General features: G+C 61.0%; 52 protein-coding genes and 1 tRNA gene (2 of these 53 only partly in view). 28 read left to right on the top strand and 25 right to left on the bottom strand.

Annotation, left to right across the window (positions count from 1 at the left end; all coding sequences use genetic code 11):
* Together ABWV42_RS14830 and guaB are read right to left on the bottom strand one after the other, a co-directional pair.
* Window positions 1–113, bottom strand: the 5' end (the start) of a protein-coding gene (locus ABWV42_RS14830) for an RsmB/NOP family class I SAM-dependent RNA methyltransferase (protein ID WP_353340853.1). Its footprint begins 1039 nt before the window's first position; the window shows 113 of its 1152 coding nt (coding positions 1–113); its start codon is at window positions 111–113; the stop codon falls past the left edge of the window.
* Window positions 113–1561 carry an IMP dehydrogenase gene (gene guaB, locus ABWV42_RS14825; RefSeq protein WP_353340852.1) on the bottom strand — a complete coding sequence of 483 codons (1449 nt, stop codon included), beginning with the start codon at window positions 1559–1561 and terminating at the stop codon, window positions 113–115. Before guaB ends, ABWV42_RS14830 begins: the two co-directional genes overlap by 1 nt.
* A gap of 278 nt (window positions 1562–1839) precedes the next feature.
* On the opposite strand from guaB, the gene ABWV42_RS14820 reads away from it, so the two are divergent.
* Together ABWV42_RS14820 and ABWV42_RS14815 are read left to right on the top strand one after the other, a co-directional pair.
* The gene (locus ABWV42_RS14820; RefSeq protein ID WP_353340851.1) at window positions 1840–3891 is read left to right on the top strand and encodes an ASKHA domain-containing protein; all 2052 of its coding nucleotides are present in this window, start codon (window positions 1840–1842) and stop codon (window positions 3889–3891) included.
* 81 nt (window positions 3892–3972) lie between these two features.
* Window positions 3973–4046 (top strand) — tRNA-Gly (locus ABWV42_RS14815).
* 8 nt (window positions 4047–4054) lie between these two features.
* Here ABWV42_RS14815 and ABWV42_RS14810 read toward each other — a convergent pair.
* The 4 genes from ABWV42_RS14810 to zwf form a co-directional block, all read right to left on the bottom strand.
* On the bottom strand, window positions 4055–5386 hold the full coding sequence (locus tag ABWV42_RS14810) for a calcium-binding protein (RefSeq protein ID WP_353340850.1): 1332 nt from the start codon (window positions 5384–5386) through the stop codon (window positions 4055–4057).
* A gap of 106 nt (window positions 5387–5492) precedes the next feature.
* Window positions 5493–7109 (bottom strand): glucose-6-phosphate isomerase, encoded by a 1617-nt coding sequence (pgi, locus tag ABWV42_RS14805; protein WP_353340849.1) that lies wholly within the window; start codon window positions 7107–7109, stop codon window positions 5493–5495.
* 1 nt (window position 7110) lies between these two features.
* Window positions 7111–7785 carry a 6-phosphogluconolactonase gene (gene pgl, locus ABWV42_RS14800; protein WP_353340848.1) on the bottom strand — a complete coding sequence of 225 codons (675 nt, stop codon included), beginning with the start codon at window positions 7783–7785 and terminating at the stop codon, window positions 7111–7113.
* Window positions 7782–9227: a glucose-6-phosphate dehydrogenase gene (gene zwf, locus ABWV42_RS14795; RefSeq protein WP_353340847.1), complete on the bottom strand. Its 1446-nt coding sequence runs from the start codon at window positions 9225–9227 to the stop codon at window positions 7782–7784. The genes pgl and zwf overlap by 4 nt, the downstream gene beginning before the upstream one ends.
* Window positions 9228–9400: 173 nt before the next feature.
* Here zwf and ABWV42_RS14790 point away from each other — a divergent pair, with 173 nt between their 5' ends.
* Complete coding sequence (locus ABWV42_RS14790) at window positions 9401–10342, top strand: radical SAM protein (RefSeq protein ID WP_255106619.1); 942 nt, start codon at window positions 9401–9403, stop codon at window positions 10340–10342.
* 73 nt (window positions 10343–10415) lie between these two features.
* Here the strand turns inward: ABWV42_RS14790 and ABWV42_RS14785 are convergent, their stop codons facing one another.
* The gene (locus tag ABWV42_RS14785) at window positions 10416–11732 is read right to left on the bottom strand and encodes an enoyl ACP reductase FabMG family protein (protein WP_353340846.1); all 1317 of its coding nucleotides are present in this window, start codon (window positions 11730–11732) and stop codon (window positions 10416–10418) included.
* Between the two features lie 464 nt (window positions 11733–12196).
* On the opposite strand from ABWV42_RS14785, the gene gyrA reads away from it, so the two are divergent.
* From gyrA to ABWV42_RS14770, 3 genes are all read left to right on the top strand, one after another.
* Window positions 12197–14881, top strand: a complete 2685-nt coding sequence (gene gyrA / locus ABWV42_RS14780; protein WP_502930970.1) for a DNA gyrase subunit A — start codon at window positions 12197–12199, stop codon at window positions 14879–14881.
* A gap of 48 nt (window positions 14882–14929) precedes the next feature.
* A complete protein-coding gene (locus ABWV42_RS14775; RefSeq protein WP_353340844.1) occupies window positions 14930–15358 on the top strand; it encodes a hypothetical protein in 429 nt (142 codons plus the stop codon).
* Between the two features lie 139 nt (window positions 15359–15497).
* Entirely contained in the window at window positions 15498–16061 is a 564-nt protein-coding gene (locus ABWV42_RS14770) for a hypothetical protein (protein ID WP_353340843.1), read from the top strand.
* 9 nt (window positions 16062–16070) lie between these two features.
* On the opposite strand, the gene ABWV42_RS14765 is transcribed toward ABWV42_RS14770, so the two are convergent.
* The 3 genes from ABWV42_RS14765 to ABWV42_RS14755 form a co-directional block, all read right to left on the bottom strand.
* Window positions 16071–17546, bottom strand: a complete 1476-nt coding sequence (locus ABWV42_RS14765) for a carboxypeptidase M32 (protein ID WP_353340842.1) — start codon at window positions 17544–17546, stop codon at window positions 16071–16073.
* 3 nt (window positions 17547–17549) lie between these two features.
* A complete protein-coding gene (gene ctaA, locus ABWV42_RS14760) occupies window positions 17550–18698 on the bottom strand; it encodes a heme A synthase (RefSeq protein WP_353340841.1) in 1149 nt (382 codons plus the stop codon).
* 76 nt (window positions 18699–18774) lie between these two features.
* Window positions 18775–19521, bottom strand: coding sequence for an RNA methyltransferase (locus ABWV42_RS14755; RefSeq protein WP_255106608.1), 747 nt, complete (start codon window positions 19519–19521; stop codon window positions 18775–18777).
* Window positions 19522–19646: 125 nt separating this feature from the next.
* Between ABWV42_RS14755 and ABWV42_RS14750 the strand changes: the two genes are divergently transcribed.
* Complete coding sequence (locus ABWV42_RS14750) at window positions 19647–19976, top strand: TfoX/Sxy family protein (RefSeq protein ID WP_353340839.1); 330 nt, start codon at window positions 19647–19649, stop codon at window positions 19974–19976.
* A 57-nt stretch (window positions 19977–20033) separates the two neighbouring features.
* Window positions 20034–20654 carry a thiamine phosphate synthase gene (locus ABWV42_RS14745; RefSeq protein WP_353340838.1) on the top strand — a complete coding sequence of 207 codons (621 nt, stop codon included), beginning with the start codon at window positions 20034–20036 and terminating at the stop codon, window positions 20652–20654.
* A 38-nt stretch (window positions 20655–20692) separates the two neighbouring features.
* Here ABWV42_RS14745 and ABWV42_RS14740 read toward each other — a convergent pair whose 3' ends face one another.
* Window positions 20693–21814, bottom strand: coding sequence for a HupE/UreJ family protein (locus ABWV42_RS14740; protein ID WP_353340837.1), 1122 nt, complete (start codon window positions 21812–21814; stop codon window positions 20693–20695).
* On the opposite strand from ABWV42_RS14740, the gene ABWV42_RS14735 reads away from it, so the two are divergent.
* The 4 genes from ABWV42_RS14735 to ABWV42_RS14720 all read left to right on the top strand — a co-directional run bounded on the left by ABWV42_RS14735 (window position 21813) and on the right by ABWV42_RS14720 (window position 25262).
* Entirely contained in the window at window positions 21813–22625 is an 813-nt protein-coding gene (locus ABWV42_RS14735) for a DUF4198 domain-containing protein (RefSeq protein ID WP_353340836.1), read from the top strand. The two genes, ABWV42_RS14740 and ABWV42_RS14735, sit on opposite strands and share 2 nt — an antisense overlap.
* Window positions 22626–22669: 44 nt before the next feature.
* Complete coding sequence (locus ABWV42_RS14730; protein WP_353340835.1) at window positions 22670–23563, top strand: PfkB family carbohydrate kinase; 894 nt, start codon at window positions 22670–22672, stop codon at window positions 23561–23563.
* A complete protein-coding gene (locus ABWV42_RS14725) occupies window positions 23560–24480 on the top strand; it encodes a pseudouridine-5'-phosphate glycosidase (protein ID WP_353340833.1) in 921 nt (306 codons plus the stop codon). The genes ABWV42_RS14730 and ABWV42_RS14725 overlap by 4 nt, the downstream gene beginning before the upstream one ends.
* A gap of 83 nt (window positions 24481–24563) precedes the next feature.
* Window positions 24564–25262, top strand: a complete 699-nt coding sequence (locus ABWV42_RS14720; protein WP_255106597.1) for a DUF502 domain-containing protein — start codon at window positions 24564–24566, stop codon at window positions 25260–25262.
* Here the strand turns inward: ABWV42_RS14720 and ABWV42_RS14715 are convergent.
* A complete protein-coding gene (locus ABWV42_RS14715; RefSeq protein WP_353340832.1) occupies window positions 25259–26296 on the bottom strand; it encodes a patatin-like phospholipase family protein in 1038 nt (345 codons plus the stop codon). The two genes, ABWV42_RS14720 and ABWV42_RS14715, sit on opposite strands and share 4 nt — an antisense overlap.
* Window positions 26297–26355: 59 nt before the next feature.
* Window positions 26356–27129 (bottom strand): 3-hydroxybutyrate dehydrogenase, encoded by a 774-nt coding sequence (locus tag ABWV42_RS14710; protein ID WP_353340831.1) that lies wholly within the window; start codon window positions 27127–27129, stop codon window positions 26356–26358.
* Window positions 27130–27428: 299 nt separating this feature from the next.
* Between ABWV42_RS14710 and ABWV42_RS14705 the strand changes: the two genes are divergently transcribed.
* Together ABWV42_RS14705 and ABWV42_RS14700 are read left to right on the top strand one after the other, a co-directional pair.
* Window positions 27429–29243, top strand: coding sequence for an extracellular solute-binding protein (locus ABWV42_RS14705; protein WP_502930968.1), 1815 nt, complete (start codon window positions 27429–27431; stop codon window positions 29241–29243).
* Window positions 29244–29249: 6 nt separating this feature from the next.
* Window positions 29250–29366 (top strand): entericidin, encoded by a 117-nt coding sequence (locus ABWV42_RS14700; RefSeq protein ID WP_353340829.1) that lies wholly within the window; start codon window positions 29250–29252, stop codon window positions 29364–29366.
* Window position 29367: 1 nt separating this feature from the next.
* Here the strand turns inward: ABWV42_RS14700 and ABWV42_RS14695 are convergent, their stop codons facing one another.
* From ABWV42_RS14695 to ABWV42_RS14685, 3 genes are all read right to left on the bottom strand, one after another.
* Window positions 29368–30741: a cytochrome P450 gene (locus ABWV42_RS14695; protein WP_353340828.1), complete on the bottom strand. Its 1374-nt coding sequence runs from the start codon at window positions 30739–30741 to the stop codon at window positions 29368–29370.
* Window positions 30738–31952 carry a hypothetical protein gene (locus ABWV42_RS14690; protein ID WP_353340827.1) on the bottom strand — a complete coding sequence of 405 codons (1215 nt, stop codon included), beginning with the start codon at window positions 31950–31952 and terminating at the stop codon, window positions 30738–30740. Before ABWV42_RS14690 ends, ABWV42_RS14695 begins: the two co-directional genes overlap by 4 nt.
* Window positions 31953–32039: 87 nt before the next feature.
* On the bottom strand, window positions 32040–32792 hold the full coding sequence (locus ABWV42_RS14685; RefSeq protein WP_353340826.1) for a cytochrome c biogenesis CcdA family protein: 753 nt from the start codon (window positions 32790–32792) through the stop codon (window positions 32040–32042).
* Window positions 32793–32929: 137 nt separating this feature from the next.
* Between ABWV42_RS14685 and ABWV42_RS14680 the strand changes: the two genes are divergently transcribed.
* Window positions 32930–33154: a sulfurtransferase TusA family protein gene (locus ABWV42_RS14680; RefSeq protein ID WP_353340825.1), complete on the top strand. Its 225-nt coding sequence runs from the start codon at window positions 32930–32932 to the stop codon at window positions 33152–33154.
* Between the two features lie 102 nt (window positions 33155–33256).
* Here ABWV42_RS14680 and ABWV42_RS14675 read toward each other — a convergent pair whose 3' ends face one another.
* The 6 genes from ABWV42_RS14675 to purC all read right to left on the bottom strand — a co-directional run bounded on the left by ABWV42_RS14675 (window position 33257) and on the right by purC (window position 41900).
* Window positions 33257–36487: an Rne/Rng family ribonuclease gene (locus tag ABWV42_RS14675; RefSeq protein ID WP_502930967.1), complete on the bottom strand. Its 3231-nt coding sequence runs from the start codon at window positions 36485–36487 to the stop codon at window positions 33257–33259.
* Between the two features lie 521 nt (window positions 36488–37008).
* Window positions 37009–38343, bottom strand: coding sequence for a sigma-54-dependent transcriptional regulator (locus ABWV42_RS14670; protein ID WP_255106578.1), 1335 nt, complete (start codon window positions 38341–38343; stop codon window positions 37009–37011).
* 3 nt (window positions 38344–38346) lie between these two features.
* Window positions 38347–40113, bottom strand: a complete 1767-nt coding sequence (locus ABWV42_RS14665) for a sensor histidine kinase (RefSeq protein WP_255106576.1) — start codon at window positions 40111–40113, stop codon at window positions 38347–38349.
* A gap of 36 nt (window positions 40114–40149) precedes the next feature.
* A complete protein-coding gene (gene purQ, locus ABWV42_RS14660) occupies window positions 40150–40818 on the bottom strand; it encodes a phosphoribosylformylglycinamidine synthase subunit PurQ (RefSeq protein WP_255106574.1) in 669 nt (222 codons plus the stop codon).
* Complete coding sequence (gene purS, locus ABWV42_RS14655; protein WP_255106572.1) at window positions 40818–41048, bottom strand: phosphoribosylformylglycinamidine synthase subunit PurS; 231 nt, start codon at window positions 41046–41048, stop codon at window positions 40818–40820. Before purS ends, purQ begins: the two co-directional genes overlap by 1 nt.
* A gap of 93 nt (window positions 41049–41141) precedes the next feature.
* Window positions 41142–41900, bottom strand: a complete 759-nt coding sequence (gene purC / locus ABWV42_RS14650; protein WP_255106571.1) for a phosphoribosylaminoimidazolesuccinocarboxamide synthase — start codon at window positions 41898–41900, stop codon at window positions 41142–41144.
* A gap of 158 nt (window positions 41901–42058) precedes the next feature.
* Between purC and ABWV42_RS14645 the strand changes: the two genes are divergently transcribed.
* The 5 genes from ABWV42_RS14645 to ABWV42_RS14625 all read left to right on the top strand — a co-directional run bounded on the left by ABWV42_RS14645 (window position 42059) and on the right by ABWV42_RS14625 (window position 47002).
* Window positions 42059–42373, top strand: coding sequence for a DUF1476 domain-containing protein (locus ABWV42_RS14645; RefSeq protein WP_255106569.1), 315 nt, complete (start codon window positions 42059–42061; stop codon window positions 42371–42373).
* A 177-nt stretch (window positions 42374–42550) separates the two neighbouring features.
* Window positions 42551–44389 carry a phosphatidylglycerol lysyltransferase domain-containing protein gene (locus ABWV42_RS14640; protein ID WP_353340821.1) on the top strand — a complete coding sequence of 613 codons (1839 nt, stop codon included), beginning with the start codon at window positions 42551–42553 and terminating at the stop codon, window positions 44387–44389.
* A 99-nt stretch (window positions 44390–44488) separates the two neighbouring features.
* The gene (bmt, locus tag ABWV42_RS14635; RefSeq protein ID WP_353340819.1) at window positions 44489–45502 is read left to right on the top strand and encodes a betaine--homocysteine S-methyltransferase; all 1014 of its coding nucleotides are present in this window, start codon (window positions 44489–44491) and stop codon (window positions 45500–45502) included.
* Window positions 45503–45635: 133 nt separating this feature from the next.
* Window positions 45636–46484, top strand: coding sequence for an SH3 domain-containing protein (locus ABWV42_RS14630; protein ID WP_353340818.1), 849 nt, complete (start codon window positions 45636–45638; stop codon window positions 46482–46484).
* A 251-nt stretch (window positions 46485–46735) separates the two neighbouring features.
* A complete protein-coding gene (locus ABWV42_RS14625; RefSeq protein ID WP_255106558.1) occupies window positions 46736–47002 on the top strand; it encodes a hypothetical protein in 267 nt (88 codons plus the stop codon).
* Window positions 47003–47011: 9 nt separating this feature from the next.
* Here ABWV42_RS14625 and ABWV42_RS14620 read toward each other — a convergent pair whose 3' ends face one another.
* Window positions 47012–48097 carry a PA0069 family radical SAM protein gene (locus ABWV42_RS14620; RefSeq protein WP_353340817.1) on the bottom strand — a complete coding sequence of 362 codons (1086 nt, stop codon included), beginning with the start codon at window positions 48095–48097 and terminating at the stop codon, window positions 47012–47014.
* A 208-nt stretch (window positions 48098–48305) separates the two neighbouring features.
* Between ABWV42_RS14620 and ABWV42_RS14615 the strand changes: the two genes are divergently transcribed.
* From ABWV42_RS14615 to ABWV42_RS14600, 4 genes are all read left to right on the top strand, one after another.
* Entirely contained in the window at window positions 48306–49004 is a 699-nt protein-coding gene (locus tag ABWV42_RS14615) for a cobalamin B12-binding domain-containing protein (RefSeq protein WP_255106555.1), read from the top strand.
* A gap of 84 nt (window positions 49005–49088) precedes the next feature.
* On the top strand, window positions 49089–49727 hold the full coding sequence (locus ABWV42_RS14610) for a DUF1638 domain-containing protein (RefSeq protein WP_353340816.1): 639 nt from the start codon (window positions 49089–49091) through the stop codon (window positions 49725–49727).
* A 419-nt stretch (window positions 49728–50146) separates the two neighbouring features.
* On the top strand, window positions 50147–51103 hold the full coding sequence (locus ABWV42_RS14605; RefSeq protein WP_353340814.1) for a hypothetical protein: 957 nt from the start codon (window positions 50147–50149) through the stop codon (window positions 51101–51103).
* 151 nt (window positions 51104–51254) lie between these two features.
* Complete coding sequence (locus ABWV42_RS14600) at window positions 51255–51752, top strand: hypothetical protein (RefSeq protein ID WP_353340813.1); 498 nt, start codon at window positions 51255–51257, stop codon at window positions 51750–51752.
* Here the strand turns inward: ABWV42_RS14600 and ABWV42_RS14595 are convergent, their stop codons facing one another.
* Window positions 51753–52379, bottom strand: a complete 627-nt coding sequence (locus tag ABWV42_RS14595; protein ID WP_255106545.1) for a helix-turn-helix domain-containing protein — start codon at window positions 52377–52379, stop codon at window positions 51753–51755.
* 66 nt (window positions 52380–52445) lie between these two features.
* On the opposite strand from ABWV42_RS14595, the gene ABWV42_RS14590 reads away from it, so the two are divergent.
* The 4 genes from ABWV42_RS14590 (at window position 52446) to ABWV42_RS14575 (ending at window position 56284) form a co-directional block, all read left to right on the top strand.
* On the top strand, window positions 52446–53966 hold the full coding sequence (locus ABWV42_RS14590) for a class I adenylate-forming enzyme family protein (protein ID WP_353340812.1): 1521 nt from the start codon (window positions 52446–52448) through the stop codon (window positions 53964–53966).
* Window positions 53963–54604 carry a DsbA family oxidoreductase gene (locus ABWV42_RS14585; protein ID WP_353340811.1) on the top strand — a complete coding sequence of 214 codons (642 nt, stop codon included), beginning with the start codon at window positions 53963–53965 and terminating at the stop codon, window positions 54602–54604. The genes ABWV42_RS14590 and ABWV42_RS14585 overlap by 4 nt, the downstream gene beginning before the upstream one ends.
* Window positions 54601–54978 (top strand): potassium channel family protein, encoded by a 378-nt coding sequence (locus ABWV42_RS14580; protein ID WP_353340810.1) that lies wholly within the window; start codon window positions 54601–54603, stop codon window positions 54976–54978. The genes ABWV42_RS14585 and ABWV42_RS14580 overlap by 4 nt, the downstream gene beginning before the upstream one ends.
* 97 nt (window positions 54979–55075) lie before the next feature.
* Complete coding sequence (locus ABWV42_RS14575; RefSeq protein WP_353340809.1) at window positions 55076–56284, top strand: multidrug effflux MFS transporter; 1209 nt, start codon at window positions 55076–55078, stop codon at window positions 56282–56284.
* A gap of 107 nt (window positions 56285–56391) precedes the next feature.
* Here the strand turns inward: ABWV42_RS14575 and mfd are convergent, their stop codons facing one another.
* On the bottom strand, window positions 56392–57017 hold the 3' portion of the coding sequence (mfd, locus tag ABWV42_RS14570; protein WP_353340808.1) for a transcription-repair coupling factor. 2842 nt of this gene lie beyond the right edge of the window; the window shows 626 of its 3468 coding nt (coding positions 2843–3468); the start codon falls outside the window, past its right edge; it ends in the stop codon at window positions 56392–56394.

Raw genomic sequence — 57017 nt, 5'->3', positions numbered from 1 at the left:
CCCGCGAACCGCGCCCGCCGCGCCCATCCGGTGAGCGCCTTTTCGGCGGGCGTGCCCGCGATGATCTCGTCCAGAAGCTCGATCGCCGTCTGGACCCGCGCCGCAGGTGTCATCAGCCGATCCGGTAGTTCGGGCTCTCGCGGGTGATCTGCACGTCGTGGACGTGGCTTTCCTTGAGGCCTGCACCGGTGATCTTAACGAACTGGCAGTTCTTGCGCATCTCTTCAACGGTGGCGTTACCGGTATAGCCCATGGCCGCCCGCAGGCCGCCCACCAGCTGGTGAATGACCGCGCCCGCGCCGCCCTTGTAGGGCACCTGGCCTTCGATCCCTTCCGGCACCAGCTTGTCGCTGGCCGCGTCCTTCTGGAAGTAGCGATCCGCCGAGCCGCGTGCCATGGCGCCAAGCGAGCCCATGCCACGGTAGGATTTGAACGAACGGCCCTGATAGAGGATCACTTCGCCCGGGGACTCGTCGGTGCCCGCGATCATCGAGCCGACCATGGCACAGGAGGCCCCTGCGGCAATCGCCTTGGCGAAGTCACCCGAGAACTTGATGCCACCGTCGGCAATCACCGGGGTGTCACCGGCTGCTTCGGCACAATCCATGATCGCGCTCAGCTGTGGCACACCAACACCGGCCACCATACGGGTGGTACAGATCGAACCGGGGCCGATCCCCACCTTGACGGCGTCTGCACCGGCATCAATCAGCGCCTTGGTCGCATCCGCAGTGGCCACGTTGCCCGCGATCACCTGAACGGCATTGGACTGCGCCTTGATGCGCTTGACTGCCTCGATCACCCCTTCCGAGTGGCCGTGCGCGGTATCGACAACCACGATGTCGACGCCTGCATCAATCAGCAGCTCCGAGCGGGCAAAACCGCTGTCGCCCACCGACGAGGCCGCAGCCACGCGCAGGCGGCCCAGATCGTCCTTGCAGGCGGTCGGGTTCAGAACGGCCTGTTCGGTGTCTTTCAGAGTCAAAAGACCGGTCAGCTTGTTCTCGCCGTCAACCACCAGCAGTTTCTCGATACGACGGGCGCGCATCATGCTTTTGGCTTCGTCCAGATCGGCGGGTTCCTGAAGCATGGCGAGGTCGTTGGTTGTCATCACCACATGAACCGGCGTGTCATCCGAGGTGGCAAAACGCATGTCACGGTTGGTGACGATACCTTCGACGCGGCCCTGCGCATCCACCACCGGGAAGCCGGTAAAGTTGTAGCGTTCCACCAGCGCGCGGGCATCGGCGATGGTCTGGTCGCGGGTCAGGGTCACCGGATTGTAGACGATGCCGGATTCGAAGCGTTTTACCCGGCGCACCTCGCGGGCCTGCTGTTCGGCGTCGAGGTTCTTGTGGATCACCCCCATACCGCCGGCCTGTGCCATCGCGATCGCCATGCGCGACTCGGTGACCGTGTCCATGGCCGATGACAGGAGCGGGATGTTCAGGTCGATGCTTTTGGTGACACGCGTCCGCGTATCAGCGGTTGTCGGAAGCACATTGGATGCCGCCGGAACCAGAAGAACATCATCGAAGGTAAGCGCCTCACGAATCTTCATCACACATCTCCTAGGGTGACCTCGTTTGGCGCTTCCCTATCGCATGGCTTCAAGGGGTGCGAAACCCCTATTTTGCGGAACTTCCACCTCTGTGACGCGAAATATACCTCAAAATCCGAAATTCGGCACCAGAGCGACAGATCAGCCAGCAAAATCGCCACAAAAAGCGCAGGATATGCCGCGCTTTTACCTTTCGATGCCGCTCCTTGTCTTTCCAAGCGCGACCAGTCACTTATTCTATACTTCGCGCGAACAAACTTAGACAGGTATCTGGACACATGAGCAGCGATCCTCTCGTGATCTTCACCCCATCCGGCAAACGTGGCAATTTCCCCGTTGGTACGCCGATCCTTACCGCCGCCCGTCAACTGGGCGTTGACCTGGATTCGGTCTGCGGCGGGCGTGGCATCTGTTCGAAATGCCAGATCACGCCCTCTTACGGCGAATTTCCCAAGCACGGCGTGACCGTCGAAGATGGCGCCCTGTCGGAATGGAACAAGGTCGAGCAGCGCTACAAGGACAAGCGCGGCCTGATCGACGGCCGCCGCCTTGGCTGTCAGGCCACCGTTCAGGGCGACATCGTGATCGACGTGCCGCCCGAAAGCCAGGTCCACCGTCAGGTCGTGCGCAAACGCGCCGAGGCCCGTGACATCACCATGAACCCGTCGACCCGCCTGTTCTATGTCGAGGTGGAAGAGCCGGACATGCACAAGCCCTCCGGCGATATGGAGCGCCTGATCGAGGCGCTGGAAACCCAGTGGGATCTGAAGGACGTGAAAACCGACCTGCACATCCTGCAACAGATGCAGCCGATCCTGCGCAAGGGCGACTGGAAGGTCACCGTGGCCGTGCACCTTGGTGATGACAGCCATCCGCCCAAAATCATGCACATCTGGCCCGGCTACTACGAGGGATCGGTCTATGGTCTTGCGGTTGATCTTGGCTCGACCACCATTGCCGCCCACCTGTGCGATCTGAAGACCGGCGAGGTCGTGGCCTCTTCAGGCATCATGAACCCGCAGATCCGCTTTGGCGAAGACCTGATGAGCCGCGTCTCCTATGCGATGATGAACAAGGGGGGCGACCTTGAGATGACCCGCGCCGTGCGCGAGGGCATGAACGCGCTGTTCACCCAGATCGCCGCCGAAGCCGAGATCGACAAGGCGCTGATCGTGGACGCGGTCTTTGTCTGCAACCCGGTCATGCACCACCTGTTCCTTGGCATCGACCCGTTCGAACTGGGACAGGCACCCTTTGCGCTCGCCACCTCCAACGCGCTGGCCCTGCGCGCCGTGGAACTCGACCTCAACATCCACCCCGCGGCCCGTGTCTATCTCCTGCCCTGTATCGCCGGCCACGTCGGTGCCGATGCCGCCGCGGTGGCCCTGTCGGAAGCGCCGGACAAGTCCGAAGACCTTGTTCTGGTGGTCGACGTGGGCACCAACGCGGAAATCCTGCTGGGCAACAAGGAAAAGGTTCTGGCCTGCTCCTCGCCCACCGGTCCCGCCTTTGAAGGTGCGCAGATTTCCAGCGGCCAGCGTGCCGCCCCCGGCGCGATCGAGCGTGTGGAAATCGACCCCATCACCAAGGAACCGCGTTTCCGTGTGATCGGCTCGGAGATCTGGTCGGACGAAGAAGGTTTCGACGTCGCGATTGCCACCACCGGCATCACCGGCATCTGCGGATCGGGCATCATCGAGGCCATCGCCGAAATGCGGCTGGCCGGTATCCTTGATGCCTCGGGTTTGATCGGTTCTGCCGAACAGGTCGGCACATCGCGCTGTGTTCAGGACGGGCGCACCAATGCCTACCTGTTGTGGGACGGCTCTGCCGAAGGTGGCCCGACCATCACCGTGACCAACCCCGACATCCGCGCCATCCAGATGGCCAAGGCCGCGCTCTATTCCGGTGCACGTCTGCTGATGGACAAGCTGGAGGTCGACACCGTGGATCGCGTGGTGCTTGCCGGCGCTTTCGGCGCGCATATCTCGGCCAAACACGCGATGGTTCTGGGCATGATCCCCGACTGCGCGCTCGACAAGGTGACATCGGCCGGCAACGCCGCCGGTACCGGTGCCCGCATCGCGCTTTTGAACACCGAAGCCCGCGGCGAGATCGAGGAAACCGTGCGCCAGATCGAGAAGATCGAAACAGCCGTCGAGCCGCGCTTCCAGGAGCACTTCGTGAACGCCTCGGCCATTCCGAACTCGTCCGATCCTTTCCCGATCCTTGGCACTGTCGTCGATCTGCCGCAGGTGAACTTCAACACCGGTGGCGGAGACGGTGCCGGAGAAGATGGCGGTCGCCGCCGTCGCCGTCGTCGCGCCTGATCGCAAGACAAAATCAGAAACAAAAACACCCCTGCCAAGGCTTGACCTTGCGGGGGTGTTTCACTACCCAGAACCCCACGAGCGGGTATGGTGAAAAGGTATCACACGAGCTTCCCAAGCTCTTGTTACGGGTTCGATTCCCGTTACCCGCTCCAGAGTTTCCCTAGAAATCGAAGGTGATGTCGCTCTCGGTCAGCAAGACCCCCTTGAGCGTGACCTGCCCGCCATCATAGGTGACAATCGTATCGGTGCCATTGTCGGTTACAGTCACTTCATTGGCATTGCTGCCCTTGATGCGGATCTGGTCCTCGGCGGCGTTGAAATCAAAGATCTTGTCAAAGCCGTTGGGGCCTCCGTCGGTGAAAACAAAGGTGTCACTCCCCGGACCTCCGAACAGGTCATCGCCGCCCAAACCGCCTTCGATCACATCGTCTCCGGCACCGCCCTTGAGCGTGTCGCGCGCCAGTCCGCCTTTCAGCACATCGTTGCCCTTGCCCCCTTCCAGAACGTCCGAGCCATTGCCGCCCTTCAGGGTATCCTTGCCAGAGCCGCCCTTGAGCGTATCGTGATGATCGCCGCCATTCAGAACGTCGCTGTGCGCCCCGCCGATGAGAACATCGTTCCCTGCCCCGCCAAACAGCGTGTCCTGTCCGGACTCACCTTCAAGCCGGTCATTGCCAAGCCCACCACTCAGCGAGTCACCTCCGGTGCCACCAAACAACGTATCGTTGCCTCGCTCACCGTTCAGGGAATCCCTACCATCTCCACCGCCAAGGTAATCCGCCCCGCGACCACCCAGAATGAAATCATCCCCTGCCCGGCCAAGGATAGTATTGTCCGCGGCATTGCCGATCAGGGTGTCATTCCCGCTGGTACCGTTGATATTCTCGACCTTCTGGATCGTCCCGACCACCGCGGGTGCACCGCCCGTCGAAATCGTGTTGGCACCAAGGTTCACGTTCAGCGTGTCGTTCAGGAACTTGCCATCCAGCGTGTCGAACCCCTTGCCGCCGTCGATCTGGTCTGCACCGCCACGGTAAAAGATCGTGTCGCGCCCGCCGCCGGTGTTGATGAAGTCGTTGCTTTCGAAATCATCGACGATGTCACGCCCGACATGGCCCAAGACGTCGAGAAAGAAGATCGCAGGCAGCAGGAGTTGAAAGAACAGCGCATCCTTGACCGGGTTGGACTTGCCGCTTTGCGACAGGGCCAGCGTGATCGCTGTCTGCATAAGCACAACCGCCGGCAGCAGCAGCGTCGTGGCAATAAAGCCCGCGCGTTCAAAGGACATGCTGCCGAAGGTGCCGCTAAAGATGCCCCCGTTCACATCCAGGCCGGTGCCGTTCAAGACAACATCCGGGCCCGATCCGTTGCTGATGGTCAGTTTCGTCCCGTCACTGTTCGGTGTGAAGGTGGAATTGGTGTTGCGCAGGATCTCTGCAAAGTACCGCCAGGTCGACGTGCCCAACGGAAACTGCCGTGTCTCAATCGCCATGACGTCCCCCATTGATTTGCTGTCAATTGGGGAAGTATAGCACAAAACGGACCTAATTTGCGGCAAGCCGCCGCGGGTCCCTGACAGCGAAGATCAAACCCGTCGCTCAGCCGCGTACGTTGTGGATGTAGCGCAGCAGTTTGAGGGTCGATCCTTCGGTCTCTTCCGCACGTTCACGGCGGCTCACTGCGGGCATCAATCCATTGGCCAGTTCCTTGCCCAACTCGACGCCCCATTGATCGAAAGGATAAAGCCCAAGGATCGCGCCTTCGACAAACACCCGGTGCTCGTAAAGCGCGATGATCTGGCCCAGAACGTAGGGTGTGAGGCGCGGATAGAGCAAGGTCGTCGAGGGGCGGTTGCCGGTAAAGACACGATGCGGCGCGATCTCGTCGATCTTTTCCGCTGACATGCCCTTTTCCTCAAGCTGCCTGCGCGCCTCCTCCAGCGAGCGGCCTTTCATCAGGGCTTCGGACTGAGCAAGGCAATTGGCAATCAGCGCCCGGTGATGGTGACCAAGCGAGGGCTCGTGGTTTTCGGCGCCAAGCAGGAACTCGACCGGGATGATGTCCTGACCTTGGTGGATCAGTTGGAAGAACGCGTGCTGGCCGTTGGTGCCCGGCTCGCCCCAGACAACCGGACCGCCGCCCATGGGCAAGGGTTGGCCATCGGTGCCCACGCCCTTGCCGTTCGATTCCATCTCGAGCTGTTGCAGATAGGCCGGAAGGCGGCGCAGGCGCTGTTCGTAGGGAATGACGGCGCGAGTCGGATAGCCGCAGACCTTCTGGTGCCACAACCCGATCAGGGCCAAAAGCACCGGCAGGTTCTGGTCAAACGGCGCGTCACGAAAGTGCTGGTCCATGGCAAGGCCGCCGCGCAGGAACTCTTCGAACCGCTCTGGCCCGATGGACAGCATCAGCGACAGGCCGATAGGCCCCCAGACCGAGTAGCGGCCACCGATCCAACTGCCGAAGCCAAAGACGTTCTCGGGCTTGATGCCGAAATCCCGGGTCAGGTCCATCGCCGTTGAAATCGCCACGAACCGGGCCGTCGGATCACCGCCTGCCTCTTCCATCCAACGCAGGGCGGAGCGGGCGTTCATCAGGGTTTCCTGGGTCGTAAAGCTCTTGGAGGCCACCACCACCAGCGTGGTTTCGGGGCGCAGATGCTTGACCACGTCCACGAGATCACCGCCATCGACATTCGACACGAAATGACAGCGCGGCCCGTCGCCATAGGGGGCCAGCGCCTTGGTGGCCATCGCGGGGCCAAGGTCAGAGCCGCCAATGCCGATATTGACCACGTCGGTGATCTGCACGCCCCCTGCCGGATAGTCCCCGGCCCGCACCGCGCGCGCGAAGCGCGCCATGCGGCGATGGGTTTGGCGAATCTCGGCAATCACGTCATGGCCATCAACCATGATCTCGCCATCTTGGGCATCGCCCACAATGGCCCGTGCGGCGGTATGCAGGACCGCGCGATCCTCGGTGACGTTGATCTTGTCGCCGCGAAACATCGCCTCGCGTTTGTTCGCGACGCATGCCTCTTCGGCCAGCGCAACAAGCGCGTTCAGGATGTCAGCGTCGAGATTGGTTTTGGAAAAGTCGAATAAAAGCCCGTCGTGATGCCGTGAAAATGTTTCGGCGCGGGCGCTGTCTTCAAATAGGTCAACAATAGAACGCGCCGCGGTTGCGGCGTGCAAGTCTTTCAATTCATTCCACATACTAACTCTTTGCCCAATGTACGGTCGCGCCGCTCAGCACTCTCCTAACGGGGGCCTGCGCTGCCGTCAAATGACGTGACTGTTTCAATGCGTCGCGCTTGTCCTCTCCGGTGATGACAAGGTGCTTTGAGACGGCACCGCCCAAAATGCGGGCAGAAAGGGTAATCCGGGTATCGGGCAGGTCATCGCGGCGGATCGGCACGAGGATCGGCGCGTGGCTGTCCAGCGCGACTTCAAGACCGTCTGCGCCGGGGAACATCGAGGCGGTGTGCATATCCGCACCCATCCCGATCAGTGCGACGGCAATCGGCAACTCCGGTGTCAGCATCGACTCAAGTTCCGGCAACACCTCTTCCGGTGAATGTGCAGGTGTGTAAAGCGGGATGAAACGGGCAGCGGCCGCGCGGTTGACCAAAAGACGTTCCTTGATCATGCGCGCGTTGGAGCGTTCGTGATCTTCCGGCACCCAGCGTTCATCGGTGGGCACAACATCGACCCGGCTCCAGTCGATGTCAGCGGCACAGAGATCGTCGAAAATCGGCCCCGGCGTCGATCCTCCGGGCACCGCAAACAGCACGCGGTCTTCGTGGTGCAGCGCCTCGGACAGTTCATCAGCCAGAATGTTGGCGAGGTCGATCGCCATCATGTCCGCGTCTACGTATTCCTGCAAATTCAACGTCGTATTCCTCGCCAGTCCCGGCCGTCCCGGCGCACCATTTGCAGTGCGCCATCCGGTCCGGTGGTAAATGCGTCATAGGGTTTGGGAACGTCACCGCGCGCCTCCCAGCCCTGAATGATCGGGTCCGTCCACGCCCAGGCCGCCTCCACCTCGTCATTGCGCATGAACAGGGTCTGGTTGCCACGGATCACGTCGATAATCAAACGCTCATATGCGTCAGGACTGTCGGCTTCCGGCCCCAGCGCCTCGGCGAAGCTCATGTCGAGCGGCACGTCGATCAGGCGCATTCCGCCCGGTCCCGGCTCCTTGATGGTCACGTCAAGGGTGATCCCTTCATCCGGCTGCAACTGGATGGTCAACTCATTGTTGTGACGCCCCGCTTCCGGCCCGAAAATCGAGTGCGGCGCATCCTTGAACACCACCGTGATCTCGGAACTGCGGGTGGCAAGGCGCTTGCCGGTGCGCAGATAGAATGGCGTTCCCGCCCATCGCCAGTTGCTGATGTGACACTTGAGGGCGATGAAGCTTTCCGTCTTCGACCGCGCGTTCTCGACATCTTCCCGGAAGCTAAGAACTCCGTCCGATGCAGTGTACTGACCGCGCTGGATATGGTGCGGCTCAACCGGGTCCAACGCGCGGATCACCTTGAGCTTTTCATCCCGTACCGAATCCGGCTCGAATTTGGCGGGCGGCTCCATCGCGATCAGGCACAGAAGCTGCATCATGTGGTTCTGCATCATGTCGCGCATCGCACCCGCGCGCTCATAATAGGCTCCACGCCCACCAACCCCGACGGTTTCCGCCACGGTGATCTGGATGTGGTCGATATATTGCGAGTTCCAGAGCGGTTCGAACAGCATGTTCCCGAACCTGACAGCCATCAGGTTCTGAACGGTTTCCTTCCCGAGGTAATGGTCGATCCGGTAAATCTGACGTTCGTCGAAATGGCAGGCCAACTCGCGGTTCAGCGCACGCGCGGTCTCAAGGTCATGGCCAAAGGGCTTCTCGACCACGATACGGCTTTGATCGTCCGACAGGTTCCACTTCTGCAACCCCTGTGCAAGATCGCCGAAAAGGCTTGGTCCCACCGAGAAATAGAACGCCCGCACCCGGCCCGGCACCATCTTCTTCGCAAGGTCGGCCCAGCCCGTGTCACCACGCGCGTCCAGCGTCACGTAGTCCAGACGGTCAAGAAACCCGTCCAACTGCGTGCTGCCATCGACATTGGCGAATTCTTCGAGGGCCTCGCGCACGAAGGCCTGATAGGCGGCGCGACCCATATCGGAACGGGCTGCCCCGATCAGGCGGGACTGTCCGGGCATCTGACCGGCGCAAAAACGCTTGTACAGCGCCGGCAGAATCTTGCGGCGGGACAGGTCCCCGGTGCCGCCAAAGACAACCAGGTCAAACTCATCTACAGGCACGCTGCGCGGCGTCATGGTTTTCTCGCATTCCTCGGGATCGTCATCACGCCATCAAATCAGGCACGCCCCGTCTTGGACAACTCTATCAAACCTGTTCTGCATCACAACTGTGTCACTGATGTGGAAAGAGGTTTTCCCGAACCTCAGGTTTTTGCTAGCACGGTCTCACCAAAGACGAAGGCAGAGTGATGAAAGATCAGGTAAACGCAGGAAAGTTCTCGGACCCCTATCTGACGGCCAAGGGCGAAACCCGTGCGCATGTATCGTTGGAAAACCCCGAAACCCTGTGGTTCAACACCGGGACCCTCTGCAATATCGAATGTGAAAACTGCTATATCCTGTCGTCGCCCACCAATGACGCGCTGGTCTATATGACCGCGGATGAAGTCAGCGACTACCTTGACCAGCTGGAAGAGCGGCGCTGGAACGTACGCGAAATCGGCTTTACCGGCGGCGAACCCTTCATGAACCCGCAGATGATCGAGATGACCCGCCGCGCGCTGGAACGGGGTTACGAGGTTCTGATCCTCACCAATGCCATGTTGCCGATGATGCGCAAATCCGTGCGCGAGGGGCTTCTTGAGCTGCACAAGGCCTACGCCGACAAGCTGACCCTGCGAATTTCCGTCGACCACTGGGGCGCGGAACTCCACGACAAGGAACGCGGCAAGGGATCGTTTGAAAAGACGCTGACCGGAATGCGCTGGCTGCGTGACAACGGTTTCCGCATGGCGGTTGCCGGCCGTACCGTCTGGGGTGAAAGCGACGCCGAGTCCCGTGCCGGCTACAGCGCATTGTATGAACGCGAGGGCTTTGCCATCGACGCGATGAACCCCGGCCAGACCGTTCTGTTCCCGGAAATGGACGAAATGGCCGAAGTACCGGAAATCACCACCGCCTGCTGGGGCATCCTGAACAAGGCCCCGACCGAGGTCATGTGCTCGAACTCGCGCATGGTGGTGAAACACAAGGGCGCCGACAGCCCGTCGGTCATTGCCTGCACTCTCCTGCCCTACGAGGCCGAGTTCGATATGGGCACCACCCTGGCCGAGGCCGAGGCAGACGTGCGTCTGAACCACCCGCACTGCGCCAAGTTCTGTGTTCTGGGCGGGGCAAGCTGCTCGGCCTGAACCACGACGCCTGAGCCATGACAAAACGCCCCCGCATCGCTGCAAGGGCGTTTCATTTTGGCTATGGCCGTCTTCAGCCGTTGGTCTTGATCAGCTGTTGCGCCACGAGATCGTGGTCAAGCCACAGGACCGGGCCGTTCGGCGCGCTGGCTTCGTTGAAGATCAGCGAACCGGTGGCATCCAGAACCAGCTGGCTCAGGAGATCACTCACCAGTTCCTTGCGGTTCTTGTGCAGCGCCACGATGTCCTGCGAGGTGCCGACGGTCTTTTCAACCTGCTCGGCGCTGTTGGGCATCGGCCAGGCCTCGAAGTCCGAAAACGCCTGCATCACCTCATCCTGCTGATAGTCACCCACCATCTTCAGAACCGACTCGAGCGACACATCGTCTTTCAGAAGCTCCTGACAGGCCTGCCACTGGGCATCGACCCATGCGCCGCCACCTTCTTTCTTGAGCGCCGACAGCAGCGGCACCAGCGAAAGCTCGATCCCGGCGAAAACGTCGGACGAGTTGGTGCGGATTTCGGGGCAGTTGAAGACGGTGGCCTTGATGCCCTTGTCCCATGCCGCCTGCGCGTGCTCTTCGAGGCGCATCTTGGCATAGCCCTGGGTATAGTTGGTGTAGGTCTGCCAGGCGTAATCGTCGCCGATCAGAACGCGGGTGCCGTGATAGCCATAGGCGGTATAGCGCACTTGACCTCCCGAGGCTTCGATCCGTTCACGGATCGCACCCGAGGCGTCCAGAAGGTGGCCAAAGGTATGGGCGGTCACCTCGTCAAAGTTCTGCAGGATCAGCTTGCCAAGATCGCTGTCAACCAGCGCCTGCGACGGCATGTAACGCGCACCACGACCTTTGTAGATGCGGTTGGCGATTGCCATGAACACCTTAGCACGCGGAATGCCGCCCGCCATCGTGTGCGCAAAATAGACGTTCTTGCCATCGGGCAGCAGCGCGTCCAGTTGCGCCATGACATCCGCCAGCGCGGTCTTGAAACGGTCAACACCAAGCGCACGGCAGCGATCAATCAGATCCCAGTCGAGCTTGTGCTCCTGCCAGCCGTCAATCGTCATTTCGCCGACGAGATCGGTCGGGGTCTTCTCGCCTTCCGGCGCGTCCATGTCGAAACCGGCCATCAGCGGCACGTTGATGATCTTGCCGCCAAGGTTGGCTTCGGCGGCGGTCAGTTCTTCATCGGTCAGCGCCCGCAGCGCGCCCGCGTCATCGCGGCGGCCGACGGTAATGCCGACCACGTTCATGCCGGCCGCCTTGGCCGACTCGATCAGGCCGGTGGCATAGCCACGGCCGAACAGTTCCCCAAACAGGACAAAAGTATCACCCGCCCCAAAAAGGGTGTTCTCGGGAATGGAAGTCAAAGGAATGGAAGTCTTCATCTCGGCTATCTTCGTTGCCTTAAGTTTTGATACGTCTTCCTACGCCTTACCCCATGCGAACGGGAATATCACCCGTGTGGGTGATGTTTTCGGGATTTTTTTACACTCTGCCCGTGGTGGTGATGCAGGGACATGCTCCGGCTTGGGCTTGGGACATGGCAACGACTGTCGCCGTTCCCTGTTTCAAAGTCTGGTGGCGTACGTCCTGTTCATCCACCAGGCCGACACACACCCCACCGACGTAATACCGACAGAATACCGACGTCACACCGACACGGGTTTTCTCAGCGCAATCCGCATTAACCCACCCCGCAAAGCAATTCCTCGCCCACGGCCATTGCCCCCATATGATGGGGCTGTTATAAAAATGACAACAAGATAGCGACCGCCAGAAAGAAGCGAGCCACTACGTGAGCGACACTCCGGAAACCCCTGAAAACGAAGAAGAATCCGTACACGAGTACATGCCGCACGACGGACCCTCGGTGACCATCGAGGAAGAAATGCGCAACTCGTACCTCGATTACGCCATGAGCGTGATCGTGAGCCGTGCGATTCCCGACCTCCGTGACGGCCTGAAACCCGTCCACCGCCGCATTCTTTATGCCATGCACGAGACCGGCAACACCCACGAAAAGGCCTATCGAAAGTCGGCCCGTCCGGTGGGCGACGTGATGGGTAAATACCACCCGCATGGTGACAGCGCGATTTACGATGCGCTCGTTCGTATGGCGCAGGATTTCTCGATGTCGCTGCCGCTTCTGGACGGTCAGGGCAACTTTGGCTCGATGGATGGCGATAATCCGGCGGCCATGCGTTACACCGAAGTGCGGATGGACAAGCCCGCCGCCTCGATCCTGGCCGACATCGAAAAAGACACCGTCGACTTCCAGGACAACTATGACGGCAAGGACAAGGAACCGACGGTGCTTCCGGCGCGGTTCCCCAACATGCTGGTCAACGGTGCCGGCGGTATTGCCGTGGGTATGGCCACCAACATCCCGCCTCACAACCTTGGCGAAGTCTGCGACGCGACGCTGGCGCTGATTGAGGATCCGGACCTGTCGAGCGAACAGCTGATCCAGTACATCCCCGGCCCGGATTTCCCGACCGGGGGCATCATGCTGGGCCGTTCCGGTGCGCGCAAAGCCTATCTCGAAGGCCGTGGCAGCGTCATCATCCGCGCCAAGACCCGCGTCGAGGAGATCCGCAAGGACCGCTATGCCATCGTCATCGACGAGATCCCCTATCAGGTGAACAAGGCCTCGATGATCGAGAAGATCGCCGAGCAGGTGCGCGAGAAAAAGGTCGAGGGTGTTGCCCACGTTCAGGATGAATCCGACCGTAACGGCGTGCGCGTCGTGGTCGAACTCAAGCGCGACGCCACCCCCGATGTGGTGCTGAACCAGCTGTTCCGCTTTACCCCGATGCAGACGTCTTTTGGCTGCAACATGCTGGCCCTGAACGGTGGACGCCCCGAACAGCTGACCCTGCGCAAGTTCCTGACCTCCTTCATCGACTTCCGCGAAGAAGTCGTGGCGCGGCGCACCGCCTTTGATCTGCGCAAAGCGCGTGAACGCAGCCACATCCTGTGTGGTCTGGCCGTGGCCGTGTCGAACGTGGACGAAGTGGTTGCCACCATCCGGTCATCGGCGGATGCGGCAGAGGCCCGTCACAAGCTGATGACCCGCCGTTGGCCGGCGGCCGACATCGCGGCCTATATCCAGCTGATCGACGATCCGACCCACACCATGAACGAGGACGGCACCTATAACCTGTCCGAAACCCAGGCCCGTGCGATCCTTGAATTGCGCCTCCAGCGCCTGACCCAGATTGGTGTCAAAGAAGTCACGGACGAGCTTGAAGAACTGGCCTCCAAGATCAAGGAATACCTTGAAATTCTCGGCTCGCGCGAACGTATCATGGGCCTGATCGCGGATGAGCTTCGCGAAGTTCAGACCAACTTTGCTGTGCCGCGCCGCACCGAGATCGTCGACTGGTCGGGTGACATGGACGACGAGGACCTGATCGAACGCGAGGATATGGTCGTGACCATCACCTCCGGCGGCTATATCAAGCGCACCCCGCTGGCCGATTTCCGTGCCCAGAAGCGCGGCGGCAAGGGTGTTTCGGGTATGCAGACCAAGGAAGAGGACGTGATCACCACGCTCTTCGTGGCCAACACCCACACCCAGCTTCTGTTCTTCACCACCGATGGCATGGTCTACAAACTCAAGACCTGGCGCCTGCCGCTTGGCGGACGGACCTCGAAGGGCAAGGCCATCGTCAATATCCTGCCGATCCCGAGCGGCGTGTCGATTGCGGCCATCATGCCCGTCGACCGCGACGAGGACGAATGGAGCGACCTGCAGATATTCTTTGCCACCTCGGCCGGTGACGTGCGCCGCAATGCGCTGAGCGATTTCACCAATGTGAAACGCAACGGCAAGATCGCCATGAAACTGCCCGAGGGCGTGGAACTGGTGAATGCGCGTATCTGTACCGAAGACGACGACGTGATGCTGGTCACCAATTCGGGTCGGGCGATCCGCTTCCCCACCACCGAGGTGCGTGTCTTCAAAGGCCGCGACTCGACCGGTGTGCGCGGTATCCGCCTGAATGACAGCGACAAGGTAGTCTCGATGTCGGTGATCCGCCACTTCGAGGCCAGCCCGGAAGAGCGTGCCGCCTATCTCAAGATGCGCCGCGCCGTGGCTGGTGTGACCGACGAGGGCGAGGCCGATGACGAAGGCGCGGTGGCAGGTGAACTCTCGCAGGAACGCTATGCCGAAATGTCGGCCTTCGAGAACCTGATCCTCACCATCACCACCGGTGGTGCGGGCAAGCTTTCGTCGAGCCATGACTATCCGGTGCGTGGCCGTGGTGGTCAGGGTGTCGCCGCAATGGACAAGGCAATGCGCGGCGGTGACCTCGTGGCCTCTTTCCCCGTCGAGATGGACGACCAGATCATGCTTGCCACTTCTGGCGGCCAGTCGATCCGCGTGCCGGTTGATGGCATCTCCTTCCGCTCCCGCTCGGCCGGTGGCGTCAGGGTCTTCAACACCGGCAAGGGCGAAGAGGTTGTCTCGGTCGCCCGGATTGCCGAACAGAACGACGAGGATGACCCCTCGGAAGGTTCGGAAGAATAACCAGATCAGGGCGGCCCGCGGGTCGCCCTTTTTGATCGCGCGCGACGCATGACCAAGGTCAAGGTTCGACTGGTGAAAAGCGCCTATGTAAAACACGCCCCTTTCGCCACCCAGAGGTCGTCCATGTTCGCAATTCGCCCCCTCGCCGTCTCCCTTGCCATCCTCGCCGCGCCCCTTGCCGCCGAAGAAATCTCGGGACCGGCCCTTTTGGACAGCCTCAGCAACCGCACCTTTGATTGCCTTCAAGGGCCGATCCCGCTGCAATGGTCGTTCGAAACCATCGCGCTGGATGCCACGGCGGTGCCCTACGTGGCCATTGTCAAAGGCAAGACCGTCGAGGCCGAATACGAGATCACCTCGAACGGGCGGCTCACCTCGGATGGCTATGGCGCAGAGCGGATCGTTGAGCGATTGGAGGACGGTGCCTTGCGCGTTACCCGCAGCGATGGGCGGGCGATGGTCTGCAAAGCCCGCTAAACCGCCACAGCCGCGTCCCAATTTCGTCCCATTCCCGGCCTAGGATTGATGCAAAGGCCGGCGCGTTAGTGGTGCCGCGTGAGTTTTACGCATTTTGTGTAGTGCCGGCCTCTTTCTACTCACGATCCAAGACGGCCCCATGCGCAACACACATCCGACCGATACACCCAGCACCCGCAGTTTCAAACTGGTCTTGATGCGTATCCTGATTGCCTCCTACCTCATGGCGGTCAGCGTTGGCATCGCGCCGGGGCCAGACCTCGTACCGACCCTGAAACACTTCATGCCCGAGACCCAGGCCACGATCATCGGCGCCGCCGCCTTGTTCCTGCCGGCCTATACGATGATGGCGGGCATCTGGCTTCGCGCTAGCATCCATGTCATCGCAATGATGGTGGTTCTGGCCACCGCACTGGATACGCTGGTGTTCAACGACACGCCGAAACTTGGTGCGCTCTGGCAAGAGGCGGTCACGCTTTGCGCCCTGCTTCAATGCCTGATGCTGATGAAGGGGCGTCACTTTCGCCACTCCTCCCTTGTCAAACGCAAGGTGGCGGTGCGCCGCCTTGATCCGCAGACACGGCTTCGCGCGGTCCTGCCCGTCACGCCCTTGCAGGACACCCCCGCCCTTGTACCTGTGCCGGTACACGCAAGAAGAAACGACATCCCCGATGACGAGGATGTCGTGAATATCTTCAGCTAGGTCCGATCGTTACAGGCCGTAAAGCGCGCCGAATTTCTCTTCGAGATAGGCCAGAAGAGGCTCGGACGTCGGGGCCATGCCGCTTGCGTGTTCGATGGTCTCGGCCGGGCGGCGCAAGCCGCCGTGGCGTTGCAGGTTTTCGCGCAGCCAACCGGTTGCGGCCGATGTGTCCCCCTGCGCAAGCTGCGCATCGAGGTCGGGAACCGCCTTGCGCAGGGCCTGATGCAGACAGCCTGCATAGACATTGCCAAGGCTGTAGGTCGGGAAATAGCCGAACAGGCCCACCGACCAGTGAACATCCTGCAAGACACCGTTCGAAGGCTTGTCGACGGCATAGCCGAAATCCGCCTCGAACCGGTCATTCCACGCCGCTTCCAGATCTTCGACCTCCAGATCGCCCCCCATCAGGGCGCGTTCCAGATCAAAGCGCAGCATGATGTGAAGGTTATACTGCACCTCGTCGGCCTCGGTCCGGATATAGCCTTTGTGAACGGTGTTCACGGTGGCATAGAACTTTTCAGGCGTCCCGACACCGAACTTGCCAAAGGTCTGGCGCATCTCCTTGAACAGCCAGCCGGTGAACGCCTGACTGCGTCCCAGCTGGTTTTCGTAAATGCGGCTCTGGCTTTCGTGCACGCCCATCGACACGCCCTGACCCAGCGGTGTCAGCGCATAGGCATCGTCGATACCCTGCTCATAGCAGGCGTGGCCGACCTCGTGGATCGTCGAATAGAAACAGTTGAACGGATCGCGCGGGCTGGTGCGGGTGGTGATGCGCACGTCATGGCCCGAGCCCGACGAAAACGGATGCACGGCCTTGTCGATGCGTCCCATGCCAAGATCATAGCCAAAGGTCTGGGCCAGCTTGCGGGTCAGCTGCATCTGCTTGCGCGGCGGGAACTTGCCCTTGAGCGCACGGGGCGCGGGCTTGTCCAGAACGGCACTGCGCAGGGCAACGAGACGCGGACGCATGGCATCGAACATGGCCTGCAGCTCGGCCGCTTTCATATCCGGTTCGTAGTCGTCGATCATCGCGTCATAGACATCGCCACCATCGGCCAGCGCCTGCCCTTCCTGACGCTTGAGATCAACAACCTCGCGCAGCACCGGAAGAAAGGCCGCCACGTCTTCATTGGCCCGCGCCTCGGCCCATTGGCCCTGTGCGCGGCTGGCCACCTTGGCGATCTGCGCCGCCAGATCCGCAGGCACTTTCATGGTGCGGGCATAGGATTTGCGGATGTGGCGCATCTGGGCCTGACCGACCTCGTCCAGCGTCGCATCGTCGATCGCCGCCAGCCATTCACCCACGCGCGGATCGGTACGGCGGGCGTGCAGCACGCTTTCCATTGCCGCCATCTCTTCGGACCGCTGCGCTGCTGAGCCGCGCGGCATGACCGTTTCCTGATCCCAGCCCAACCGGCCAGCCACCTGCCCCAGCGCCTCGGTCTGGTGCTGGAACGCCATCAACTCGTCAAATGCGGACATGGATCAACCTTCTCGAATGGAACGGGATACAGGGAAATGCGACAGGAACCGCGCCCGCAGGATCAGCACCCAGACGGCAATCGCCACGATCTGGTGCGTTATCGCGATATGGACCTGCGCGGCGTAAAGAACGGTGCCGATGCCCAGCAACAGTTGAACCGCGATAACGGCCATCACGGCGTTAAAGGCAAACTGGGTGCCCGCGTGTGCCGAAGTCCGGCCACGACGCCAGACGATCACCGCGAAAATCACGAAGAGATAGCCCCAGATGCGGTGGATGAACTGCACAAGGCCCGGATTTTCAAAGAAGTTCTTCCACAGCGGCTCAAGCAGGAACGGATCGGGCGGGATCACCTGCCCGCCCATCAGAGGCCAGTCGGTATAGCTGCGACCGGCGTCGATACCCGCCACAAGGGCCCCCAGCAGAATCTGGATAAACGCCATGTGCAAAAGGCCTGTGGACATCGAGAACAGCTTGGCCTCCTTGCCACGGCGTGCCTGCATCAGGTCACGTTCTTCGCGGCCAAGCAGGAAGATGTACCAGGCGATGAACCCAAGGATCACAAAGGCCAGACCAAGGTGCGTTGCCAGTCGATACGAGGCCACGGTGGTTACGCCTTCCCCCGACGTCACACCGGATTCCACCATCCACCAGCCCACGGCCCCCTGAACCCCGCCAAGCGCGCCGATCAGGACAAGACGCCCAGTCCAACCCGTCGGGATCTGGCGAGCGATGGCAAAACCGGCAAGGCCCAAGGCCCAGACAAGGCCGATCACGCGGCCGATCTGGCGATGGCCCCATTCCCACCAGTAGATCGTCTTGAAGTCTTCCAGCGTCATCCACTGGTTCTCGATCCGCCACTGGTCGATCTGCTTGTACTTGTCGAACTCGGATTGCCAGTCGGCCTCGTTCATCGGCGGAACAGCCCCGGTCACGGGGCGCCATTCGGTGATCGACAAGCCACTGTCGGTCAGGCGGGTCAGGCCGCCAACGACGATCATCACCACAACCATCGCAAACAGCACCATGAGCCAGGCCCGAATGCCACGGCGGGCACCTTTCGCACCCTTGTCGATCACGCCAACCGCCTTGGGGGCGTCTTTCGGGCTGCTGTCGCCGACCTCTTCGAAAATGCTGCGTTTCTGGCTCATCTGGCTGTTGATCCTCGTGCTTCTTCGGAGGGGAGATTAGGGCGCACCCTAGCGGGCTTCAAGCGGCCTGCGCGGATTAATCGCCGCGTTCTTTCCAGCGTACCATTTGCCGCATCACGCCATGCAGCATCTGCACGTCTGCACGGGTCAGGCGCATCCGGCTCCACATGTTGCGCAGGTTGGTCTTCATGCCTTCCTCCTTGCCCGGGGGAAAGAAGAAACCGGCCTGATCCAGCCGCTCTTCATAGTGGCTTTGCAGGGCTTCCATTTCTGCCTGATTGGCCCATTCGGTCTTGGCCATGTCGACGCGCTCGGCCTCGACATCGACGGCACCGCGCCGCCATTCGTAGGCTGTCAGCAAGACACACTGCGCAAGGTTGAGCGAAGCGAACTCCGGGTTCACAGGCACGTTGATGATCGCGTTGGCGCGGGCGATGTCATCGTTTTCAAGGCCCGAACGTTCCGGCCCGAACAACACGGCGACCTTTTCGCCCGCCGCAATCTTTTCACGTGCCATTTCCATCGCGCGCTCCGGTGTCACCACCGGTTTGGTCAGGCCCCGCGCCCGTGCCGTGGTGGCAAAGACAAAGTGGCAGTCTTCAAGCGCCTCTGCGGTGGTGTCGCACAGCTTGGCCTCGTCCAGAAGACGCCCTGCCCCCGACGCCATCGCCACGGCCCGCTGGTTCGGCCAGCCGTCGCGCGGATCGACAATGCGCATGCGATCGAGGCCAAAGTTCCACATCGCACGGGCGGCGCCTCCGATGTTTTCCCCCATCTGCGGGCGAACAAGAACAAAGGCGGGCTGTGGGGTCGCGGTGGGCATCGGCGTCTCTTTTTCAGAAATATCTGGCTGCTCATATCGCCCGCGTGCCCCTGATGACAAGCCGTGGCTTCAATTATCCCCCGTTCCGACCTAGAATTTTCACACATGGAACGGAGGCAATAGACATGGCCTATGACGAAGGGCTGGCGAGCCTGATCCGCGATGACCTTGTCGACCGGACCGGCATCAGTGAAAAGCGCATGTTCGGGGGGCTGTGCTTTCTCATGAACGGCAACATGCTCTGCGGGGTGCACAAGGGCGGCGGCATGTATCGTGTCGGCAAGGACAACGAGGCCACGGCGCTTGCTATCGAAGGTGCGCGCCCGATGGATTTCACCGGACGCCCCATGGGCGGCATGATCGACGTCGATGACGACCTGATGGCTGACGATGACCGGCGTGCGCAACTGCTTGCCCTCGCCCTTGATTTTGTCGCACCCATGCCTGCCAAGTAGCCAAAGCCGAAAAACCGCGTTATAGCGGCGCGAAGACTCACCGACAGGAGCCCGAAGATGGCCGAAACCGAGCTGCCCCAGATCTATCTCATCACCCCGCCCGAGATTGAACTCAGCCGTTTTCCCGAGCAATTGGCCCGGGTTCTGGACGACACCGACATTGCCTGCGTGCGCCTTGCGCTGGCCACCCAGGACGAAGACCGCATCAGCCGCGCCGCCGATGCCCTGCGAGAAACCTGTCACGCCCGTGACGTGGCAATCGTGATCGCGGAACATGTCGTGCTGGCCGAACGGCTTGGCCTTGACGGTGTCCACCTGACCGACGGCGCGCGGTCCATGCGCAAGACCCGCAAGGATCTTGGCGACGATGCCATTGTCGGCGCTTACTGCGGCGCGTCGCGTCACGACGGCATGACCGCCGGCGAACAGGGTGCCGACTACATCTCGTTCGGTCCGGTCGGCAGCACCCCTCTGGGCGATGGCACCGTTGCCGACCACGAACTGTTCGAATGGTGGTCGCAGATGATCGAGGTTCCCGTGGTCGCCGAGGGCGCGCTCGATGTCGACATCATCCGCAAGCTTTCGCCGGTCACCGATTTCTTCGGCATTGGCGAGGAAATCTGGCGCGCGGAGGACCCCGTGGCCCAGCTGGCCGAGTTCAAGGCCGCCTTCAGCTAATCCTTTGGTGCGGGCCGGATGGCCCGCCCGCCGTTCTATTAGAAGAACACCCTTTCCACGCACCAATAGGCGCCGATCAGGGCAATACCGCAGGACGCCGGCACCGCAATGCGGGCGCGATACCACGTTTTTTGCCCGAACCAGAGCCCGACAGCGAGGAACGCAAGGGCAATCACGCAAAGCTGGCCCAGTTCGACACCCACGTTGAACCCAAGGAGCGCGGCCACAAAAGTGCCCTCTGGCAGACCAAAGTCCCCCAGCACCGAGGCAAACCCGAGCCCGTGCAGCAATCCGAACAGGAAGACCACCACAGGACGCCAGCGTGTCAGGCCTTTGGACAGGATGTTTTCAACCGCGACATAGGTGATCGAGGCGGCAATCAGCGGCTCAACAATGCTTGCGGGTACCACGACCCACCCCAGCGCCCCAAGCGCCAGCGTCACCGTGTGGGCCAGCGTGAAGGCCGAAACCTGCCACAGCAACGGCCCAATGCGCAGCGACAGGAAGAACAGCCCCAGCACAAAGAGGATATGATCAAGCCCCTTGGGCAGGATGTGATCGAACCCGACCGGGATATAGGCAAGGAAGCTCTGCCAGCCACTTAGCTGGTCGCCGCCCAGCACCGAGATCGAGGGACTGCGCTCACCGCCATTCAGCGTTCCGGTATATGGGTCTTCAACGCCCTGCTGGCGCAGGATCAACAGCCCATAGCCCTTACCCCATTCCAGTGAGACCGCGCGCGTGCCCTCTGGCACCTCGCCACTCAGGCCAATCACGCTGGTGCGGGGCAATTCCACGCCAATGGCGTCTTCGATCTCCACCGCCCCAAGCCGCAGGGGCACGCGGGAGTTGTCGGCCCATAGAACCAGCGCCCCGAGGCTTTGGTCAAACCCTTCGTTGAACCGCTCGGCAAGGGCATCCGGCCCCAGCGCGCGCAAGGCCTCGTATTCCTCGGCCCCGACCTCGGCCTCGAGCGTGTCTTCCGTGACATCAAGGTCCATTCCGGCAAGAAAACTCTCGAGGTTGAGCCGCAGCACAAGGTCGGCGCGGCCATCGGCAACCGTCAGGTCCGCAATTGTCGGGTTGATCTCGTGGGCCTTGGCGGGCAACCCTAGGGCCACCACCCAAACCATCGCCAAAATGCGCAGCACCTGTCTCATGTTCCTGTCTCGCCTCTTTGCCAGTTCCGTCGCCTGCCTGTTCGCGGTCTCTTGTGCCGCGCATGAGTTCTGGCTTGAACCGCAACAGTATCAAGTCACATCCGGCATGCCTATCGTTGCCTCACTGAAAAACGGTGAAAACTTCCGCGGCACCGATTTCGCGTGGTTCGACCGCCGTATCCTGCGGTTCGATGCCTACCAGAATGGCAATGTCACGCCCGTGACCGGCCGCGCCGGAGACGTGCCGGCGGTGCGCTTTGCGACGGATCAGGCCGGTCTTGTGGTCTTTGCCCACGAGGCCGCCATGCAGACCGTTGCCTATCGCGACTGGCAGGGGTTCGTTGATTTCGCGACCCACAAGGGCTATGCCAATATCGTCGACTGGCACAAGAGCCGCGCCCTACCGGAGCCACCTTTCGAGGAAGGCTACCGGCGCTTTGTGAAATCTCTGGTCGCCGTGGGGGATGGCGCCGGTCAGGATCAGGCAACCGGCCTTCTGACCGAATTCGTCGCGCTTGCAAATCCCTACAGGATGCCCCCGGAATATGGCCTGCCGGTACAACTGCTTTACAAGGGCCAGCCCCGCCAGAACGCCCTGATCGAAGTATTCGAACGCGCCCCGGACGGAACCGTAGGGGTTTTCACGGTGGAAACCGATGCAACGGGACAGGCCACGATCCCCATTCGCGCGAACCACAGCTATCTGCTTGATTCCGTGGTCCTGCGCCCCCCGTCCGACGCGGACGCCGCCAAATACGGCATCGTATGGGAAAGCCTCTGGGCCTCGCTCACTTTCCACGTGCCTAAGTAACGGCCTCCCTTGCCATCCCTTTACCAACAGGTCAAAACCGCCCCATGACTCATGATCCTGACATCCTCTGCATCGGCTCGGTCCTCTGGGACGTCATCGGCCGTTCTCCGGCCCATATGCGACAGGGATCGGATGTGCCCGGCCGCATCACCCGCCTGCCCGGCGGCGTGGCGATGAATATCGCGATGACGCTCGCGCGGTTTGGCCTGCGCCCCGGCCTGTTGACCGCCATTGGCCAGGATCCGGCGGGACGCGAGCTGATCACCGCCTGCAACGAGTTGGGCATGGTCACCGATCACGTCTACCGCTCCGAAGACCTGCCGACCGATCAATACATGGCTGTCGAGGGCGCAAACGGGCTGATCGCCGCGATCGCCGACGCCCATTCGCTTGAGGCGGCAGGCGACAAGATCCTGCGCCCGCTTGAAAACGGGATGCTGGGCAGCGCCGAGGCCCCCTACAGCGGGTATATCGCGCTGGATGGCAACCTGACCCAGCGCCTGCTTGAAAACATCGCGCAAAGCCCGCTGTTCGCCAACGCCGACCTGCGGGTCGCACCGGCCAGCCCGGGCAAGGCCACCCGCCTCATGCCCTTCCTGATGCACGATCGCGCGGTGCTTTACGTGAACCTCGAAGAAGCCGGACTGCTGTGCCAGACCACCTTTGAGAACTCGGCACAGGCCGCAGAGGGCCTTGTTGCCCGCGGAGCACGGCGCGCCCTTGTCACCGACGGCGGGGATTCCGCCTCGGATGCAAATGCCGACGGATGCCTGACCCAAAAACCGCCCGAAGTGCTAGTGACCCGCGTCACCGGTGCGGGTGATACCTTCATGGCCGCCCATATCGCCGCCGAGGCCGCAGGCAGTGACCGCGCCGAAGCCCTCTCCCGCGCCCTGCACGCGGCCGCCACCTATGTTTCCGGAGGAAACGCGAAATGACCCTCATCACATTGTCGCCCGAAGTCGCCGAGGCCAAAGCCGCCGGCACGCCCATTGTCGCGCTGGAAAGCACGATCATCACCCACGGGATGCCCTACCCGCAGAACCTTGAAACCGCCCGTCGGGTCGAAGGTGAAATCCGTGCGCACGGCGCCACGCCCGCCACCATCGCGGTTCTGGACGGTGTGCTCTATGCGGGGCTGACCGACCAGCAGTTGGAACAACTGGCGCAGGCCAAGAACGTGGCCAAGCTTTCGCGCGCCGACCTTGCGGTCTGCATGGCGCGAGGTGGCAATGGCGCGACGACTGTCGCCGCCACCATGATCGCCGCCGATATGGCCGGCATTGCTGTCTTTGCCACAGGCGGCATCGGCGGTGTGCACAAGGGGGCCGAAGACAGTTTCGACATCTCTGCCGACCTGACCGAACTGGCGCAGACACCGGTCACCGTCGTGGCCGCTGGCGCAAAGGCCATCCTCGACCTTACCAAGACTTTGGAAGTTCTGGAAACAAACGGCGTTCCGGTGATCGCCTTTGGACAGGACAGCTTTCCCGCCTTCTGGTCGGCCCAGTCCGACCTCACCGCGCCGCTGCGCCTCGATAGCGCGGCCGAGATCGCCAGGGCGCATGTCCTGCGCGGCCAGATCGGTCTGCCCGGCGGCCAGCTGATCGCCAACCCGATCCCGACCGAGGCCGAAATCGACGCAGAAACCCTCGCCCCGATCATCGCGCAGGCCACCGCCGAAGCCGAGGCCCAGGGCGTTACCGGAAAGGGCGTGACCCCTTTCCTTCTGTCTCGGATCTTCGAACTGACCGAAGGCCGTTCGCTTGAGGCAAACATCGCACTGGTTCTGAACAACGCACGTCTTGCTGCGAAAATCGCCAGCGAGATCACAAAGATGCGTGGTAACGGGTAAAAACGTCGCCAGAGGGGTTTGAATCGTTGATCCCAAATCCCCCAGACCTTAGGTAACGCGGTAGAAAAACGACGTCCAAGATCATGACCACGCCATTCGACGAAGAACCCCATCACCACCGCAAGCCCGGCATGTTCGCCGGCCTGCGTTCCTCATTCCTGACGGGGATCGTCGTCATCGCGCCTGTGGGCATGACGATCTGGCTGATCTGGACGCTGATTGGCTGGGTGGATGGCGTGGTGCTACCGCTGGTGCCCTATACCTTCCAGCCGGAAAAATACATCGGCATCAACCTTCGTGGCGTTGGCGTCATCATCTTCCTACTGTTCACGATTTTCGTGGGTTGGGTTGCCAAGGGTCTGATCGGGCGTTCGCTGATCAACTTTGCTGAAGGCCTCGTGGATCGCATGCCTGTGGTGCGGTCGATCTATTCCGGCGTAAAGCAGATTGCCGAGACGGTGTTTGCCCAGTCTGACCGGAACTTTGAAAAGGCCTGCCTTGTCGAATACCCCCGCAAGGGCATTTGGGCGGTTGGCTTCATCTCGGCCGAGGCCAAGGGCGAAGTCGACGCCAAACCGCATACCAGCGATCAGCTGATGGGGGTTTTCGTGCCCACCACACCAAACCCGACCTCGGGCTTCCTGCTGTTCTTCCCGCGCGAGGACATCATCGAGCTGGACATGAGCATCGAGGAAGCCGCGAAACTGGTGATTTCCGCAGGCCTTGTCTATCCCAACGCCAAGGACCCGACGAAACCCTCCGGTGAAAAGTCGAAGTCCTAACCGTAGGTATCCCGCAGGTTGATGGTGCTTTCCACGTTCAGCGCCTGCTTATGTGACTTGAGGAAATCCTGCGCCGCCTTCTGACCAGCGGCCTTGAGTTCGGCGAGGATATAGGGTGTGGGCACCGATTTCGTGGCCACCGACAGATCGTTCATCAGCGCGTCATCGGCGATCATGTGAACCTTCACATCTTTCATGCTACCCTTGTCGATCGCCCCCTGCTCCAAGAGCCGATGCGCAAAGGCAATCGCCCGCAACTCGCTGAGCAGCGAACTGTTGAAACTGATCTCGTTGATGCGGCTCTGGATCTGTTGCGGTGTCACCGGCTTTTCCGCACGTTCCAGCGGGTTGATGTTGATGATCACCACGTCATCTGGCAACTCGCGGTCAAACAGCGGAAACAAGGCCGGATTGCCGGTATAGCCGCCATCCCAATAGGCATCGCATTCCCCGGTTTCCGGATCTTCGATTTCCACCGCCTGGAACATCGTCGGCAGACAGGCCGAGGCAAGGATCACGTCGGTGGTGATCTCCTGCTTGGTGAACACCCGCGCCTTGCCGGTGCGCACGTTCGTTGCACAAATGTAAAGACGCGGACCGATCTCGGAACAGACCTCTTTGTAGTTGAAGGCATCCACCACCGATCTGAGGGGATTGGAATAAAGCGGACCATAAGCATAGGGAGACACCATGCGCGACATGGTTTCAGCCATCGAATAGGGTAGCGAATACTCCATCGCGCGCGCCACGGGTCCCGGGCCCGGTCCAAAGCTGGTCATCCAGTTGATCAGCCGCATATCCCCAACCGCGCCCATCCGCGACCAGAGTGCATCAAGGTTGGCAATCGCCCCGGCCTCGCCATCCTGGATCATGCCCGATTTCAGCGCGGCACCGTTCAACGCCCCCGCCGAGGTTCCAGAAATACCCGCGATCTCGATTTCAGGGTCATCCAGCAGAACTTCAAGAGCGCCCCAGGTAAAGGCGCCATGCGCGCCGCCGCCTTGAAGCGCGAGGTTGATCCGTTTCTTACCCATCAGGCACCCCCAAAACAAAAAGGGCCCGCAATGGCGGACCCTTGCACTCAAGACAGGATTTAGAGCGCGGTCCAGCCGCCGTCCACGCTGATCGTGGTGCCGGTGATCTGTGCCGCCGCGTCCGAACACAAAAAGACAGCGGTGCCACCCAGTTGCTCGACAGTCGCGAATTCTTTCGAGGGCTGGCGCGTGAGCATCACGTTCTTCACCACCTCGTCGCGGCTCATGTTGTATTCCTTCATGGTGTCCGGTATTTGCGCCTCGACCAGCGGCGTCAGCACATAGCCGGGGCAGATCGCGTTACATGTGATCGGTTCCTGCGCGGTCTCAAGCGCGACGGTCTTGGTCATGCCGACAACACCATGTTTGGCCGCCACATAGGCCGCCTTGAAGGGCGATGCGGTCAGCCCATGGGCCGAGGCGATATTGACGATCCGGCCCCAGCCACGTTCCCGCATCCCCGGCAGGGCGGCGGCTGTGGTGTGGAAGGTCGAATTCATATTGATCGCGATGATCGCGTCCCACTTTTCTACCGGAAACTCGTCAATCGGGCTGACATGCTGGATACCGGCGTTGTTGACGAGGATGTCACATCCCCCCGCCTGTTCGATCAGCGCCCGGCATTCCTCGCCCTTGGACATATCCGCCTTGATATAGCGCGCCTCAACACCGAAATCCGCGCCGATGCTCGCGGCCAGCGCGTGATCTTCGTCGTTATCGGTGAACGAGTTGAGAATCACATTCGCCCCCGCCTTGGCGAGTTCGCGGGCCACGCCCAGACCGATGCCCGAGTTCGAACCAGTGATGATGGCGGTCTTGCCTGCAAGAGTCATGGAAATCTCCCTTATCCAATCTTGCGCGCACCATACCATGCTGCACCCGCAAAATAAGGGGTTTCCGGCCGTTCACGTATTCCTACGGGAGATTTGAACACGACAGACAAAAAAAACCCCGGCACAAGGCCGGGGTATAGTCATTGAGGCAGGTTTCATACAGGCAAGAAACCTATCGAGCAGTGACACCTTTATAAGCAATCCGCCGCTCAGAGTCCAAGCTAAAAGTTTGATAAGGCAGAGAACCCCCTGTACCCTCTGAGCCAATAAAAACAGGCCCGAGCAGGATTGTCCCCCATATGCGACCAGTTAGTTTCCAGCGGATTCGCCGATTTGGCCTCGCGATTCCCCTTCTTTCCTTGGCTTCGGGCGGCTTTGCCGAACCCTCGCATGGAATCGCCATGTACGGAGACCCAGCACTTCCGGCTGATTTCAAATCCTTACCCTACGCAAATGCCGCGGCCCCAAAGGGCGGCAGAATCGTCACCGGCAACACTGGTGGATTCGATTCGCTCAACCCATTCGTGCGCAAGGGACGGGTGCCCTGGCAGCTGCGATTCTTCACCCACGAATCGCTCATGGGACGAAATTGGGATGAACCTTTCGCACTTTACGGCCTTCTGGCCGAAAGCATAGAAACCGGCCCGAACCGCGAATGGGTCGAATTCACCCTGCGCGAGGAAGCGCGGTTTTCCGATGGCACTCCCGTCACCGTTGAAGACGTGATCTGGTCCTATGAAACTCTCGGGACCCAAGGCCACCCGCGCTATCACAGCCTCTGGAACCAGATCGACCGCATCGAAACCACCGGACCGCGCTCGGTGCGCATCACCTTCAACACCGGAAACCGCGAATTGGCCCTGATCGCCGGCCTGCGACCGATCCTGCAAAAGGCGCAGTGGCAGGACAAGCCTCTTGCCGAGGCCACGCTGTCGGACATCCCCATCGGCTCTGCCCCCTACGTGGTGGAAGATTTTGAGGCCGGACGCTTTGTCACCCTCAAGCGCAATCCAGATTACTGGGGGCTGCACCTGCCCTTGCGACAGGGTATCGCCAACGTTGATGAGATCCGCATCGACTTTTATGGCGACGAAGACGTCATGTTCGAGGCCTTCAAGGGCGGTGCCCTGTCCTATATCCGCGAGTTCAACGCCGAAGCCTGGGCCACCCAATACGATTTCCCCGACGCGGCCTCTGGCGCAGTTGTGAAATCCGAAATCCCGCATCAGAAACCATCGGGGATCACCGGCCTTGCCATGAACCTGCGCCGCGCCCCGTTTGATGACATCCGCGTGCGCGATGCGCTGATGCACGCCTTCAACTTCGAATTCATCTCCGACACGCTGACCGGCGGTCGCCAGCCGCGCATCACCTCTTACTTCTCTGGCTCATACCTTGCCATGCAGGACGCGCCCGCTTCGTCAGAAGTGGCTGCCCTTCTGGCACCATACGCAGACACCCTGCCCGCCGATGTGCTTGAGGATTACGACCTGCCCGCCTCGAACGGCAGCACGCGCAATCGCGGCAACATGCGCCGCGCCATGCAACTTTTGTCCGAAGCTGGGTTCGACGTGGTCGATGGCATCATGACCAAGCCGGATGGCACGCCCTTTACCTTCGACATCTTGTTGCGACAGGGTGACAAACAGGACAAGTCGATCATCGACATCTATCGAAAGGCGCTGGAAAAGCTGGGGATCTTCGTCACCATCACCGAGATCGACAATGCGCAGTATACCCAACGCGTGAATGCCTTTGATTTCGACATGACCGACTATCGCCGCGCCATGTCGCTTAGCCCCGGCAACGAACAGGCCCTCTACTGGGGCAGCGCCGCCGCGGATCAGGAAGGCTCGCGCAACATCATGGGCATCAAATCCCCTGCCATCGACGCGCTTGTCGAGGCGCTCACTAACGCCCGCGACCCACAGGAGTTCAGGACCGCGGCACAGGCCCTCGACCGGGCGCTGACCACGGGCCGCTACGTGATCCCGATCTGGACCTACGCCGTGGGCCGCATCGCCCACCGCAAGGAACTGAAATACCCCGAAACTCTGCCCATCTATGGCGACGGCGTCGAATGGATGCCGGGCGTCTGGTGGCACGAAGACTGAAGACCCATGAAAAAGACTCTCATCCTTCTGACCTGCCTCACCCTGATCTCTGCCTGCAACACCGTGGCAGGCATCGGCGAAGACGTGACCGCCGGGGCGGAAACCGTACAGGGCTGGTTCTGACCTAGCCCTCGCGCGGTGTCAGCCTGAGCCAGATGCCGTCCTTGGCCCGCACCGTCAGATGGGCCTCGGGCACCGGTTCGCGCCCACGCACGGTTTCGAACCGGAAGGCCCGCACCAACAGCGAGAGAAGCAACGCACCTTCGATCATCGCGAACCCCGCGCCGGTGCAGACCCTTTGGCCCGACGAAAACGGGATATAGGCGTTGCGCAGGCATTCTTTGCCGTTCTCCGTCTTGAAGCGCTCGGGATCGAATTCATCCGGGCGTTCCCACAGCCGTTCATGGCGATGCAGGTGCCAGGGGCTCAGGACAACCTGACTGCCGACGGGCACCTCGCGGGCACGGAATTCTTCGGGACAGGTGTTCTGGCGCACCATCATCGGCACCGGCGGATAAAGCCTGAGCGCCTCGCGGAACACCTCGCGCGAGGTGCGCAGCTTGGAAACGGCCGAGAAATAGATCTTCTCGGGGTCCAGAACCTCATTCGCCTCGTCGGCGAGCTTGTCCTGCCACTCGGGATAAAGCGCCAGCAGATACAGCGCCCAGGCCAGCGCCGAGGCGCTTGTCTCGTGACCGGCAAGGAAGAAGATCGCCACCTGATCGACCATCTCTTCGGTGTCGAACTTTTCGCCGGTTTCCGGATCGGGCGTGGTCATGATCTTGGTGGCAAGGTCATCCGGCGCCGTTCCCGCCTCGATGGCCGCCATACGCTCGGTTGTCAGCTGTTCGATCAGGGCACGTATCTGGGTTGCGGTCTCCTTGGTCCGGCGGCTGTGAAAGCGCGGGAACCACTTGGGCAGCGGCAACAGCGCCCCAAGGTTTACAACCGGTTGTTCGTTCTGGTGTTCGCGGAAGGTGGAAAACACCTTGCCCGCAACCTCGTGCTCGATCGGGATCGAAAACAGGGTGCGGAAAATCACGTCTGCGGCCGCATGGCTGGTCTGGGCCTCGATCTCGATCGGCCCGTCGAGCGCTTCTTTGCGCAACCGCTCGACCGCCGCCACACCCGCATCCCACATCGCCGGAAACGTGTCCCGCAACCGCCCGCCTTCAAAAGCCGGATCAATGATGCGCCGCTGGCGTTTCCATGTCTCGCCATTGGTGATGAACACCGAATTGCCCAACAGCGGCACCAGCCCCTCCCGCACCCGTTCGGACTTGGGAAAATCATCCGGTCGCTTGTTCAGGACAAGATCAACCAGCTCGGGATCATTGCACATGAAGCTGCGAAAGAACGGGGTGCGGAATTCCGCCATCCACGCGCGGTAAAGACGCTGCGGCTGGGCTGACAGAATGTCCTGCCGGAACAGCTTGAGGTATTTCCAGAGCGAGACCCGGTCAGCCCGCGCCGCCGGTTTCGGGGGAAGACGTGTCATTCAAGAACACTCGTGAACTTGTTGACCGGACGTTCGATCCGGCTTTTGGAAGGCACGCGCCCGTCATAACGTTCGCGCAGTGTGATCGGCCCGGCGGTGATCTTGAAGTAATCGTAATCACCTGGATTGTCGAAGGCACAGAGATACTGGAAATGCAGGCGGAAGAACCGCCAGCGCAACTCTTTCCAACGCTCGGCACTCAGGGTCTGGGTAAAGGCCGCAGACACCACCAGCGGCCAGCGTTTGCCGCCCTCCGGTTCTACGCCCGACACGCTGACCGGATCACAGAGCGCAAAGGCACAGCCATCGCCCGGCGCGGTCACATCCACCCAGGCCAGTTCGCGGCGCTGGCACAGAAAGGCCAGACCGCCCCGCAGGCGTTTGGCCTCGGGCAGGAACGACACCATCGGCACCACCTGCCCCAAGGACAGGAACCCAAGCGCCGGCCCGTCTTCGGGCACCCGCCCCTGCCGGATCAGGTCGGCAAGGATCGACACAGCCAGATGCGCGCCGCTGGAATGACCGACCACCAGAACCTCATCCACATCGTCGCGCAGGGCGGCCTCGATGGCATCGGCAAATTCGGCCAACCGCTGCTCAAGCGGCGCGGGATTGGCCCCTTTCCAGCGCGCCGAATAGGCATAGTCATGCATCAGGTAATAGGCAAAGAACTTGCCGTCTTTCTTGCGAAACCAGTTGAGCAGGAACGGCACGATCACCAACCCGCCCCAGGCTGTCCAATCCGGCAGAGCCAAAGCCAGAATCTGGCCCAGCCCATAGGCCGCGACAAGCGCAAGACCAAGCTGCACCAAGAGGAACACCACGGGATAAAGCGCCGCAATCACCGGCCCCTTGCGCAGTTTCATCAACCGCCACAGCGCCCCTGACCCGATATAAGCCCAGGCCGTCCGCGCCAGTTGCAGATAGGTGGCGGGGATCGAATTCGACATGCTGTCGCGCACGATGTCGGACCAGACCAGAACCTCGACATCGGCCTGTGTCTCGGCCCCGTCGATCCTGCCGGTCACATGCCAGCCATAGGTGCCGCCCCCCGTCTTGGGGGCCAGCGTCACCTCGTATCCGGAAATCGCGCCCTGCGCCCCGCTCTCCTTGCGGTACAATTCGCGGTAGCGGCGGGGATGAATGGGATCATAGCCGGGAATATAGAATACCCGACGGCGCTTTACCGTTTGTTCCTTGCTCTGGCCCATTGTTCTACCTCTGGGACAAACACTAGCCCCACAATGCGGCTGAAGTAAGTCAAAAGCAGAGCCAGAAGATTGCGCTAGGGCAAGGAATTAGCCAAGCGTCGCCAGAGCCGGGAAGGTTTCCAGAAGCCAGAAGGAAAACGCCGAGAAACCGCCGGTCAGCATCAGGAGGCCGATGGTCCACAACAAAAGGCCCATGATGCGTTCGATCTGCTCCATGTGGCGCTTCATCCAGCCCATCAGGCCGCCCAGCTTCGGTAGGAAGGCCGCCACCAGCAGGAACGGAATACCAAGTCCGGCCGCATAAACCGCCAGCAGCATGGTGCCGCGCGTCAGAGAGGCCTCTCCAGCAGCAAGCGACAGGATCGCGCCCAGTTGCGGGCCAATGCAGGGCGTCCAGCCAAAGGCAAAGGCCAGGCCAAGGATATAGGCCCCAAAGGACGAGCCACCCTGATCCCCGACATCCAGACGCGCCTCGCGATCAAGGAACCCGATCCGGTAGACGCCCACGAAATGCGCGCCAAAGATCATCACGATGACCCCCGCGATGGTGTTGAACCAGCCTTGGTAGGACAGGAACAGCGAGCCAATCGCCGAGGCGGTAAACCCGAGGAACAGGAACACCGTCGACAGGCCCAGCACAAAGAACAGCGCCGGCACAACCGCGCTTTTCTTCTGCGCGCCACCTTCGGCTAGATCGCTCACGCTGACCCCACTCATATAGGCAAGATATGGCGGCACGATAGGCAGCACACAGGGGCTCAGGAACGAGATAACCCCGGCCGTGAGCGCCACGAACATGGCGGGCAGAAGGCCCGCGTCGATGATGTCGATTCCAAACATGTCTTCCGCTTACTTCAATCCGAGGCAAAGGTCACCTCAAGAGCCTTTCACAACCCTGTGTCATGCTTTCGCGCCCCGAACCTTGAGGCAAGTCAAGAGCGATGGACAGGGCCGCCGATTGGCCCTATGTCAGCAGCATGACACAAGAAATCGACGCCATCGGGCTGCTGTGCCCCCTGCCCGTCCTGAAGCTGCGCAAGCGCCTGCAACCGCTTGCCGCCGGGGACCGTATCCTTCTGATCGCCGACGATCCCGCAGCCATCGTCGACGTGCCGCATTTCTGCAATGAAAGCGGCCACTGGCTTGTCGCGTCCGAAGAAAAGGACGGCGCCCTGACCTTCCTCGTGGAAAAACGCGCCTGACAACACGCACGCCCAAGACTGCGCCAGACCGCTGACGGCTGGCACCAAAAGAAAAAGCCGGGGGTCGATCCCCCGGCTTTTTCTGTTCTGATTTACAAGGCGTTACCCGCGCGACCACCAGCCGCGACGCTTCGGCTTGGGCGGGGCTGCCGGTTCGGCTTCGGCCACAAGGGCGGGTTCCGGTTCTTCCGCGGGGGCTTCGGTCTGTGCTTCAACAGCCTCTTCCACCTCTGCAACCTCTTCGGCAGGCGCTTCGGCTTCAACGGCATCCTCTGCCTCGGCTTCCGCGACCTCTTCAGGTGCCTCCGTAGGCGCGTCCGCCGCTTCTGCCACCTCGACAGCCTCTTCCGCAGGAGCCTCGACTTCGGCCTCAACAGCGGCCTCTTCCGGCGCGTCACCCGCTTCAGTAGCGGCCTCAGCAGGCGCTTCTTCGCTGGCCTCTACCGCGGTCTCTTCTGCAGTTTCTTCCGCAGCCTCTTCAACCTTGTCGTCCGACTTCTTGCGAGACCGCGAACGTGAACGGTTGCGCGAACGGCTGGACTTCTTCTTCTCTTCCTTGGGAGCGTCTTCCCCCTCGGCCTCGGTCGAAGCTTCGCCTTCACTCGCCTCTTCGCTCGCCTCGGACGCCTCTTCAGACTGTTCCTGATCGGTCTCCGCCTCGGTGCCCTCGGTCTTGGACGACCGGCTGCGGCTGCGGCGACGACGGCGGCGGCGCTTCTTGGGCTTGGTTTCGCCCTCTTCGCCGTCCTTGGCCTCGGTCACATCTTCTGCTTCCGCCTCGATCAGGTCCTCGTCCACATCATCCATGATCGACATGTCGACAGAGACAACCGGCGCCGAGACTTCCGGAACCACGCGGGTTGCGGTCTTGAACTTCTCAAGCGAGTAGTCCGGCGAGATCAGGTGCACATCGCCCTCGATCCGAACCGACAGACCATAACGCGCTTCGATCTGCGCGATATGCTCGCGCTTTTGGTTCATAAGGTAGTTGGCAATCGCAACCGGAACCCGCACGAGAACCTCGCGCGAACGACGGCGGGTGCCCTCTTCCTCGATCTGGCGCAGGATCGACAGCGCAAGGTTGTCGTCCGAACGGATCAGGCCGGTGCCGTGGCAATGCGGGCACGGCTGCGTGGTGGCCTCGATCATGCCGGGGCGCAGACGCTGGCGGCTCATTTCCATCAGGCCAAAGCCCGAGATGCGACCCACCTGGATGCGGGCGCGGTCGGTCTTGAGCTTGTCCTTCATGCGCTTTTCGACGGCGGCGTTGTTCTTGCGCTCGTCCATGTCGATAAAGTCGATGACGATCAGGCCGGCAAGATCGCGCAGTCGCAGCTGGCGGGCCACTTCTTCGGCAGCTTCCAAGTTGGTCTTGAGCGCGGTTTCCTCGATCGAGCCTTCCTTGGTGGCGCGGCCCGAGTTCACATCGATTGCCACAAGCGCTTCGGTCACGCCGATCACGATGTAACCACCGGATTTCAGCTGCACCGTCGGGTTGAACATCGACGACAGGTAGCTTTCCACCTGGTAGCGCGCGAACAGCGGCAGCGCGTCGTGGTAGTGCTTCACGTTGCGCGCGTGGGACGGCATGATCATCTTCATGAAGTCCTTGGCAATGCGGTAACCGCGATCCCCTTCAACCAGAACCTCGTCGATCTCACGGCTGTAAAGATCGCGGATCGAGCGTTTGATCAGGTCGCCTTCTTCATAGATCTTTGCCGGCGCAATGGATTTCAGCGTCAGTTCGCGAATCTGCTCCCACATACGTTGCAGGTATTCATAGTCGCGCTTGATCTCGGTCTTGGTGCGCTTGGCACCGGCGGTGCGCACGATCAGGCCCGCGCCCTTCGGCACGTCCAATTCGTTGGCAATTTCCTTGAGCTTCTTGCGGTCGGTGGCGTTGGTGATCTTGCGGCTGATGCCACCGCCACGCGCGGTGTTCGGCATCAGGACACAGTAGCGACCGGCCAGCGAGAGATAAGTGGTCAGGGCCGCACCCTTGTTGCCACGTTCCTCCTTGACGACCTGCACCAGCATGATCTGGCGCACCTTGATCACTTCCTGGATCTTGTAACGGCGCGGACGCGGTTTGCGCGGCGGGCGGATGTCGTCGGTATCGTCTTCGTCAGCAACGGATTCGATGCTGGAATCCTTGCTCGAGGCATCCGATTTCTTCGACTTATCGTCGTCGTCCTCGTCGCTCTCATCACCGTCTTCGGCGTCATCCGCCTCAACCTCGGTGTCTTTGGCTTCTTCTGCGGCGTCATCCGCCTCTTCAGTTGCCTCGGGTGCCTCTTCGGCGTCCTGCGCAGCCTCTTCAGCAGCTTCCGCCTCGGGCGCGTCAGCCGTAGCCTCTTCGGTTTCCGCAGGTGCCTCGGCCTCTACCTCTTCGGCAGGCGCCTCTTCAGCCGCTGGTGCCTCGGCAGCTTCGGCCTCTTCCTCGGCCTTGGGCGCGCTTTCGACTTCCTCGCCGGTTTCCGGATCAAGGCTGACAACCGCGTCATCGCCTTCCGTGGCCATGGCCATGGTCTTGCCGCTGTCGTCTTCGTCCTTGTCTTCAGAGCTCTCTTCCGAGCTCTCTTCCGAAACCTCCGCAACCTCTTCCGTGGCCACTTCGGTCACGTCGTCGGTGGCCTCTTCGGCCTCTGCGGCAACGGTTTCCTCTTCCGCAGCCTCGGGTTCTTCCGATGCTTCGGTCTCGGCAACCTCTTCGGCCACCTCTTCCGCAGGCGCTTCGGCTTCGACAACGTCTTCCGTTGCTTCAACCTCATCCGCCGGTTCCTCTACCGGGGTCTCGGCCACCAGCTCCATCGGGGACAGGCCCTCGGTGGTGTCATCACCGGCGTCAGTCTCGAGATCGATGGTTTCCATACCCTCGATCTGTGCCGCATCCGCGGTGTCCACGATGACGTCGGTATCCTGGGTCTCAACGACCTCTGCTGCCTTGGTCTCTTTCGATTTCGAACGCGACCGGCTGCGCGAGCGAGAGCGCGAGCGCGACTTCGGCTTTTCTTCTTCCTCGTCACGCGCCTTCATCGCCTCGGCATAAGCGCGTTCTTCCTCGAGCAGCGCCTCGCGGTCTGCCACAGGGATCTGATAGTAATCGGGATGGATTTCCGAAAACGCGAGAAAGCCATGACGGTTTCCGCCATAGTCCACGAATGCTGCCTGAAGCGAGGGTTCGACCCGCGTAACTTTTGCTAGATAGATGTTACCTGCGAGCTGACGTTTGTTTTCGGACTCAAAGTCGAATTCCTCAACCTTGTTTCCGTCCACCACCACAACGCGGGTCTCTTCCGCGTGGGTGGCGTCGATAAGCATTTTCTTTGCCATTGGTTCCGTATGCACAGCCGCAATCGCCCGCGTCCCGGCGGGCCGAGTTGGAGGGATTGCGTGCGGTGTCTTGTCTGGGCGAAGCTAGGCGCGCGGCCGAGGGGGCCGCTGGCGGCCTCTGCTCGGTCTCTCAATGTCATCGCGCGCTTCATCGCGTTTCTTCTCCGACGCTCGAAAGGCATTTGGGCGCTCTCTGCGTCTGTTATACGCCCGCCGCCTTGGCGGTCCGGGCAACTCTCTGCCCCTCTTTCAAGGGGCCAATCGGTCTGGACGGGAAGTTGGGCATTCTCTGCCGTCAGCCATCTCAATCCAGCGAAACTCATGCGGGGCGTCCCGTAGGACAGACCTCCGTAAAGCTACATAAGACCACGATCAGGGAAATTACAATGCCAAATGGTAAGCGGCTTCAAAAACGCCCGTCAAAAAGGCTGATTTCACGGCATCTTTTACCAAATCCTTAACGTCCAACGGAAAACACCCGCCGTTTGGGCGGGTGTTTCAACATGCGTTGCAGTATGGACCTAAAGGTAGTCCGCCCGCTGAAGGCCGTATTTGGCCATCTTCTCGTTCAGCGTCCGGCGCGGCAGGCACAGCTCTTCCATTACACTGGCGATCGACCCCCGGTGCCGCCGCATGGTGTTGTCGATCAGCATCCGCTCGAACGCCTCGACATATTCCTTGAGCGGCTTGCCCTCGGTGGTCATCACCGGCTGCATGTCCTCGTGATCGTTCATCAGGAGCGAGGCAATGGTCCCCTCACCCCGACGACTTTGCAAGACGGCTCGTTCCGCAAGGTTGATCAACTGACGCACATTGCCCGGCCACGGCGCCTGTAACAGCTGCGCGGCTTCTTGCGCGCTGACCTTAGGCGCATCACAGCCATAGTCATCGGCAAACTGCTCTGACAGGCGGGTAAACAGGGTCAGGATATCCTCGCCCCGCTGGCGCAAAGGCGGCACCGTGATCTTGAGCGCGGCAAGGCGATAGAACAGATCCGACCGCAGGGCATCCTCGCAGGTGCGGTCCTGTTCCTGCATGTTGCAGATCGCGATGATCCGCGTTTCGGCAGGCGTGCCCTGTTCATTAATAACATTCAGCAATTTCGCCTGAAGCCCGTCACTCAGCATCTCGACATCCTCAAGCACAAGCGTGCCGCCGCGGGCTTCCTCGATGGCGGGCAACTGGCTGTCTTCCGGCAACATCGGCCCGAACAGACGCCGCGCCAGTGCCTCTTCCTCAAAGGCGCCACAGCTGACCAGCACGAATTTCTTGCCGGCACGACTGCCAACTGCGTGCAGGGCATGGGCCACCAGCGTCTTGCCGGTGCCGGTCTCGCCATCAATCAGAACATGGCCATCCGCCTGCCCCAGATCCAGAATGTCTTCCTTCAGACGTTCCATCACCGGGCTCGCCCCGATCAGCTTTTTCATCAGCTGGCCGCCATCCGACAACTCTCGCCGCAAGGCCCGCGCATCCAGCGTCATGCGCCGCGCGGTTGTCGCCTTCTTGGCAAGTTGGCTCATCCGGTCGGGATTGAACGGCTTTTCAAGAAAGTCGAACGCCCCCACCCGCATCGCCTCAACCGCCATCGGCACGTCACCGTGGCCGGTGATCATGATCACCGGCAGCGCGCTGTCCGATCCCATCAGCTTTTTCAGGAACTGCATCCCGTCCATGCCCGGCATCTTGATGTCCGAAATCACGATCCCCGGATAATCCGGCCCCAGCTTCTTCAACGCATCCTCGGCGCTGGCAAAGGTCTCAGTGTCATAGCCCGACAATGCCAGCCACTGGCTGATCGACTGACGCATGTCCTGTTCGTCATCGACAATCGCGATTTTCATACCCTGGGCCATAAGTTACTCCGCTGCCTCGATATCTTCACTCAAAATAGGAAGCTGCACTTCAAATACAGCCCCCCCGTCCTGTCCGTTGCGCGCGGTCATCCGACCACCAAGATCGCTCACGATCCCCGAAGAAATCGCCAGCCCCAGCCCGACACCATCGCCCGGCTGCTTGGTGGTAAAGAAAGGCTCGAACAGCTCATCCAGGTTCTCGATGCCCGGCCCGCTGTCCCGCACGGTCAGTGTGGCGGTTTCACCCGCCGCCAAAATAATTTCGATCTCGGGCTGGCTCAGCCCCTCCATCGCATCAAGCGCGTTGCGCAGAAGGTTGATGATCACCTGCTCGATGCGCACCCGATCCCCCATCACCCGGACCTGTTCATCGGGAATGATCCGGCTGATGCGCACATGCCCCTGCTTGAGTTGTGGCTCCATCATCGACAGGGCCGACACCAGCGCGTCATTCATCACCACGGGCACGAAATCGTCACCGCCCTTTCGCGCATAGGATTTGAGCTGCTTGGTAATCGCGCCCATGCGCTCAATCAGGTCATCAATGCGGTGGAACGACGACAATGCCTCGTCAGGGCGATTGCGCCGTACCAGAAGCCGCGCGCCGGCCAGATAGGTCTTCATCGCCGCCAGCGGCTGGTTCAATTCGTGACTGACTGCCGCCGACATCTCGCCAAGCGCGGCCAGTTTCGAACTCTGGGCCAGCGATTGTTCGGCCACGGCAAGGCTTTGCTGCATCCGTTCACGTTCGGAAATCTCGCGCTGGAGACGCATGTTCAGCACCCGCAACTCGGCGGATTCACGCTGGAAAAGGGCCATGCGCATGGCATTCTTGCGGTTCAGGAAAAAGAACGCCAGCGCCAGAAGGATGGCAAACCCCATGAATTCAAGCGCCAGAACCGCGTTCACCCGCTCGCGCACACTGGAATAGGTGGTGAACAGAGTCATGCGCCACCCGCGGAACGGAATCCGCGCATCTTCGCGCATCACGCCCTCTCCGCGCAGGTAGGCATCGGGCGGAAGCTGGGTCCAATCCGAGGTCGCTTGAAGCGCGCGTTCAATCGCGCCCTGGGCCGGCTGGCGACGCAGGGCCTCTTCCTCGCTCAGGCCGCGCCAGCGTGGTTCCGTGGCAAGAATGATAGTGCCTTGGCTGTCGGTCACATAGACCGCATCGGAAATCCCGGCCCAGGCCCGCTCGAACTTCTGCAAGTCCGCCTCGACAGCGATCACTCCGATCACCTGACCATTGCTTTCAAGACGGCGCGCATAGGTGAAATGATAGGCACCACTCTCGTGCCGCTCGCCTGAAAAAACTGTAACGTTGGATCGTAACGCACTGATGAAAAACTCATATCCACGATAGTTTGCGCCGATCTTCGTGCGATCGGTGGCCGCAACGGTGCGCCCGTCGGCATCCAGCATCATCAGCGAGGCGGCCCCGATTTCATCAACAAAAGAAATCAGCCGTGCCGTCGATTGCGAAAAATCACCCGAGTTCAACGCCCCGATCAACGCCGGGTCCTTGGCCAGAAGCTGTGGCACGATCGCGTTGCGGCGCAATTCCGACTGAAGGTTGCCGGAATAGAGCGCAAGACGAAGCTCAGCCCGCGTGCGGGTGTTCTCGGTAAAACGGTCTGTCAGGAAAGAGTTGGTGACGATAATCGTCACCGCAGCCGCCACAAGGAGCAGCGCAAAAGCCAGACGCACCCGCCAGCTTGCAGCGCGTGTCCTCGGCGTCCGGGATTGGTCGGAAAGGGGCAGCTCTTCCATGACGTCAGATTACGCCGCCCCAAAACCAGTCACAAGTCACGCAGTGGCGAGTTGGTCCATCAACGAGCGGAACATTGCCACCCCGTCCGTGCCGCCATGACCTTCGTCCGCGGCCCGTTCCGGGTGCGGCATCATGCCAAGAACACGACGGTTTTTCGAAATCACACCGGCAATATCGGCAACCGACCCATTCGGGTTATCGGTATAGGTAAAGGCGATGCGGCCTTCGTCACGCAGCTGCGCCAGCTTTTCGTCGGTGACGAAATAGTTGCCATCGTGGTGCGCGATCGGAACCTGGATTTCCTGGCCCAGCTCGTAGCCCGAGGTAAAGGCGGTTTCCGCGTTCTCGACTTTGAGGCCAACGGTACGGCAGATGTACTTGAGACCCGCGTTGCGACGCAGCGCGCCGGGCAGAATGCCGGTTTCGGTCAGGATCTGGAAGCCGTTGCAGACGCCCACGGCATAACCGCCACGCTCGGTGTGCTGGATCAACGATTTGCAGATCGGCGAGTTTGCCGCGATTGCACCGCAGCGCAGGTAATCACCGAACGAGAAACCGCCCGGAACGCCCACGATATCAAGACCTTCGGGAAGGTCGGTGTCCTTGTGCCACACCATGGTGACATCCATGCCCGCACGTTCGAAGGCCACCGCGAGATCGCGGTCGCAGTTCGAACCCGGGAAAACGATGACCGCTGCCTTCATTACATCAGCTCCACGCGGTAGCTTTCGATCACGGTGTTGGCGAGAAGCTTCTCGCACATCTCGGTCACGGTGTCCTCGGTGGTGCCCTCGGCGAGGTCCAGCTCGATCACCTTGCCCTGGCGCACACCTTCCACGCCGTCAAAGCCGAGGCTGCCCAGTGCGTGGCGCACGGCCTCACCTTGCGGGTCCAGAACGCCGTTTTTCAGCATCACGTACACACGTGCTTTCATGTCTTGTCTCTCCGGTTTGCGAAGAACCCTGATCCGGCTTCTTCGTTGCAAGATATCTTAAGTGCGACGCGCCCCGGTCCGGGGCGCGAGAGATTAGTTCACCAGCGTTGGCTTGGTCGGGGTCGACGTCTTGGGCATTACACCCAGACGGCGCGCCACTTCGGCATAGGCGTCGGTCAGGCTGCCAAGATCGCGGCGGAACACGTCCTTGTCGAGCTTCTGGCCGGTCTCAAGGTCCCACAGGCGGCAGCTGTCGGGGCTGATTTCGTCGGCCACGACAAGACGCTGGAAATCACCTTCGTAAACGCGGCCGATCTCGATCTTGAAGTCGACCAGCTTGATGCCCACGCCATACATGACGCCAGACAGATAGTCGTTGACGCGCAGCGCAAGGCCAAGAATGTCATCCATGTCCTGCTGGGTGGCCCAGCCAAAGGCCGCGATGTGCTCTTCGGTGACCAGCGGATCACCCAGGCTGTCATCCTTGTAGCAATACTCGACGATCGGGCGCGGCAGCTGGGTGCCTTCCTCGATGCCAAGGCGCTTGCTCATCGAGCCTGCGGCGAAGTTGCGCACGATAACTTCCAGCGGAATGATCTCGCAGGAGCGCACAAGCTGCTCGCGCATGTTCAGGCGCTTGAGAAAGTGGGTCGGCACGCCGATCTGTGCCAGACCGGTCATGAAATACTCGGACAGGCGGTTGTTCAGCACGCCCTTGCCGTCGATCACGTCTTTCTTCTCGGCGTTGAACGCGGTCGCATCGTCCTTGAAATATTGGACAATCGTGCCCGGCTCGGGGCCTTCGAACAGAATCTTGGCCTTGCCTTCGTAAATCTTCTTGCCACGCGCCATGAGGGGTCTCTTTCCTGTCTTGCGGGGGCGACTCCCCGCTTTGATGCGCCCTCTTAATCCATGGGCGGCATTGTCGCAAGCGCAGCACGCCCTCTTGCAGCGACGCGCGAGACGCTGCATACAAGGCCCAACGCCAACATTTGCAAAGGAATCCGCAGATGACCACCTTTGACGATCGCGAATCCGCATTCGAAAACAAGTTCGCGCATGATGAAGAAATGAACTTCAAGGCCGAAGCCCGCTGCAACAAGCTGCTGGGTCTCTGGGCCGCTGAACTGCTGGGCAAGTCCGGCGACGAGGCCGACGAATACGCCAAGACCGTCGTGATCGCCGATTTCGAAGAAGCCGGCCACGAAGACGTCGTGCGCAAGGTTGTTGCAGACCTCGAAGGCAAGATCACTTCGGACGAGATCCGCAGCAAACGCGCCGAGCTGCTGGTCATCGCCAAAGAACAGATCATGCAGGAACTCTGATAGAGTTTGTCATGAAATGAACAGAGAAAGGCGCGTGGGTTGCCCTCACGCGCCTTTTCTTTAACCAAATAGCCACTTGTTTTAACCCGATAATCCTTGACCCGAAACATGATGTTGGGGGATTCTGGTGAAAACAATACAAACACACAGGCACATATCTTGCAGTCGTTGAGGTCCTTGCGTCAGCTCCCTAAACACGTTCTGCCCCTTGCAATCGCGGCCGCGTGTGGCTGGTTGGTTGTCGAGCGGCTGGAAGGTCTCGACATGGCCGCACTCAAGGCCGCGATGACCACGCTGCAACCGCATCAGTGGCTGATCGCACTTGTTGCAACCGCCATCAGCTTCCTTGCCGTTGCCCGCTACGATGTGATTGCCCACCGCCATTTCCAGACCGGCGTACGCCCGCGCGATGCCACGCTGGGCGGCGCAACCGCCATCGCCCTTGGCCAGACCCTTGGCGCCGGTGCCGTGGTTGGCAGCTTCGTACGCTGGCGGATGCAGCCGGGCCTGAGCCTGATCGATGCCGCGCGCATTTCCGCCTTTGTCGCCGTGACCTTCCTTGCGGCCCTTGCCGTGGTGATCGCCGTCAGCGCCCTGATCCTGCCCGTGCCGCATATCCCGGGCTGGGTGCCGACCGTGATTCTGGTCGCCGCCTGCTGCCTTGCCTTCCTGGCCTTCTTCTTCCCGGTTCTGCGCATCCTTGGCGGGCGTGAAATCGCCCTGCCGACCCTGCCCGCGATGGGCAGCCTGATGGCCCTGTGCCTGATTGATACCGTTGCGGCGGGCATCGCCTTCCATGCCCTGATCCCGCATGGGATCGAGTTGCACCTGCTGATGTTCCTGCCAGTGTTCCTCGTTGCGCTGGGTCTCGCGATCCTGTCCGGCACGCCCGGCGGCGTTGGTCCGTTCGAACTCACCCTGCTGTCTATGCTGCCGCATCTGCCGCATCCCGAACTGATGGCCGCAATCATCGCCTTCCGCATTGTCTATTATGCCATTCCGGCGGTGATCGCCGCGATTGCCCTGCTCCGCCCCCTGCGCGAGCACGAGGCTTACCTCGCCACGCAAGCCTCCGACCTTGCCGATGCACTCACCACCCCGATGGCCCGCGCCGAACTGGGTGTCCTGCGCCAGAATGGCGGGTCGCTGGTGGATTGTGGTCACGGCATTTGCGGCATCGTCCGCACCGGCCAGACCCTGACCGCGCTCTTCGATCCCGTCGACAGCCACGCCGGTGAGCTTGCCACCCCGCTGCGCCGCATTGCCCGCGCCCAGAACCGTATCATCTGCAAATACAAGATCACCTCGCGACAGGCGGTTCATGCCCGCCGCGAAGGCTGGGCCGTTCTTCATATCGCTGACGAGGCCCTGATCTGCACCCAATCGCACGATCTCAAGGGCGCCTCATATCGCCAGCTGCGTCGCAAGCTGCGCCATGCGGAAAAGGCCGGTGTGTCCATCGACGCCCCCGCCGCGCACGACCTCCCCCTGACCGAGATGCGCCGCATTTCCCACGCATGGGAAGACGCCCACGGCGTCGCACGCGGCTTTTCGATGGGACGTTTCGAAGAAGGCTACGTTGCCGAACAGAAGGTGCTTCTGGCCTGCACCGACAAGGGCTGCGTCGGTTTCATCACCCTGCACAGGTCTGCCCGTGAATGGTGCCTCGATCTGATGCGCATCCTGCCCGACGCCCCCGACGGCACCATGCACGCGCTGGTGAACCGCGCCATCGAACTTGCCCGCGAGGACGACATTCCCTGCCTGTCCCTCGCCGCCGTGCCCGCACGCCCCGAAGGCTGCCATCCGGTCGAAAACACCATCCGTCGCAAGTTCGACAAACACGCCAACGGCCCCGGCCTGCGCCAGTTCAAACAGTGTTTTGCCCCGCGCTGGCAGCCACTCTTCATGGCAGCCCCCGGCTGGCCACAGCTGACCTTTGCCGCCTGTGACCTGATCCGCTCGGTGCGCCTTGATCAACCGCGCCCCGCCCCCGTGCCGGTTCCCGCCGAATAACCCGCCTCATAATCAACATGAGACGAATTGCCATTGAAGACCGGCAATCGGCGTGACACATGTGCCCCAACGACAGCACGACCCTATAAGGAGGCCCGAATGACCAACGCGCTGACCAAACTGCTGGAAACCCGCGACTGGCTGATGGCCGACGGCGCCACCGGAACCAACCTGTTCAACATGGGTCTGGAATCCGGCGATGCCCCGGAACTCTGGAACGAAAAGCACCCCGACCGCATTAAGAAGCTCTACAGCCTCGCTGTCGATAACGGCTCGGACATCTTCCTGACCAACTCCTTCGGCGGCAATGCTGCCCGCCTCAAACTGCACGACGCCGGCCACCGCGCCCGCGAACTGTCGCGCATGTCGGCCGAGATCGGCCGCGAAGTCGCAGATGCTGCCGGTCGCCCCGTCATCGTGGCCGGTTCGGTTGGCCCGACCGGCGAGATCATGGAACCGGTTGGTGCGCTCAGCCACGCCGATGCGGTCGAGATCTTCCACGAACAGGCCGAGGGCCTCAAGGAAGGCGGGGCCGATGTCCTGTGGCTCGAAACCATTTCCGCCCCCGAAGAATACCGCGCCGCCGCCGAAGCCTTTGCGCTGGCCGATATGCCCTGGTGTGGCACCATGAGCTTTGACACCGCAGGCCGCACCATGATGGGTGTCACCTCGCAGGACATGTCTCAGCTTGTCGAAGGCCTGCCGAACGCCCCCCTCGCCTATGGCGCCAACTGCGGCACCGGCGCGCCCGATCTTTTGCGCACCGTTTTGGGCTTTGCCGCCCAGGGCAACGAACGCCCCGTGATCGCCAAGGGCAACGCCGGCATTCCGAAATACGTGGATGGCCACATCCACTATGACGGCACGCCGGAGCTGATGGCCGACTATGCGGTCATGGCCCGCGACTGTGGCGCCACCATCATCGGCGGTTGCTGTGGCACCATGCCCGAGCACCTTGCCGCGATGCGCGAAGCTCTGGAAACCCGCCCGCGTGGCACCCGCCCAACGCTCGAACAGATCGCCGAAACCCTTGGCGGTTTTTCTTCGGCCAGCGATGGCACCGGCGAAGACGCCGCCGCACCGGCCCGCCGCCGCAGCCGCCGTCGCGGGTAAGGCATACACATCAAAACAACCAAGGCGCGAACCCTGCCGGATCGCGCCTTTTTCTTTTCTGCTTAGGGGCTTGCCCCTCCTATTGTGCCCTGTAACACTGCGCCCCGTTACCAAGTTCCTTTGACAATCCGAGATGCCATTGGACGACCGCACATCTACTCTGGGGCCAGCCGTCTTTATCGGCCTGATGGTCTATGCGCTGGCGACCTATACGCCGGCCGAAATTGTCTATGCCAACCCGGCGGACAAGATGGATACCGGTGTCATTTCAAAGGCAGACACGGTACCGCCCCCCGCAGAACTCGTTCTGGCGGCCCTGCCCCTAAAACCGCTGCCAGAGCCGCAACTGACCCGCCCCGCACGCTCGAGCCGTGCCACCGAGACCGGTGCAGACCGTCAGGTCGCCACCCTGCCTGCACCGCCAGCGCGCGTGACCGTCTCGATAAAGGCCTCAGTGCCGGACGCACCGGTTGCCGACACCCCGCCGCGCCTTGAGATGCTGGCGCCCTTTGATGTTCTGTTGGCCCTACAAGGCCCTTTGCGTCCGCAACCAACATCCGACGAAGAAAGCTTCGCCGCGCTGGAAAGCCCCGCACGGATATCGGTTCAGACATCCGGAGCAGAACAGATTGCCCCCGCAGAAGGCCAGACGCCCCGCGCCCTGCCCCTGCACCGCCCGCCCGCGATGATCCTGCGCGGCCCGACACGCCCCTTAAGGCCCAGCCGATCACCGGCCCCGTCCTCACCAATGGCCGCACTTCCAAAACTTACCCTCGTCGGCGACTTCGTGAACCTGCGCAGGCAGCCCCGCGCTTCCTCGCGATCGCTTGGTAAATTCGACAGCGGCACAATGGCTGTACTGGTCGACCGGCAGGGCAACTGGGCACGGGTTTTCCTGCCCGCCCAAACACCGCCCATCACCGGCTGGATGTACGCGCCCTACCTCGCTGATTCTCTGCAAGACGGCCAAATCGGCAACTGATTGCGCTAAACGCCGGAAATCGCTGCTCAAACACCGTGCAGACGCAGCATTTGCTTGCGACCAATCGGAGCAATTTGACCTAGATCAGAGCCGCACCGAAACGCACTGACCCAAAGTAAAGATGCCGGGTCCGTTCCGGTGGGGTTTTCCGGCCCCGGCTTTCGCCAAAACCTCGCTTTTCTAACGCCAGCCGCCCGTCGGCTGACGCCAACGTAGGACCATAACTCGACTGTCCCTCAAAGGAGACAACCATGAGCATTCTGTTCGAAAAGATGACCCACGCGGCCCGCGACATCGCCGAGGCCCGCCTTCGTGAAGAAGGTCTGCTCGCCCCCGATGCCCCGCTGGAATACGCTTTCGAAGTGCTGCCAAGTGAACGCGACGCTCTTGAAAAGGCCCGTGCGGAGTTCGATACGAAAATCGCCGCCTGCACCGACGATGAAAGCCTCGCCGAGATGGCTGTCGCCAAGGCGCGCTGCGTCCGCGACGCCCTGAACGAGATGAAACAAGCCTCCTGAGCGCCACGCCTAGAACAAGGCCAGCTGTTCCCCCTTCGCCAGCGGCGGACAAAACAGGTCCCGCCGCAGCTTGGGCAGGTGTTTGTTCAACCCCTGCCGTTTCAGGGCCACATCGAACCGTGCGGCGATCATCTGGGCATAATGTCCCTCGCCGCGCATTCTCTTGCCCCATTCCGACGAATAGTCCGCCCCGTCGTGCATTTCCCGCACCCGCGCCATCACCCGTGCCGCGCGATCAGGGAAATGTTCGCCCAGCCATTCCTGGAACAATTCCGACACTTCTCGCGGCAGCCGCAGCATGATCCAGCTGGCCGCCTCCGCCCCCGCCGCGCGCCCTGCCGCCAGAACCGCCTCGATCTCGTGATCGGTGATTGACGGCACCACCGGCGCCATCATCACCCGCACCGGAATACCGGCCGCACTCAGCGCTTCGATGGTTTTCAGGCGGCGGGCGGGCGACGGCACACGCGGCTCCATCGCGCGCGCGACCTGTGGATCAAGCGTCGTGACCGAAATCCCGACATGCACCAGCCCGTCGCGCGCCATCTCCGACAGGAAGTCGATGTCACGTTCAATCAGCGTCCCCTTGGTCACGATCCCCAATGGATGCTTGAAATCTCGCAGAACCTTCAGACAGGCGCGCCAGATACCCTGCTCTCTTTCAACCGGCTGATAGGGATCGGTATTGGTGCCCATCGCTAGCGTATCCACCCGGTAATTCTTGCGCCGCAACTCGCGTTCAAGAACCTCAGCCGCATTGGGGCGCCCCACCAGCTTCGTTTCAAACTCCAACCCCGGTGACAGCCCTAGATAGGCATGGGTGGGACGCGCAAAACAATAGACACAGCCATGTTCGCAGCCCCGATAAGGATTGATCGAGCGATCAAACGGAATGTCGGGCGAGGTATTGCGCGTGATTATGCTGCGCGCGGTCTCAAGCGTCAGCTCGGTGCGAAATCCGGCGCGCTCCTCGGCGATCTCCCAGCCATCGTTTTCCTCGACTCGAGTCAGGTCAAACCGGCCGCTGTGATTGCTCACCGCGCCCCGTCCGCGCCGCCGGTCGGGATCAATAGCCTGAAAATGTCGCCGTTCCATATCGGCAAGGTAGAACAAATAGGGAACACATGCAATTAACCCCAAGATGAGCATGAGAATCTTTCACACCCAACCGTCTGTTTCATCGCTATAAGTCGGTCCCAGCGTCAGCCATGTCGCAATTTTGACAGTCGCGGCGGCAGAAAAAGACGAATTCTGAATCAAACAACGAAACAGGCCGCGCGCCGGCAAGCCATAAGGAAAGCCCATGTCGGAAGAAGACGATATCATCCTGTCTGAACTGGACGACGAGGAACTGGTACAACAGATGTTCGACGACCTTTACGACGGTCTCAAGGAAGAGATCGAAGAAGGCGTTAACATCCTCCTCGAGCGCGATTGGCAGCCCTACGACATCCTGACCAAAGCCCTGGTTGGCGGCATGACCATCGTTGGTGCCGACTTCCGTGACGGCATCCTCTTCGTGCCCGAAGTTCTTCTTGCGGCAAACGCAATGAAGGGCGGCATGGCGATCCTCAAGCCGCTGCTGGCTGAAACCGGCGCACCGCGCGTTGGTAAAATGGTCATCGGCACCGTGAAGGGCGACATCCACGACATCGGCAAGAACCTCGTTGCGATGATGATGGAAGGCGCAGGCTTTGAAGTTGTGGACATGGGCATCAACAACCCGGTCGAGAACTACATGGAAGCACTGGAAAACGAACAGCCGGACATCCTCGGCATGTCGGCCCTGCTGACCACCACCATGCCCTACATGAAGGTCGTGATCGACACCATGGTCGAGCAAGGCGTACGTGAAGACTATATCGTTCTGGTCGGCGGCGCGCCCCTGAACGAAGAGTTCGGCAAGGCAATCGGCGCAGACGGCTACTGCCGTGACGCGGCTGTTGCGGTTGAAATGGCCAAGGAAATGGTCAGCCGCAAACACAACTCGATGAACGCCTGATCCTCCTCCTCAATTCAGGCGTTTTGAAAAACGGCCCGTCCCACTCCCCGGGCGGGCCGTATCTGTTTCAGGAAGGCGAACAAAATGGCCCTACCCAGCGATGAGACCCTGACCAGCGACGGCATGACTGCCACCGCCCAGACCGGCCGCATCCTGCTTATTGCCTGTGGAGCCCTGGCCCGCGAAATCCTCGCCCTGCAAAAGGCCAATGGCTGGGATCACATGGTCCTGACCTGCCTGCCCGCCATCTACCACATTCACCCTGAAAAAATCCCCGAAGCGGTCCGCGAAGCCGTAACCAGGCATCGCGACACCTATGACCAGATCTTCGTGGTTTACGCTGACTGCGGCACCGGAGGCTTGCTCGAACAGACCTGCGCCGACCTTGGCGTGGAAATGGTTCAGGGGCCGCACTGCTACAGTTTCTTTGAAGGCAACGACACATTCGCAAAGGTCTCGGAAACCGAGTTCGACGCCTTCTACCTGACCGATTTCCTTGTGCGCCAGTTCGATGCCTTCGTCTGGAAACCCATGGGCCTCGACCGTCATCCCCAGTTGCGCGACATGTACTTCGGCAACTACTCCAAACTGGTGTACCAGGCCCAGATCGACGATCCCGCCCTGACCGAGAAAGCCCAGGACTGCGCCGAGCGCCTAGGCCTTGCCTTCGAGCGCCGCTTTACTGGTTACGGCGACCTCGAAACCTCGCTCGCCAAGCTCTGACAAACCCCATCGCGCAATTTATCTCCGTCACGGCGTCGCCGAAAGGCTGACGCCAAAAGGTGACTCAACATAATACTTTTTTCGCACAACTTTTAGGCGTATACATATCAAAACAAGAATAAATATACCGAGTACAAACGGTTTGTGAGGCGAGTTATTATCCGGAGAGGCAATTGAGCAAAGACATCAGGCAGAGTCGCACTTCAAATTCGAAACCGACTGATCCTTTGGCCACCCAATCGCGGCCCTATGGCGCACGATCGCGTTTTCGCTCAAAGACACCTGATTTCAATACGATAGAACTTAACACCTCAAGAACCGAGATCCCCTCAAAAAGCCCCTGTTCACCCCGCCTCGCATCTTCTCTCAGGATCACCACGCTCGCAGTTCTGGGCGTGCCCCTGCTGTCTTCACCCACTATGGCACAGATCAACGACTGTGGTGATAGCAAGACCGTCATTGAACGCACGTTAACAGCCCCACAATCAGAAGACGAAAAGCTGGAGCAGATCGACTGGGCAGAACTGGCGCGACTTGCACGCGGGGAACCACCCAGCGACAAGAAAAATCATCCTGAAACCACGACGATTAGAACCGAAGGTTGCGCGCTCGATGAAAGAGAAACCGACGCATTGCCCAAGGGCGAATTGTCGCCGCCTGAAGGCATGCAAGTCGTGGAAACCGGCATTGCGACGGTCCACCCCACAACCGCGCGCGGCGCAGACGCAAGCAGCAAGAGTATCGCAGGCACGGAATCCGGGCGCGCGCCCAAAGCGGCAGGATCAAAAGTTTCCGCAAAAGAGGAAAAGCCAACCATCGACGCCGAGCTTCTGGAAAAGCTCATGATTCTTGCCCTGTCTCTCCTGAGCTTTGTCAGCGTGTTTGTCCTCGCCCGCTACTTGCCGGGCATCATCCTTGGCATCCTGCGCCGGCGCAAAACCTGCCGAATCCCGGTCAAGCTGTTTACCGGTCGCACCGAGTTTCCGGGCCAGATCACCGTCCTGGGAAAATACGGCCTTCGCTTTCTGCCCAAAAATCCGCACACGATGGCCGCGCTAAAAAAATTGCTCGGCGAAGACCATTTCTACGAATTCGACATCACGATCGGCGACGGGACAAAAGCCGTCTTCGTGGACTCGGTGGATGATCCCCACGTCACCATCTTCTTTGTCGAAAAACTGGGCAAGAAAGAGCAGGACACGATGCTCTCCCTCTCAACCGTTGATGTGCGTTTCGACAGTTGGCGGCCTGTCAAAAAGGGCCGCGCGAAACTACGCCGTGAAGTCATCGAAGCACGCCTGAACAAGCTGAAGGAAATGCGCAATGCAGAAATACGGCGCCGCCATCTGGCCGAACAATCTGCACGTTTTGACTGACTTGACCTTAGCGCAAACCACTTCAAGTTGTGCATTTCTGCAACACTCAACTAAAACTGATCAAACGTGTCGCTCATCACAACTTTTAAGTGTAGCGTAAAAAGAAAAGAAAAAACAAACCTTTGAGGCAACCCCCCCAAGGAGGCAGACCTTGACCAAATTTAAGGCCGCATTCTTATCCCTTCCGCTTATTTTCGGTCTCGCGGTACAGGCAGACGCCGCACGCACCGACACATGCCCCACCGGCTGGACAGAACACGGCCAGGGTGTTCAGAAAAACGAAAAAGGCGATTTCTCCCATATCGACTGGAACGAACTGGCGCGCGTGGCCCGAGGCGAGAAATCCGCCGAACCCGTCGCCTATGTCAGATGCGCTTCGGCAACCGTCATGCGTGCCTCGGCCGCAGCAGTGGAACCAGCGGTCCTAGTGACAGACACCTCCGCTGACAAGCTCTCAGGCATCACCTATACCAGCGCGACCGTGGCCTCGACCAACACGCGCACCTTTGCCAGCAAGCAGGAAAAACAGGCCCAAATCGATCAACTGAAATGGATCGGTATCGGCATGATCCTGTTTTCACTGGCCGTGATGGCCTATGCCTTCCTGCCCGGCATCGTGACAACGTTGCTGCGCCGCAAGCAGACCTGATCAGCCCGTCAGGGACGTCACCCACAGGATCGTGGCGTCCTCATCCGACACCGAAATCACGTTATGCCCCATCGAGGCATCGTAATAGGCGCTGTCACCACGGCGCATTTCTACCGGCTCGTAGAACTCGGTATAGAGCTTCACAACACCCGTCAGCACATAGAGAAATTCTTCGCCGTCATGGCGGACCCAGCCGTCGAATTCCTCGATCGAACGCGCACGCACCCGCGCGCGATAAGGCAGCATCGACTTCTTGGTCAGTGTCTCGGCCAGCAACTCGTGCTCATAGGTCACCGTTGCCTGATGCACCCCTTCGCCCGACTTCACCACCGACATGCGGCCGTTCACCTGGCTTTTCTGCGGCGGCGTGAACAACTGCGGCACGGAAATCTCCAGCCCCTCGGCCAGTTTTTTCAACGCGTCATAGGTCGGTGACATCTGGCCGTTCTCGATCTTCGACAAGGTTGATCGCGCCAGACCGGCCTGTTTTGCCGCCTGCTCGAGCGTCCAGCTGCGCGCCTTGCGCAGCTCTCGCACCCGAACCCCAAGGTCCAGAGGTTCAACATGGTCCGCCTGCCCGTTCTCACGGGCGACCTTGATCAGGGATTTCGGGTCTTTATCTGTCATGCTGGCCCTTCTAAACCGCCCTAACCTCCCCTTGCAACTCCCCAAACCGACGCCTACCAAGAACCCATGCTGTCTCTGTTCGATCAAGGCGCCCCGACGCCCGCCCCCGCCCCCTTCAACATGGCGGCCCATGTGCTGGCCCATGCCGACGCCCTGCCCGACAAGGTCGCGCTTGCGGTAATGTCGCTGGATGGGTCCGAAGACTGGACCTACAGCGCGATGAAGGCGGCAATCCTCGGCACCGGCACGGGGCTCTTGCAACAAGGCCTTGCGCCCGGCCAGATCGTCCTCATGCGCCTTGGCAACACGGTCGAGTTCCCAATTGCCTATCTCGCCTGTATCGCAGTTGGCCTTGTGCCCGTGCCCACCTCTTCACAGCTGACAGACCCCGAAGTCGCCAAGATGGTTGCCGAGCTTTCGCCGGCCGCCATCCTGCGTGATCCCGACATCGCCTGTCCCGACACCCCCGGCATTCCCCAGCTGACGCTTGAGGCGCTGGAAGAGATGCGCATCCTGCCGCCCGCCGCCTTCCACATGGGTGATCCCGAGCGGCTTGGCTATATCATCTACACCTCCGGCACCTCGGGCGTGCCTCGGGCGGTTTGCCACGCCCACCGCGCGATCTGGGCGCGCCAGATGATGCACGAAGGCTGGTACGGCCTGCATCGCGATGACCGGCTGATGCACGCCGGTGCCTTCAACTGGACCTTCACCCTTGGCACAGGCCTGATGGACCCGTGGTCTGTGGGGGCCACCGCCCTGATCCCGGCCAAAGGCGTCGACCTGATGGCGCTGCCCAGGCTTCTCAAAAGCCACAAGGCGACGATCTTTGCCGCCGCCCCCGGCGTCTACCGCAAGATGCTGAGCGATCATCCGGACATTCACCTGCCCGATCTTCGCCATGGCCTGACCGCGGGTGAAAAGCTCTCCGAGACCATCCGCGAAGACTGGTATGAGGCCACGGGCAGCGCGCTCTACGAGGCCTATGGCATGTCGGAATGCTCCACCTTCATTTCGGCCAGCCCCTCTTCGCCCGCCCATCCCGGCACCCTTGGTCGCCCGCAACCCGGACGCCGCATCGCCATAGTGGACGAAACCGGCCCCGTTCCGCTTGGCTCCGAGGGCACCATCGCCGTCGACCGCCGCGATCCCGGCCTGATGCTGGGCTACTACAGGGCCGAGGCAGACACCCAGGCGCGCTTCATGGGCGACTGGTTCCTGACCGGCGATCAGGGCGTGATGGACGAAGACTTCTACATCACCTATTCGGGTCGCGATGACGACATGATGAATGCCGGTGGCTTTCGTGTCTCGCCGCTCGAAGTCGAAGCCGCGCTCTCGCGCTTTCCCGGCATCGGGGCCGTCGGTGTCACCGATGTCGAGGTCAAGGCCGACACCCGCGTCATCGCCGCCTTCTATACCTCTGATGCGCCGCTGGATGACGCCGCACTTCAGGCATTTGCGCAATCCAATCTGGCCCGCTACAAACAACCCCGGTTGTTCCAGCGTCTGGACGCGCTACCTACCAATCCAAATGGCAAGCTCAGCCGCCGGGCACTACGTGAAAACTTCGAGGCAAATACATGATTAAGCTAGACATTCTCTCTGATCCGATTTGCCCCTGGTGCCTGATCGGCAAGACGCGTCTCGAAAAGGCGCTGGCAGAAATTCCCAATCACCCCTTCGTGATCGAGTGGCACCCGTTCCAGCTGAACCCAGACATGCCGGGCGACGGAATGGACCGCCGTACCTATCTCGAAACCAAATTCGGCGGCAAGGAACGCGCGGTCAAAGTCTATTCCGAGATCGACCAGCACGCCCGCGAAGAAGGTCTCGACCTCGATTTCGGTGCCATTCAACGCACGCCGAACACGATCAACGCGCACCGCCTGATCCACTGGGCCGGGATCGAGCAGAAACAGGACGAGATGGTGAATGCCCTGTTCGACGCCTACTTCAAAGAAGGCCGCGACATCGGTGACGACGAGGTGCTGTGCGATCTGGCTGACGGTATCGGCATGGATGCCGCCGTGGTTGCTAAGCTGCTCAAGTCGGATGCCGACGCCGACATGATCCGCCAGCGCGATGCCCACAGCCGCCAGATGGGCGTGAACTCGGTTCCGACCTTCATTGTCGACAATCGTCACGCCGTCCCCGGCGCACAGCCTGCTGACCTCTGGGTCAAGGTCATCAACGAACTGATGGAACAGGACGCGGCTGAATGAGCCCAAAGGTACGAATCCTCTACCTCCTCCTTCTCCTGGCCCCGACCATCGGATCGGGCACGGTGTTCTTTCACTATGTCGAAGGCTGGAGCTGGGTCGATTCCTACTTTTTCTCGGTCGTGACCCTTTCAACAGTTGGCTACGGAAACCTGGTTCCCGTGACAACTCTTGGGAAAATAGGCACGACCGTCTTCATCCTGACGGGCCTTGGCATCTTTGCCTTCGTGATTCAGCAGTTCGGCAGGATGACTGCGGAACGCCACGCAGCCCACTCACACTGGCTTTTCGCGCAACTGGGTGACAAGAGTTCGGATGCCGAACCCCAGGCCGACAACGTCGACGACGCGCCCGACCCTGCGAAAACCGAGAGCTGACCTCTGCAAAATCGCACAATACCCTGCGCAACGTCGCCTCTGGCGTGTGTATTGGCAATGTGCTAGCGCCAAGGGGTACGTATTTTGCGAGCACCCCATGTCATCCCTGCCGATTTCCCGAACCGAGTTCGTGGCGCTCTGCGCCATGATGTTTGCAACCATCGCATTTTCAATTGACGCGATGCTGCCTGCCTTGCCGGAGATCGGCCAGGAACTCAGCCCCGACAACCTCAATCGCGCGCAACTGATCCTCACCAGCTTCGTTCTGGGAATGGGGATCGGCACATTCTTCACAGGCCCCCTTTCGGACGCCTTCGGACGCAAGCCGGTGCTTCTTGGCGGCGCGGTCCTCTACACCGTCTGCGCCTTCATCGGCTGGCTGTCGCAATCTCTCGAACTGGTCCTCGCCGCCCGGCTCTTGCAGGGCATCGGTGCCGCCGGCCCGCGCATCGTGACGCTGGCGATCATCCGCGATCTGTTCTCGGGCCGCGAAATGGCGCGCATTGTCTCGCTGGCGATGATGATCTTCACGCTGGTGCCCGCCATCGCCCCCTCTCTCGGGGCCATCATCATCGCCTACTCAAGCTGGCGCGGGGTCTTCGTGGCCTTCATGCTTTTCTCGATCCTCACCGGCCTCTGGTTCGCGCTGCGCATTCCCGAACCTCTGGCCCAGGAAGATCGCCGCCCCTTCCGCCTGTCGCTGCTGATCAGCGGCATGAAGGAAATGTGGGCCATTCCCTCGGTCCGCACCTCGATCCTTGTTCAGTCGCTCTGCTTCGGTGTCCTGTTCGCGATGATCTCTTCGGTTCAGCCAATCTTCGACACCACCTTCGGGCGCAACGACGAGTTTCCCCTCTGGTTCGGCGGCATCGCACTGGTCTCGGGCAGCGCCAGCCTTCTGAACGCATGGCTGGTGGTGCGCGTCGGCATGCGCTTCCTCGTGACCGTGGCGCTGGGCGCCCAGGTCCTCTGTTCTGCCACCATGCTTGTCCTCTGCCTGATCCTGCCCCCCAGCCTGCCGCTGTTCCTGGCCTTCGTGCTGTGGCAGACCAGCGTCTTTTTCCAGGTCGGCATGACGCTGGGCAATCTCAACGCGCTGGCGATGGAACCGCTCGGCCACATGGCCGGCACCGCAGCCAGCGTCATGGGCGCGATTGCCACGGTTCTTGGAACGATGATCGCCGTACCGATCGGCCTCGCCTTTGATGGCACGCCGCTGCCGCTGGCCATCGGCATCGGCATCAGTTCGGTCGTCGGATACGCACTGATGCTCAAGATGCGTCGCCTTGAACAGCGCGCCGCCTAAACCAACTTTTTACCACCGGACGCCGCGGTAACGGATCGCCGGATACCGCGGTCGCACCTCCGCAATACCGACGTAATACCGACGCAATACCAACGTGGGTTTCGCGCTTAACCCTTGGCTTTCGCCCTAGCGCGTTTCTTTTCGGCGATGACCTTCTCGGCAAGATCGCGGGCAATGGCAAAGGCCCCTTTGATCTTGTCGCTTTCCTTCTTCCAGTCACGGCGCACAACGATCTTGTTGTCCTTCACCTTGGCCAGCCCACGCTGATCCTGGATGAACTCCACAAGGCCCTGAGGCGAGGCAAACTTGTCGTTGTGGAACTGAATCGTCGCGCCCTTTGGCCCGCCGTCCAGCTTGGAAATCCCGGCCCGCTTGCACATGTCCTTGATGCGAACAACTAGCAGCAAGGTGTTGACTTCCCTCGGCAATTTCCCGAACCGGTCAATCAGTTCCGCAGCAAAGCCTTCAAGCTCCACCTTGCTGTGCAACCCGCTCAGGCGACGATATAGGCCCAGACGCACATCCAGATCAGGCACATAGTCTTCGGGGATCAGCACCGGCACGCCCAGATTGATCTGCGGCGCCCACTGGTCATCCGTGTCGGTCAGGCCTTCCATCTCTCCGGCCTTGATCTTGGCAATCGCCTCTTCCAGCATCGACTGGTAAAGCTCATAGCCCACATCCCGCATCTGGCCCGACTGTTCCTCGCCCAGAAGGTTCCCTGCCCCACGGA

The sequence above is a fragment of the Pelagimonas sp. KU-00592-HH genome, from assembly GCF_040369695.1.
Classification (GTDB): Bacteria; Pseudomonadota; Alphaproteobacteria; order Rhodobacterales; family Rhodobacteraceae; genus Shimia.
Note: the sequence above shows the minus strand (reverse complement) of the source record. Positions and strands in the feature narration are given on the sequence as shown.

Excerpts from the sequence above, each read along its gene's own strand:
- ABWV42_RS14675 (WP_502930967.1), bottom strand. The coding sequence starts at position 36,487 with ATGGCAAAGAAAATGCTTATCGACGCCACCCACGCGGAAGAGACCCGC.
- zwf (WP_353340847.1), bottom strand. The coding sequence starts at position 9,227 with ATGACGCCGCGCAGCGTGCCTGTAGATGAGTTTGACCTGGTTGTCTTT.
- ABWV42_RS14705 (WP_502930968.1), top strand. The coding sequence starts at position 27,429 with ATGCGACCAGTTAGTTTCCAGCGGATTCGCCGATTTGGCCTCGCGATT.
- ABWV42_RS14670 (WP_255106578.1), bottom strand. The coding sequence starts at position 38,343 with ATGGCCCAGGGTATGAAAATCGCGATTGTCGATGACGAACAGGACATG.
- ABWV42_RS14625 (WP_255106558.1), top strand. The coding sequence starts at position 46,736 with ATGAGCATTCTGTTCGAAAAGATGACCCACGCGGCCCGCGACATCGCC.
- purC (WP_255106571.1), bottom strand. The coding sequence starts at position 41,900 with ATGGCGCGTGGCAAGAAGATTTACGAAGGCAAGGCCAAGATTCTGTTC.
- ABWV42_RS14630 (WP_353340818.1), top strand. The coding sequence starts at position 45,636 with ATGCCATTGGACGACCGCACATCTACTCTGGGGCCAGCCGTCTTTATC.
- ABWV42_RS14690 (WP_353340827.1), bottom strand. The coding sequence starts at position 31,952 with ATGGGCCAGAGCAAGGAACAAACGGTAAAGCGCCGTCGGGTATTCTAT.
- bmt (WP_353340819.1), top strand. The coding sequence starts at position 44,489 with ATGACCAACGCGCTGACCAAACTGCTGGAAACCCGCGACTGGCTGATG.
- ABWV42_RS14575 (WP_353340809.1), top strand. The coding sequence starts at position 55,076 with ATGTCATCCCTGCCGATTTCCCGAACCGAGTTCGTGGCGCTCTGCGCC.
- ABWV42_RS14685 (WP_353340826.1), bottom strand. The coding sequence starts at position 32,792 with ATGTTTGGAATCGACATCATCGACGCGGGCCTTCTGCCCGCCATGTTC.
- ABWV42_RS14585 (WP_353340811.1), top strand. The coding sequence starts at position 53,963 with ATGATTAAGCTAGACATTCTCTCTGATCCGATTTGCCCCTGGTGCCTG.
- ABWV42_RS14820 (WP_353340851.1), top strand. The coding sequence starts at position 1,840 with ATGAGCAGCGATCCTCTCGTGATCTTCACCCCATCCGGCAAACGTGGC.
- purS (WP_255106572.1), bottom strand. The coding sequence starts at position 41,048 with ATGAAAGCACGTGTGTACGTGATGCTGAAAAACGGCGTTCTGGACCCG.
- ABWV42_RS14775 (WP_353340844.1), top strand. The coding sequence starts at position 14,930 with ATGACCAAGGTCAAGGTTCGACTGGTGAAAAGCGCCTATGTAAAACAC.
- ABWV42_RS14740 (WP_353340837.1), bottom strand. The coding sequence starts at position 21,814 with ATGAGACAGGTGCTGCGCATTTTGGCGATGGTTTGGGTGGTGGCCCTA.
- ABWV42_RS14750 (WP_353340839.1), top strand. The coding sequence starts at position 19,647 with ATGGCCTATGACGAAGGGCTGGCGAGCCTGATCCGCGATGACCTTGTC.
- ABWV42_RS14620 (WP_353340817.1), bottom strand. The coding sequence starts at position 48,097 with ATGGAACGGCGACATTTTCAGGCTATTGATCCCGACCGGCGGCGCGGA.
- ABWV42_RS14770 (WP_353340843.1), top strand. The coding sequence starts at position 15,498 with ATGCGCAACACACATCCGACCGATACACCCAGCACCCGCAGTTTCAAA.
- ABWV42_RS14755 (WP_255106608.1), bottom strand. The coding sequence starts at position 19,521 with ATGCCCACCGCGACCCCACAGCCCGCCTTTGTTCTTGTTCGCCCGCAG.
- ABWV42_RS14745 (WP_353340838.1), top strand. The coding sequence starts at position 20,034 with ATGGCCGAAACCGAGCTGCCCCAGATCTATCTCATCACCCCGCCCGAG.
- ABWV42_RS14695 (WP_353340828.1), bottom strand. The coding sequence starts at position 30,741 with ATGACACGTCTTCCCCCGAAACCGGCGGCGCGGGCTGACCGGGTCTCG.
- ABWV42_RS14645 (WP_255106569.1), top strand. The coding sequence starts at position 42,059 with ATGACCACCTTTGACGATCGCGAATCCGCATTCGAAAACAAGTTCGCG.
- pgi (WP_353340849.1), bottom strand. The coding sequence starts at position 7,109 with ATGTGGAATGAATTGAAAGACTTGCACGCCGCAACCGCGGCGCGTTCT.
- ABWV42_RS14610 (WP_353340816.1), top strand. The coding sequence starts at position 49,089 with ATGGCCCTACCCAGCGATGAGACCCTGACCAGCGACGGCATGACTGCC.
- ABWV42_RS14615 (WP_255106555.1), top strand. The coding sequence starts at position 48,306 with ATGTCGGAAGAAGACGATATCATCCTGTCTGAACTGGACGACGAGGAA.
- ABWV42_RS14725 (WP_353340833.1), top strand. The coding sequence starts at position 23,560 with ATGACCCTCATCACATTGTCGCCCGAAGTCGCCGAGGCCAAAGCCGCC.
- gyrA (WP_502930970.1), top strand. The coding sequence starts at position 12,197 with ATGCCGCACGACGGACCCTCGGTGACCATCGAGGAAGAAATGCGCAAC.
- ABWV42_RS14765 (WP_353340842.1), bottom strand. The coding sequence starts at position 17,546 with ATGTCCGCATTTGACGAGTTGATGGCGTTCCAGCACCAGACCGAGGCG.
- ABWV42_RS14680 (WP_353340825.1), top strand. The coding sequence starts at position 32,930 with ATGACACAAGAAATCGACGCCATCGGGCTGCTGTGCCCCCTGCCCGTC.
- ABWV42_RS14605 (WP_353340814.1), top strand. The coding sequence starts at position 50,147 with ATGGCACAGATCAACGACTGTGGTGATAGCAAGACCGTCATTGAACGC.
- ABWV42_RS14580 (WP_353340810.1), top strand. The coding sequence starts at position 54,601 with ATGAGCCCAAAGGTACGAATCCTCTACCTCCTCCTTCTCCTGGCCCCG.
- ABWV42_RS14735 (WP_353340836.1), top strand. The coding sequence starts at position 21,813 with ATGTTCCTGTCTCGCCTCTTTGCCAGTTCCGTCGCCTGCCTGTTCGCG.
- ABWV42_RS14720 (WP_255106597.1), top strand. The coding sequence starts at position 24,564 with ATGACCACGCCATTCGACGAAGAACCCCATCACCACCGCAAGCCCGGC.
- ABWV42_RS14715 (WP_353340832.1), bottom strand. The coding sequence starts at position 26,296 with ATGGGTAAGAAACGGATCAACCTCGCGCTTCAAGGCGGCGGCGCGCAT.
- ABWV42_RS14810 (WP_353340850.1), bottom strand. The coding sequence starts at position 5,386 with ATGGCGATTGAGACACGGCAGTTTCCGTTGGGCACGTCGACCTGGCGG.
- ABWV42_RS14790 (WP_255106619.1), top strand. The coding sequence starts at position 9,401 with ATGAAAGATCAGGTAAACGCAGGAAAGTTCTCGGACCCCTATCTGACG.
- ABWV42_RS14785 (WP_353340846.1), bottom strand. The coding sequence starts at position 11,732 with ATGAAGACTTCCATTCCTTTGACTTCCATTCCCGAGAACACCCTTTTT.
- ctaA (WP_353340841.1), bottom strand. The coding sequence starts at position 18,698 with ATGAGCCAGAAACGCAGCATTTTCGAAGAGGTCGGCGACAGCAGCCCG.
- guaB (WP_353340852.1), bottom strand. The coding sequence starts at position 1,561 with ATGAAGATTCGTGAGGCGCTTACCTTCGATGATGTTCTTCTGGTTCCG.
- ABWV42_RS14700 (WP_353340829.1), top strand. The coding sequence starts at position 29,250 with ATGAAAAAGACTCTCATCCTTCTGACCTGCCTCACCCTGATCTCTGCC.
- purQ (WP_255106574.1), bottom strand. The coding sequence starts at position 40,818 with ATGAAGGCAGCGGTCATCGTTTTCCCGGGTTCGAACTGCGACCGCGAT.
- ABWV42_RS14730 (WP_353340835.1), top strand. The coding sequence starts at position 22,670 with ATGACTCATGATCCTGACATCCTCTGCATCGGCTCGGTCCTCTGGGAC.
- ABWV42_RS14595 (WP_255106545.1), bottom strand. The coding sequence starts at position 52,379 with ATGACAGATAAAGACCCGAAATCCCTGATCAAGGTCGCCCGTGAGAAC.
- ABWV42_RS14590 (WP_353340812.1), top strand. The coding sequence starts at position 52,446 with ATGCTGTCTCTGTTCGATCAAGGCGCCCCGACGCCCGCCCCCGCCCCC.
- ABWV42_RS14710 (WP_353340831.1), bottom strand. The coding sequence starts at position 27,129 with ATGACTCTTGCAGGCAAGACCGCCATCATCACTGGTTCGAACTCGGGC.
- ABWV42_RS14665 (WP_255106576.1), bottom strand. The coding sequence starts at position 40,113 with ATGGAAGAGCTGCCCCTTTCCGACCAATCCCGGACGCCGAGGACACGC.